The organism is Prevotella sp., from assembly GCF_036570325.1.
Lineage (GTDB): Bacteria > Bacteroidota > Bacteroidia > Bacteroidales > Bacteroidaceae > Prevotella.
In genome coordinates this window covers 1-40,534 of sequence record NZ_DATCYK010000020.1, presented here as the reverse complement: position 1 = coordinate 40,534, position 40,534 = coordinate 1, and the positions used below count along the sequence as shown (strand labels likewise).

The 40,534-nt window shown below is 50.3% G+C and carries 34 protein-coding genes and 1 pseudogene; 28 read left to right on the top strand and 7 right to left on the bottom strand.

Annotated features, from left to right (window positions below; genetic code table 11):
* The first annotated feature begins 1,172 nt into the window (after nt 1-1,172).
* The 10 genes and pseudogenes from pckA to murI all read left to right on the top strand — a co-directional run bounded on the left by pckA (nt 1,173) and on the right by murI (nt 11,744).
* Nucleotides 1,173-2,786 carry a phosphoenolpyruvate carboxykinase (ATP) gene (pckA, locus tag VIR50_RS01670; protein WP_331933414.1) on the top strand — a complete coding sequence of 538 codons (1,614 nt, stop codon included), beginning with the start codon at nt 1,173-1,175 and terminating at the stop codon, nt 2,784-2,786.
* A gap of 679 nt (nt 2,787-3,465) precedes the next feature.
* A complete protein-coding gene (locus VIR50_RS01665) occupies nt 3,466-4,887 on the top strand; it encodes a DUF6242 domain-containing protein (RefSeq protein WP_331933413.1) in 1,422 nt (473 codons plus the stop codon).
* A gap of 9 nt (nt 4,888-4,896) precedes the next feature.
* Nucleotides 4,897-5,580: a type IX secretion system protein PorG gene (locus VIR50_RS01660; protein ID WP_331933412.1), complete on the top strand. Its 684-nt coding sequence runs from the start codon at nt 4,897-4,899 to the stop codon at nt 5,578-5,580.
* 27 nt (nt 5,581-5,607) lie between these two features.
* Nucleotides 5,608-6,378: an isoprenyl transferase gene (locus VIR50_RS01655; protein ID WP_331933411.1), complete on the top strand. Its 771-nt coding sequence runs from the start codon at nt 5,608-5,610 to the stop codon at nt 6,376-6,378.
* A gap of 59 nt (nt 6,379-6,437) precedes the next feature.
* Nucleotides 6,438-7,784, top strand: a pseudogene (locus VIR50_RS12385) (BamA/OMP85 family outer membrane protein); the annotation flags it as partial.
* A 99-nt stretch (nt 7,785-7,883) separates the two neighbouring features.
* On the top strand, nt 7,884-9,059 hold the full coding sequence (locus VIR50_RS12380) for a BamA/TamA family outer membrane protein (protein WP_414703513.1): 1,176 nt from the start codon (nt 7,884-7,886) through the stop codon (nt 9,057-9,059).
* Nucleotides 9,060-9,142: 83 nt separating this feature from the next.
* Complete coding sequence (locus tag VIR50_RS01645; RefSeq protein WP_331933409.1) at nt 9,143-9,655, top strand: OmpH family outer membrane protein; 513 nt, start codon at nt 9,143-9,145, stop codon at nt 9,653-9,655.
* A 57-nt stretch (nt 9,656-9,712) separates the two neighbouring features.
* Complete coding sequence (locus tag VIR50_RS01640) at nt 9,713-10,207, top strand: OmpH family outer membrane protein (protein ID WP_331933408.1); 495 nt, start codon at nt 9,713-9,715, stop codon at nt 10,205-10,207.
* A gap of 104 nt (nt 10,208-10,311) precedes the next feature.
* Nucleotides 10,312-10,866, top strand: a complete 555-nt coding sequence (locus tag VIR50_RS01635; RefSeq protein ID WP_331933407.1) for an OmpH family outer membrane protein — start codon at nt 10,312-10,314, stop codon at nt 10,864-10,866.
* A 41-nt stretch (nt 10,867-10,907) separates the two neighbouring features.
* Complete coding sequence (gene murI / locus VIR50_RS01630) at nt 10,908-11,744, top strand: glutamate racemase (RefSeq protein WP_331933406.1); 837 nt, start codon at nt 10,908-10,910, stop codon at nt 11,742-11,744.
* Between the two features lie 162 nt (nt 11,745-11,906).
* On the opposite strand, the gene VIR50_RS01625 is transcribed toward murI, so the two are convergent.
* From VIR50_RS01625 to aroQ, 4 genes are all read right to left on the bottom strand, one after another.
* Nucleotides 11,907-13,133 (bottom strand): FtsX-like permease family protein, encoded by a 1,227-nt coding sequence (locus VIR50_RS01625; RefSeq protein ID WP_331933405.1) that lies wholly within the window; start codon nt 13,131-13,133, stop codon nt 11,907-11,909.
* Between the two features lie 42 nt (nt 13,134-13,175).
* The gene (gene rbfA / locus VIR50_RS01620) at nt 13,176-13,511 is read right to left on the bottom strand and encodes a 30S ribosome-binding factor RbfA (protein ID WP_331933404.1); all 336 of its coding nucleotides are present in this window, start codon (nt 13,509-13,511) and stop codon (nt 13,176-13,178) included.
* Between the two features lie 75 nt (nt 13,512-13,586).
* Nucleotides 13,587-14,258: an O-methyltransferase gene (locus VIR50_RS01615; RefSeq protein ID WP_331933403.1), complete on the bottom strand. Its 672-nt coding sequence runs from the start codon at nt 14,256-14,258 to the stop codon at nt 13,587-13,589.
* Entirely contained in the window at nt 14,255-14,686 is a 432-nt protein-coding gene (aroQ, locus tag VIR50_RS01610) for a type II 3-dehydroquinate dehydratase (protein WP_331933402.1), read from the bottom strand. The genes VIR50_RS01615 and aroQ overlap by 4 nt, the downstream gene beginning before the upstream one ends.
* Before the next feature lie 104 nt (nt 14,687-14,790).
* Between aroQ and VIR50_RS01605 the strand changes: the two genes are divergently transcribed.
* Together VIR50_RS01605 and VIR50_RS01600 are read left to right on the top strand one after the other, a co-directional pair.
* Nucleotides 14,791-15,705: a site-specific tyrosine recombinase gene (locus tag VIR50_RS01605; RefSeq protein ID WP_331933401.1), complete on the top strand. Its 915-nt coding sequence runs from the start codon at nt 14,791-14,793 to the stop codon at nt 15,703-15,705.
* Nucleotides 15,706-16,193: 488 nt separating this feature from the next.
* Nucleotides 16,194-19,019, top strand: coding sequence for a M16 family metallopeptidase (locus VIR50_RS01600; RefSeq protein ID WP_331933400.1), 2,826 nt, complete (start codon nt 16,194-16,196; stop codon nt 19,017-19,019).
* A gap of 177 nt (nt 19,020-19,196) precedes the next feature.
* Here the strand turns inward: VIR50_RS01600 and VIR50_RS01595 are convergent, their stop codons facing one another.
* Nucleotides 19,197-19,568, bottom strand: a complete 372-nt coding sequence (locus VIR50_RS01595) for a BACON domain-containing protein (RefSeq protein ID WP_331933399.1) — start codon at nt 19,566-19,568, stop codon at nt 19,197-19,199.
* Nucleotides 19,569-19,897: 329 nt separating this feature from the next.
* On the opposite strand from VIR50_RS01595, the gene metK reads away from it, so the two are divergent.
* Nucleotides 19,898-21,154, top strand: a complete 1,257-nt coding sequence (metK, locus tag VIR50_RS01590; RefSeq protein WP_331933398.1) for a methionine adenosyltransferase — start codon at nt 19,898-19,900, stop codon at nt 21,152-21,154.
* Between the two features lie 117 nt (nt 21,155-21,271).
* Here the strand turns inward: metK and VIR50_RS01585 are convergent, their stop codons facing one another.
* Nucleotides 21,272-21,511: a hypothetical protein gene (locus VIR50_RS01585; protein WP_331933397.1), complete on the bottom strand. Its 240-nt coding sequence runs from the start codon at nt 21,509-21,511 to the stop codon at nt 21,272-21,274.
* 21 nt (nt 21,512-21,532) lie between these two features.
* On the opposite strand from VIR50_RS01585, the gene VIR50_RS01580 reads away from it, so the two are divergent.
* The 12 genes from VIR50_RS01580 (at nt 21,533) to VIR50_RS01525 (ending at nt 34,308) form a co-directional block, all read left to right on the top strand.
* Nucleotides 21,533-22,351, top strand: a complete 819-nt coding sequence (locus tag VIR50_RS01580; RefSeq protein ID WP_331933396.1) for a DUF4271 domain-containing protein — start codon at nt 21,533-21,535, stop codon at nt 22,349-22,351.
* A 7-nt stretch (nt 22,352-22,358) separates the two neighbouring features.
* Nucleotides 22,359-23,105 carry a uroporphyrinogen-III synthase gene (locus VIR50_RS01575; protein WP_331933395.1) on the top strand — a complete coding sequence of 249 codons (747 nt, stop codon included), beginning with the start codon at nt 22,359-22,361 and terminating at the stop codon, nt 23,103-23,105.
* Between the two features lie 43 nt (nt 23,106-23,148).
* On the top strand, nt 23,149-23,550 hold the full coding sequence (gene rnpA / locus VIR50_RS01570; protein ID WP_331933394.1) for a ribonuclease P protein component: 402 nt from the start codon (nt 23,149-23,151) through the stop codon (nt 23,548-23,550).
* A complete protein-coding gene (yidD, locus tag VIR50_RS01565) occupies nt 23,547-23,798 on the top strand; it encodes a membrane protein insertion efficiency factor YidD (RefSeq protein WP_331933393.1) in 252 nt (83 codons plus the stop codon). Before rnpA ends, yidD begins: the two co-directional genes overlap by 4 nt.
* A gap of 99 nt (nt 23,799-23,897) precedes the next feature.
* Nucleotides 23,898-25,199 (top strand): tyrosine--tRNA ligase, encoded by a 1,302-nt coding sequence (gene tyrS / locus VIR50_RS01560; protein WP_331933392.1) that lies wholly within the window; start codon nt 23,898-23,900, stop codon nt 25,197-25,199.
* A gap of 129 nt (nt 25,200-25,328) precedes the next feature.
* The gene (locus VIR50_RS01555) at nt 25,329-27,176 is read left to right on the top strand and encodes a sulfatase-like hydrolase/transferase (RefSeq protein ID WP_331933391.1); all 1,848 of its coding nucleotides are present in this window, start codon (nt 25,329-25,331) and stop codon (nt 27,174-27,176) included.
* A gap of 428 nt (nt 27,177-27,604) precedes the next feature.
* Nucleotides 27,605-28,576: a virulence protein RhuM/Fic/DOC family protein gene (locus VIR50_RS01550; RefSeq protein ID WP_331933390.1), complete on the top strand. Its 972-nt coding sequence runs from the start codon at nt 27,605-27,607 to the stop codon at nt 28,574-28,576.
* Between the two features lie 488 nt (nt 28,577-29,064).
* A complete protein-coding gene (locus VIR50_RS01545) occupies nt 29,065-29,457 on the top strand; it encodes a hypothetical protein (protein WP_331933389.1) in 393 nt (130 codons plus the stop codon).
* Between the two features lie 107 nt (nt 29,458-29,564).
* Entirely contained in the window at nt 29,565-30,191 is a 627-nt protein-coding gene (locus VIR50_RS01540) for a hypothetical protein (RefSeq protein WP_331933388.1), read from the top strand.
* Between the two features lie 172 nt (nt 30,192-30,363).
* Complete coding sequence (locus tag VIR50_RS01535; RefSeq protein WP_331933387.1) at nt 30,364-30,927, top strand: RNA polymerase sigma-70 factor; 564 nt, start codon at nt 30,364-30,366, stop codon at nt 30,925-30,927.
* Nucleotides 30,912-31,850: a FecR family protein gene (locus tag VIR50_RS01530; protein WP_331933386.1), complete on the top strand. Its 939-nt coding sequence runs from the start codon at nt 30,912-30,914 to the stop codon at nt 31,848-31,850. Before VIR50_RS01535 ends, VIR50_RS01530 begins: the two co-directional genes overlap by 16 nt.
* Nucleotides 31,851-31,857: 7 nt before the next feature.
* Complete coding sequence (locus VIR50_RS01525) at nt 31,858-34,308, top strand: TonB-dependent receptor (protein WP_331933385.1); 2,451 nt, start codon at nt 31,858-31,860, stop codon at nt 34,306-34,308.
* A 471-nt stretch (nt 34,309-34,779) separates the two neighbouring features.
* Here the strand turns inward: VIR50_RS01525 and VIR50_RS01520 are convergent, their stop codons facing one another.
* Nucleotides 34,780-35,055: an HU family DNA-binding protein gene (locus VIR50_RS01520; protein ID WP_331933384.1), complete on the bottom strand. Its 276-nt coding sequence runs from the start codon at nt 35,053-35,055 to the stop codon at nt 34,780-34,782.
* Between the two features lie 217 nt (nt 35,056-35,272).
* Between VIR50_RS01520 and VIR50_RS01515 the strand changes: the two genes are divergently transcribed.
* From VIR50_RS01515 to secDF, 3 genes are all read left to right on the top strand, one after another.
* Complete coding sequence (locus VIR50_RS01515) at nt 35,273-36,226, top strand: rhomboid family intramembrane serine protease (protein WP_331933383.1); 954 nt, start codon at nt 35,273-35,275, stop codon at nt 36,224-36,226.
* 5 nt (nt 36,227-36,231) lie between these two features.
* Nucleotides 36,232-37,320: an endonuclease/exonuclease/phosphatase family protein gene (locus VIR50_RS01510; protein ID WP_331933415.1), complete on the top strand. Its 1,089-nt coding sequence runs from the start codon at nt 36,232-36,234 to the stop codon at nt 37,318-37,320.
* A gap of 139 nt (nt 37,321-37,459) precedes the next feature.
* Nucleotides 37,460-40,462 carry a protein translocase subunit SecDF gene (gene secDF, locus VIR50_RS01505; RefSeq protein WP_331933382.1) on the top strand — a complete coding sequence of 1,001 codons (3,003 nt, stop codon included), beginning with the start codon at nt 37,460-37,462 and terminating at the stop codon, nt 40,460-40,462.
* Nucleotides 40,463-40,534 lie beyond the last annotated feature (72 nt).

Sequence of the window (40,534 nt, the reverse complement as noted above, 5' to 3'; positions counted from 1 at the left end):
ATATTGTAGCCCGAATATGCAAACTTTATAGGCCTACGACCTTACTTATTAACTGTTATTAACGAATAGGTTTAATTTTTGCAAATATTTTCCCAATAAAAGCAGGTTTATTTTTAACCGAAAGCATTTGTCCCACCTATTTATTATTTAATAAAAGAAAAACATCAACGTTTTAAAAGCCAAGACTTACGAAAATAAACACGAAGCGTTAAAAAAACAGAAGCAGGGCCCTATCACCCACACGCCTCGGCAAGCAGGAAATCATAGCCTGCCGACGGCCCAACCGACAGCCTTGCGCCGACTGACGCACGGACGAGAAACGAGGCGGTTTTCATGACGTATCAAAAGTGGGAAGAAAGGTTATGCCCCACTTTTTTGTCAAAAATAAGGAGTGATTTTTAACACTTCGGGAGGGTCACAAACAGAAAACAAAAAGGCCGGTTCTTGCTTTTCAAAGTCTGCCTCGAGGGCTTCCACACGCTAAAAATAGGAGTAAACAATGGCCAAAACAGCTCTTTGGAGCAACCAAAAACCCGCTTCAACAGAACGAGAAAAACGATGGTAAGAAGTCAAAGGCCCACTATCGGCCGACCAAAGCAGGCTTTTGGAAGCATGGGGAGAACGGCATTTTACCACGATCAGACATAAACAACTGTTTATCAACAAGATACAAAACCTCTAAAATATTGAATATTTACAATCAAAAGACGGCCGACGGCGAAAAGAGGGCTTATTTTCAAGCCCCGTGTAAAAGTTTTTCGCAATCGCGATTATCATATTTCGCCATTGCCATAATTATTTACAACCATCATCACCCCGACTTGCCGCCGCGGCCATGAAAGAATTTCGCCACCGTCCTATCAGTTTTTCGACACGACCACCACGCCACCCTCGCTCCCAAGCCGCGGCCTCCCTGCGCCCCGACATGGGCAAAACGGCCAAATGCAAACTCGGAATGACAAAAGGCAGAAATAAGCTATGGAATTTTAATTCTTTAACCTAAATACTTTATTATATACGGTTTTTTTGTAGAATGAAAGTTGTTTGTTGTTTTGATTTTCCGTAACTTTGCGGACGGTAAAACTCAAACAAGGCCACGAAGCGTCAGCCCATGGCCTATAAAGGATAAATCCAAAGAACTTAATTTTTCACAACTTAAATACATTTATAGAATGGCAAAGTTTGACAAAGCAGTACTCGAAAAGTACGGTATCACAGGTACTACAGAAGTAGTCTACAATCCTTCTTACGAAGTTTTGTTCGAAGAAGAGACTAAAGAAGGTCTTGAAGGTTTTGAAAAGGGTCAGGTTACTGAGCTTGGCGCCGTTAACGTGATGACTGGTGTGTACACCGGTCGTTCTCCTAAGGACAAGTTCATCGTTGACGACGAGAACTCTCACGACACAGTATGGTGGACTTCTGACGAATATAAGAACGACAACAAGAAGGCCAGCAAGGAAACTTGGGACGTTGTTAACGCATTGGCTAAGAAAGAGCTTTCTAACAAGCGCCTCTTCGTAGTTGACGGTTTCTGCGGCGCCAACAAGGATACCCGCATGAAGGTTCGCTTCATCATGGAGGTAGCATGGCAGGCTCACTTCGTAACTAACATGTTCATCCGCCCCGTAAATCAGGAAGAACTCGATCAGGAGCCCGACTTCATCGTTTACAACGCCTCTAAGGCAAAGGTTGAAAACTACAAGGAACTCGGTTTGAACTCTGAAACAGCCGTTGTATTCAACGTAACCAGCAAGGAACAAGTTATCCTTAACACATGGTACGGTGGTGAAATGAAGAAGGGTATGTTCTCTATGATGAACTACTACTTGCCTTTGAAGGGTATCGCTTCTATGCACTGCTCTGCCAACACCGACATGAACGGCGAGAACACCGCCATCTTCTTCGGTCTGTCAGGTACTGGTAAGACTACTCTTTCTACCGACCCGAAGCGTTTGCTCATCGGTGACGACGAGCACGGATGGGACGACAACGGCGTCTTCAACTTTGAAGGTGGTTGCTACGCTAAGGTTATCAACCTCGACAAAGAGTCTGAGCCCGATATTTATGGCGCCATCCGTCGCGACGCTCTCTTGGAGAACGTAACAGTGGCAGAGGACGGTAAGATCGACTTTACCGATGGTAGCACAACCGAGAACACTCGTGTTTCTTACCCAATCGACCACATCACCAACATCGTTAAGCCTATCTCAGCAGGTCCCGCAGCAAAGCAGGTAATCTTCTTGTCGGCTGACGCGTTCGGTGTATTGCCTCCCGTATCTATCCTCGACGCAGAGCAGACCAAGTACTACTTCCTCTCCGGCTTCACAGCTAAGCTCGCCGGAACAGAGCGCGGTATCACTGAGCCTACTCCAACCTTCTCTGCTTGCTTCGGCCAAGCATTCCTTGAGCTCCACCCAACAAAGTATGCTGAGGAATTGGTTAAGAAGATGGAGAAGAACGGTGCCAAGGCTTACTTGGTAAACACCGGCTGGAACGGAACCGGCAAGCGTATTTCTATCCGTGATACACGTGGTATCATCGACGGAATCCTGAGCGGTGCCATCAACGAAGCTCCCACCAAGACCATTCCTTTCTTCAACTTCGTAGTTCCTACACAGTTGGAAGGCGTTGACACTAACATCCTCGACCCACGCGACACTTACGCTGACGCAGCACAGTGGGAAGAAAAGGCTAAGGACTTGGCAGCCCGCTTCATCAAGAACTTCAAGAAGTACGAAGGCAACGAAGCCGGTAAGGCACTCGTAGCAGCAGGTCCCCAGCTCTAAGCTGACAATGATTCTTCGAGTCGCCGTCCGACCGGCAGCGACCGCGAGATAACCCATCCCGCTCTCCCCATCGGAGAGCGGGATTTTTGTATCCTACAAAAAGAAAGCCCGATGATTCACAATATTTACCAAAACAACCATACGAAACACGTTTAAAATCAATCCGAAAGTCACAAATAATCAATCGAAATCATTATTATAAGATACGAAAGGATTAAAAAACTTATTAAAACTACTGAAAAATGGATTGAAAAGTTTGGCGTGTTCGTGCACAATTAGTACATTTGCAATGTATTCGCGAGAATACTTTATTGTTTTTTCATTAGGTTAGTAGTTTTGATAAACATTTAAGGTAAAGATTATGTTATTAGATTTTGACACAAATGATATGTTGGTAACGTTATAGAGCTAACGACAAAAGAGCCTTCAACGGCCCTTTCTGCCCAACATTCAAGTAGATTAAATCAATTAAGGCCGGCACGAGTGATCGCACCGGTCTTATTTTATAACATGACAAAAGAGCCACAAATCGCTCGTTTTCAACCCGCTAAGAACAAAAACTAAAACAAACTTAAAAAACCAACTATATTCCTTATTTTACATAATAATGGAGACAAAAATTCCCCTATTTGCGTTTTTCTGATTAAATTTGCACGCAAAAACGAATAAAATAAGAGGAATGAAGAGGAAGTTTTTATCCTTCACATTATTGCTGACAGCCGGCATTTTGCTTTCATCATGCTTGGGCAATAACGAGGAAGAACCAACTACCTATTATGATTCGGCCATCACCGGTTTCCAAATCGGAACGCTGAACAAATATGTAACCACCACCGGCAAGGACGGAAAGAAGACCATCACCAAGACCTCGGTGAACTGTAGCGCATACGCTTTTTACATTGATCAGGCCAATCATCTGATTTACAACCCCGACTCCTTGCCCGCAGGTCTCGACATCAAGCACGTCGTAACGACTTGTTACGCCAAGAACGGAGGCGTTATCACCCTGAAAGATAACAAGAGCGAGAACGTCTACGCTTACTCCACGCAAGACTCCATCGATTTTTCTGAGCCACGGACCTTCATTGTTTACAACAATACGGGTGCCGTCAAAACGACTTATACGGTCAAGGTAAACATGCACAAGCAGGAGGCTGACCATTTCGGATGGAACGCCACTACCGCCACCAATGACGAGTTGGGCGCCCTTACCGGCATGAAGCTCTTGCCATGTGGCGACAACATGGTTCTCTTCGGCCTGAAAGACGGGCAGACCAAGGTGTATGCCACAGCCCAAAGCGACATCAACGGCTGGAAGGCTTTGGCTCCCAACATCGCCCTCGACGCCCATGCGGCGGCTAACGTGGTGGCTGCGGCAGGCCGACTTTACCTGCTCAACGGCGGCAAACTCTACTCCTCGACCGACGGAAGCCGATGGGACGAAGTTGCTGCGGCGCCTAATCTCACGAAACTTCTCGGCGCTTCGGGCGCTAACATCTACGGCCTAACGGCTGACAATACGCTCATGCGCTCGGCTGACGGCAGCAAGTGGACCAAGGAAACCATGGATGACGACGCGGCGCTCCTGCCTTCACAGAACATCAACTTCGTGACGCTGCCCCTCAAGACCAATGCCAACACCAATTACTTGGTGCTCATCGGCAACCGCGACAACAACTACCCAACAGATAACAACGCTCAAGTATGGGGCAAAGTGGAAGACAACAGCGAGGAAGCCAAAGCCGAGCCGTGGAGCTACTATCCCCCCGCAAGCGATAACAAATACAAGGCCCCTCGCCTGACCAACCTCCAAATAGCTGGCTACGGCAACGACATGATAGCCTTGGGAGGCAAAGGCATGGGCGAAAAGAACGAGAAAGCATTTGGTGGAATCTACCGAAGCCAAGACAAGGGAATCACATGGAAAGTGGATTCTGTCATGACTTTGCCCACCGCTTTCAAGAGTAGCGAGACCGACTTCGCCATGACGGTGGACCGCCAAAACTTCATTTGGATTGTCTGCGGCAACAGCGGACAGATTTGGAGAGGGCGCCACGACGGCAAAGGATGGGCTACGGAACAAACCAAGTTTGAGAAATAACATTTCCGAATGACGTCGAGAGTCATGCTGGCATTCGTGCTCATGGTCACTGCCATGCAGAGTCATGCGCAGCTCGACGATGAATATCGCTGGGAAACAGGAGCCGGAATAGGACTCACTGGCTATCTCGGCGATTTCAACGGTAATATAACCCGCGACTTCCGGCCCGCCGCCACCCTGCAGCTGCGCAGGGTTATCAATCCGTCAATGGACGTTAGGCTGGCCGCTACCATGGGAGGGATAAAAGGAAATTCCGATAACACGGCCACCATTTTCCCCGACTATGCGGCCCATCCCTACCACTTCAGCCACAAGCTGATGGACGTCGGACTGGCCTACGAGTACAACCTATGGCCCTATGGCACCGGTCACGACTATCGGGGAGCCAAACCTCTGACGCCTTATTTACTGGCAGGAGTGGGCATAACCTACGTTGACGCCGATGAAAAGAGTGTCCTTACACCCAATATTCCTTTGGGATTGGGCATTAAATACAAGGTCGCGCCACGATTGAACCTCGGTTTCGAGTGGGCGGTTCACCTCACGATGAGCGACAAGCTCGATGGAGTGAAAGACCCGTACCACGTGAAAAGCCAAGGCGTTTTCAAGAATACGGACGCCTATTCGGTCATACAACTGACCCTAACCTACAGTTTCGCGCCCAAATGCGCCAACTGTAACAAAGATTTTTAATACAAAGAATTAGAGCATCATACAGACATGGCAGAACCCAACTACAACTTTGACATGGAAAGAGTGCCACAGCACATCGCCATGATCATGGATGGCAACGGCCGTTGGGCCACAGAGCGCCATCAACCACGCTCTTATGGCCATCAGGCCGGCGTGGATACAGTGCGTCGCATCACCTCGGAATGTGTGCGATTGGGTGTGAAATACCTGACGCTCTATACCTTTTCCACCGAAAATTGGAGCCGTCCCGCCGATGAGATCAGTGCCTTGATGGGATTGGTTCTCAGCTCTCTTGAGGATGAAATCTTCATGAAGAACAATGTACGCTTCCGTGTTATCGGCGACAGACAGCGCTTACCCGAGGCCGTCCAGCAGAAACTGCGCGAAACGGAGGAGCATACGGCGGCCAACTCTGCCATGACCATGGTGGTGGCACTTAGCTACAGTGCCCGCTGGGAGATAACACAGGCCGTGAAAGATATTATCAATGAGCACGAGAATCAAGCCGAACAACCGTCGCATGGACCATTGACAACGGCCGACATTACCGAAGACCTCATCAGCAAACACATGCAGACGAGCTTCATGCCCGACCCCGATTTGCTTATCCGGACGGGCGGTGAGCTTCGTATCAGCAACTATCTGCTGTGGCAAATCGCCTATTCCGAGCTCTATTTCTGCGATACCTATTGGCCCGACTTCAACGAAGCCGACCTCCACAAGGCCATCGAGAGCTATCAAAACCGCCAGCGCCGCTTCGGCAAAACGGAGGCTCAGGTGGAAGAGGAGTCAAAATAAAGGGGTCCACTCGTAAGTAACGGACCCTCCATAATGATTAGAAAATACTTATAACGAATATGTATATATATAATAAGGTGTTGTTTTCCCTTGCCGCCATGCTGACGTTGGCCTTGGGAACCAAAGCACAGGACAAGATCGTTTTTCCCGACATATCCTACGCCGGGACACCACGCACATGCGTTATAGCCGGCCTCAATGTCGATGGTATTGAGGGATACGAGAATACGCAGTTAGCCGGTATCTCCGGACTCGTCATCGGCGGGGAAATCACGGTGCCCGGAAGAGAAATCACCGACGCCGTGCGACGCTATTGGAAATACGGATTGTTCTCCGAAGTATCTATCGGTGCCGACTCCATCATTGGCAACAAGATTTATCTGCATATTCATTTGAAAGGACGTCCCCGCGTTTCGGCCATCAACTATAGGGGCTTGAAGAAAAGCGAACGTGAGGATATGGAGAAAAAACTCGGCCTTCTGATGGGCTCACAGATTACTCCCAACATGATTGACCGTGCCAAGATATTGGCCAAGAAATACTTTGACGACAAGGGATTCAAGAACGCTGACATAGAAATTGTGCAGCGCGACGACCTCTCAAGCAAGAATCATGTCATCTTGGACGTCAATGTCGACAAGAAGGAAAAGATGAAAGTGCGCAACATTTTCATCGAAGGCAATAACTCATTAAAGGACAGCAGAATCAAAGGTGGCTTGTTCACAAAGGGTGCCTTTGCCAAGATTCACGAGTCAGGAAAGTTGAGTTCTTTCCTCAAAGCCAAGAAGTTTACCCCTGAACGCTGGGAAACTGACAAGAAAAACCTCATTGACAAGTATAACGAATTGGGCTACCGTGACGCCGTCATCTTAGAGGACAGCGTGTGGAACAACGACCCCAAGCACGTCAACATATATCTCAAAGTCAACGAAGGTCGCAAATATTTCCTCCGTAAGATGACTTGGGTGGGCAACACCGTGTACAACACGGACTATTTGGCAGCCGTTTTGGGCATGAAGAAAGGTGATGTCTACAATCAGAAACTCATGAAGAAACGCCTCCAAGAGGATGAGGACGCGGCCGGAAACCTTTACTATAACAACGGATATGTGTTCTCCAGCATTACTCCTACCGAGGTAAACATCGACGGAGACTCCATCGATTTGGAAATGAGAGTGGTCGAAGGACCACAAGCTCACCTAAGTCATGTGCGCATCAATGGTAACGACCGCCTCTACGAAAACGTAGTTCGGCGTGAGCTTCGCACCAAACCGGGCGACCTCTTCTCGAAAGAAGCCCTCACCCGTTCTTTGCGTGAGCTTGCCTCCATGGGCCATTTCGACCCCGAGGAAATGACACCTGATGTCAAGCCCGATTACGAAAACGGAACCGTGGACATCAATTATAACCTCAAACAGAAGAGCAATGACCAAATAGAATTCTCACTCGGATGGGGTCAGACGGGTGTCATCGGCCGTGTAGGATTGAAGTTGAACAACTTCTCCATGGCCAACCTCTTCAACAAGAATAAGGAACATCGCGGCATTATGCCCATCGGTGATGGCGAAGTTTTGAGCATTGGCGCCCAAACCAACGGCAGCTATTACCAGAGTTACAACGCAAGCTACTCCACAAACTGGTTCGGTGGCAAGCGTCCTATACAGTTCAGCGTGGGTGCATACTTCAGTAAGCAGACCGACATTTCGAGCACTTACTTCAACAACGCCTCTATGATGAACTATTACAACAACTATTATTATGGTTCAGGTTCCTATGGTTACAACAACTATGAGAACTACTACGACCCCGATACTTACATTAAGCTCTACGGCTTGAACCTCGGTTGGGGTAAGCGTCTGCGTTGGCCGGATGATTACTTCACACTCTCCATGCAGTTGTCATACCAGCGTTACATACTGAAAAACTGGCGAGGATCGTTCCTCATGCGTACCGGAACGGCCAACAACCTTAACCTCAGTATCTCGGTCAACCGTACTTCCACCGACAACCAGCTCTTCCCACGTCGCGGATCTGAGTTCTCCGCTAGCGTAACCCTTACCCCGCCATGGAGTGCTTGGGACCATAAGGACTATAAGAACTTGGCCAACAATAGCAATTCTCCCACCTTTGCCAAGGAGCAACAAGAGAAATATCGCTGGATAGAATATAACAAATGGAAGTTCAAGGCCAAGACTTACACAGCCCTGACCAACGGCCAAAAGTGCTTCGTACTGATGACCCGAGTGGAGCTTGGCTTGCTCGGTAGCTACAACAAGTACAAGAAGAGCCCGTTTGAAACCTACTACATGGGTGGTGACGGTATGACCGGATACTCATCAGGCTACGCCGAAGAAACGGTGGCCCTGCGTGGTTATGAGAACGGATCCATCGCTTACAACGCCTATGCTTACGACCGTTTCTCCCTCGAATTACGCTATCCGTTCATGCTCGGCAACACTACCATCTACGGACTTGGCTTCCTCGAAGCCGGTAACGCTTGGTACAACACCCGCGATTTCAATCCCTTCGACATGAAGCGTTCGGCCGGTCTCGGCGTGAGAATCTATCTCCCGATGGTTGGTTTGATGGGTATCGACTGGGCATACGGTTTCGACAAGGACAATGTCAATGGCAAAAAAGGCGGCAGCCAATTCCATTTCATCCTCGGACAGGAGTTCTAATTGCTAAAAAAATCAAAAGCAGTTAACTTCCACCCTTTGATAACAGTCTAACTAATTGTATTTAAAAAGAAAGGAACTGTACAATGAAGAAGATAATCCTTATGAGCTTCATGCTCATCGCCACGCTCACCGCATCGGCCCAAAAGTTTGCTTTGCTCGACATGGAGTACATCATGAAGAACATTCCCGCATGGGAACGGGCCAATGAACAGATAAACCAAACCAGCAAAAAGTGGCAGGCCGAGGTGGAAGCCCTCAACAACGAGGCCGCGACCTTGTATAAAAACTATCAGAACGAGGCCGCTTTCTTATCGAACGAACAGAAGAAAAGCCGTCAGGAAGCTATCATGAACAAGGAGAAAGAGGCCGCCGAGCTTCGCAAGAAGTACTTCGGTCCCGAGGGCGAACTGTTCAAAAAACGCGAGAGCCTCATCGCTCCCATCCAAGAAGACATCTACAATGTCGTGAAAGAAATATCCCTTCTCCGTGGCTACAGCCTTGTGCTCGACCGTGCGAGCGACACCGCCATCATCTTCGGAAGTCCTAAAATCGACATCAGCAACGAAGTACTCGAGAAGTTAGGTTACGGCAGATAAGGAGCCATCCCCCAACAATGAATTAACAAAATAATAACAATAAAAAAACTTAGAACAATGAAAAAACTATTTTTAATGTTGATGCTTCTTGCGCCAATGGCTATGTTTGCGCAGAAATTCGGTAGAGTAAACACGCAAGCTATCATGCAAGCCATGCCTGAACTGGCCAAGGCTAACGGCGAATTGGCAGCAGAGCAGAAGAAGTATGAGAACGACTTGAAGGCCATGCAGGATGAGCTGACCCGCAAATCACAGGAATACGATAAGACCAAGGCTACCATGAACGCTACCAAGCAGCAGGAAACCGAGACCGAATTGCAGACCATGTATCAGAAGATACAGCAGACCTTCCAAGACAACCAGCAGGCTTTGCAAAAGAAGTCTAACGAGTTGATGGAGCCCATCGTTACCAAAGTACGCAATGCCATCAGCGCAGTGGGCAAGGCTGGTGCCTATACCTACATCCTCGAAGAGGGCTCCGCACTCTACATGGGCGACGCCGTGAAAGACGTTACCGCCGATGTAAAGGCTCAGCTCGCCAAGATGAAGTAATCAAACGACTATCACTTCCACAGTTTAGGAAGTGAATCCCTACACGCAGGAATCGGCTTTGGTCCGGTTCCTGCTATTTTGAAACAATCCAATCCCATATCAGCATGAAGAAGTTTTTCCTTTTCGCGGCAGTCACATTGTTATCACTGACCGCATCGGCACAGACAACCGAGTCGCAGCCACGCGAAACCACAACCACCCAAGCAGCCGCCGGCGCCTTGAAGTTTGGCTATTTCAGCTATGAGGAAGCCATGAAATCATCGGCCGACTACAGTCTGATACAACGCAACATGGCCGACCTTCGTGCCAAGTACGACGCAGAGATGAAACGCGTGGAGGACGAATTCAACAAAAAATACGAAGACTTCCTCGACGGACAGCGCAACTTCGCGCCTTCCATCCTGAAGAAACGTCAGGCCGAACTGCAAGAGCTGATCGAAAAGAACGCCGCTTTCAAGAAGGAAGCACAAGAGCTTTTGAAGAAGGCAGAGAAAGAAGCTCTCGCCCCATTGAAGCTGAAAGTAAAACTCGCCGCCGCCAAAATCGGTCAGAGCAAAGGCCTTGCCTTCATTCTCAACCTCGACGGCGACAGCCTGCCCTACGTCGACAGCACCGTGGGCCAAGACATTACAGAGGCCGTAAAAGCAGCGTTGCAATAGTCCATGGGGAGCCTCAACCCTCCCGAAAACCGTTTTTCACAATGATGTTATCCAATGCCCCGGGACCCATTGGCGTCTTCGACTCGGGTTATGGTGGCCTGACCATCCTTCACGGCATACGCCAATTGCTGCCCCAATACGACTTCATGTACTTGGGCGACAATGCTCGTGCGCCCTACGGAACCCGCTCTTTCGACGTCGTTTACCAATTCACACGGCAGGCCGTACTCAAACTATTCAGCATGGGCTGCCAATTGGTCATCTTGGGATGCAACACCGCCTCGGCCAAAGCCTTGCGCACCATTCAGCAGCGCGACCTTCCCTTGTGGGACTCTGACCGCCGCGTGCTGGGCGTTATCCGTCCCACGGCCGAAGTCATTGGGTCGCTCACCCACTCACGCCACGTGGGATTACTGGCCACCGAGGGCACCGTGCGCAGCCACAGCTACGACATTGAGATACAAAAGTTTTTTCCCGACATAGCGATCAGCGGCGTGGCATGCCCCTTTTGGGTGCCGTTAGTGGAATACAACGAGGCCGACAGCCCCGGCGCCGATTACTTCGTGAAGAAGCGCATTGACGAGCTCATGCGCCAAGACCCCGCCATCGACGCCATCATCTTGGGCTGCACCCACTATCCCATCCTCATGCCGAAGATCCTGAAATATGTCAATCCCGGCGTTAAAATCATCGCCCAAGGCGAATATGTGGCCCATAGCTTGGCCCAATACCTCGACCGCCACACAGCCCTTCGCAAAAAACTGACCACCGGAGGCACTTGTCAATACTTCACGACGGAGAACCCCGACAAGTTCAAGGAGAGCGCCCAAATCTTCCTCAAGGAGAAAGTCAGCGTCAGCCATGTCGACTTGGAATAAGCCAAACACGGCAACATCATCACCCGAATACTAAAAAAGTCATGCTTTCCCAATCGGAAAAACATGACTTTCTTTTATTTTCGGCCTACCCGAATTTATCCTTTAATTCAAGGAAAGGGCCCAAGCCCGAATATCGTTTCTTACAAGCCGCTATCCCCGTGGCTATTTGTTTTCTCTCGTGAAATAGCGCACCGGATACCAAACGGCTATCCATCCTACGGCCATTACCGTGAGGAATACGAGCAACACATCCACATAATGCACGCTCACGGGGTAGGAATTGATCACAAAACTGCCACTGCGCTCACCCATTTTCACCAATCCGTAAGTCTGCTGGAGCCAGCACAAGAGCAGTCCGAGCCCTATGCCGATGACCGCGCCCAGCGCCGAGATCATACGACCCTCCAACAAGAATATCCTCGTTATCTGCTTATCGTCGGCACCCAAGCTGCGCAGCGTGGCCACATCCTTCTTCTTATCGATGATAAGCATGGAGAGTGAGCCTATGATATTGAAGCAAGCCACCACCAAGATGAACGTAAGGAAGATGTAAGCCATCATCTTTTCTATCTGCATTATCTTGAACGTGTCGGCTTGTTGCTCAAAACGGTCCAACACCCGGTACTTTTCGCCCGCTATCTTCTGCATCTCTCGCTTCACGGCTTCAAAGTCGCTGCCGTCTTTCAGTCGCAGTTCGAGCGACGACAACCTGCCATCCTCACCGAAGAGCAGGCGTGCGAAGCTAACCGAAGTGATGATGTAATTGCGGTCGTACTTGCTTTGGTTCACCGCGAACACCACCCCCGGCGACAGCACCGAGTCGACCACGAAGCCCTCTTGCGGGCTCATCACGTCGTACTGGCCCTCACGCTGGGGCGCGTAAATGCGCAGATAGTCGCCAAAGCTGGCCGAGGTGCCCAGCGCAGCGGCCAGCCTTATGCCGGGAATACCATATTGCAGATTGGCCGCATGCAATGAGAACTCGCCTTCGCCATAAAGGATTTCGGTGATATGGGTGAGCGAGTCGAAGTTGTCGTCCACGCCTTTCACCGTCACCATGGCCTGCTTGTCATGATACATGGCCAAGGCCTGATCCTCCACACACTCCGTGGCCACGGCCACTTGAGGCAACTGTCGTATCTTCGTCAGCAGCGGGTCATCGGCCGGGGCGGTCTTTCCCGTAACGGGAACCACCTTCAGTTGTGGGTCGAAATTCGTGAAGAACGAGGCCACCAAGTCATGAAATCCGTTGAAAACGCTCAATACGATGACCAAAGCCATCGTCGCCACGGCCACGCCTATCACCGAAATGACGGAGATAATGTTGATGGCATTGGTCTTTTTCTTGGAAAACAGATAGCGTCGCGCTATGTAAAAAGGAAAATACATCGCTTCTTTCTGAATGAAAAGGATAAGTCGTCGCCCCGCCGTTTACTTCTTCAGCAGCTCGTCAATGCGCTCTATGTAGTCCAGACTGTCGTCGATGAAGAAGCGCAACTCAGGAATGATACGCAACTGATTGCGCACTCTTTGGCCCAAATCGTAGCGTATGGTCTTCTCGTTGGCGATGATGTTCTTGAGTATCTCCTCACCTTTATCGCTGGGGAAAATGCTCAGATAGGCGGTGCAAATGCTGAGGTCGGGACTTACTTTCACCCGGGTGACGCTCACCATGACGCCGTGCATCATGCGGGTTTGACCTTGAAAAATGGTCGCCAGCTCCTTTTGCAGCAGGCGCGATATACGATTTTGTCTTGTTTCTTGCATAATATAATAATGTTATAGTGGGTGCAAAGTTAAGCAATAATATTGAAACGCCATGCCTTGCGGCCCACGGTCGTCCTATTTTTTTCGGATGATGGTCAGGCCGTCGCGCAGGGGCAGTATCACTTTCTCCACCCTTTCGTCGGCCGCCACGTGGTCGTTAAAGGCCCTTATGCCCTGCGTCTGCCGGTCGTGGTCGTAGGCCGGGTCGACCACATGACCGTCCCACAGCGTGTTGTCGGCCAATATGTAACCGCCGGGGCGCAGCAGGCTCATCACCATTTCGTAGGTTTCCACGTAGGTACGCTTATCGCCGTCGACGAAAGCCATGTCGAACATCACGCCCAACCGGGGCGCCAGCTCGTTGGCGTCGCCAATGATGAAGCTGATGTTATCGGCCAGTCCCGACCCTTCTATCCACGGACGGGTGAAGTCTTCCATCTCATCGTTTACCTCGAACGTGTAGAGCCGGCGCTCCACATCAGGCTCCTCGGCTTCCAAGGCCTTGAGTCCCTCGGCCAAGCAGAGGGCCGAATAGCCCGAGAAAGTTCCCACCTCGAGGATATTGCGGGGCCTTGCCATCTGCACAAACATCTTCAGCAGCCGTCCCTGCAGATGGCCGCTGGCCATGCGTCCGTGGATGGTATGGATGTTGGTGGCCCGATAAAGGCGGTACAGATAGTCACCCTCGGGGTCGCTGTGGTCACGAATGTAGGCGTCGAGCGGGGGCTGTGATGGGTCGGTCGTCATCGGTCGGTGCCCTTTCTCGTCAGTCCCTCTATGGCCAAGTCGTAGCCCTGAAGGCCGAATCCGCAGATAACGCCCTTGCAAACGGCCGACAAATAGGAGTGGTGACGAAAGCTCTCACGCTCGTGCACATTGCTGATATGCACCTCGACCACCGGACAGCGCAGCGCCCTGACGCAGTCGTGAAGGGCTATACTCGTGTGGGTGTAGGCGCCGGCATTGAGCACCACGCCGTCAAACGTGAACCCCACTTCCTGCAACTTATTGATAAGCTCACCCTCAACGTTGCTCTGATAATAGCTTATCTCCACGTCGGGAAACTTGGCCCGCAGCCCGGGCAGATAGCTCTCGAAGCTCTCGCTGCCATAGATTCCGGGCTCTCGCAGGCCCAGCAGATTGAGGTTGGGCCCGTTAATGATTTGTATTTTCATCTTTTTATCCTATCTTTGTAGGTCAGTAAGCCCCGCTGCGCCACGGTATTCTCGCCCCCGCAGGCGGCTCCTTTCCATGCTTTTGGGCAAAAATAGTAAAATAAATGGAAATCGACAAGAAAAGAATCGCTAATGTTGTGAAGGCTTATATCAGGTTTCTGAAGCTGGAACGCAACTACACGACCAACACCATTGAGGCCTACCGCCACGACCTTGAGAGCCTCATAAGCTATTGCCGGTCCAACGAGATAGACCCTCTCGACGTGAAACTCGACGACCTTCAGCACTTCTCGGCCACGCTCCACGACCTCGGTATCGGCCCCAAGTCGCAGGCAAGGGTGCTCAGCGGCGTGCGGGCGTTCTACCGTTACCTGCTGCTCGATGGCTACATTGAGGCCGACCCTTCGGAACTGCTCGAGTCGCCACAGCTCGGTCTCCACCTGCCCGAGGTGCTTTCGACCGCCGAGGTCGACCTTTTGGAAAGCAGCATTGACCTCTCCAAGCCCGAGGGCCAGCGCAACAAGGCCATCATAGAAGTGCTTTTCTCCTGCGGTCTGCGTGTTTCGGAGCTTACCCACCTCAAGATTTCCAACTTATACCTTGACGAGAAGTTCCTCCGTGTGGAGGGAAAAGGCAACAAGGAACGCCTTGTGCCCATTTCGTCAAAGGCCATCAAGGAAATCAAACTATGGTTCTCGGACCGTGTTCACCTCAATATCAAGCCCGGGGAAAGCGACTATGTATTCCTCAACCGGCGGGGCCACCACCTCACCCGCACCATGATACTCATCATGATCAAGCGTCAGGCCGTAGAGGCGGGTATCACCAAGACCATTTCTCCCCACACCTTGCGCCACAGTTTCGCCACGGCGCTCCTCCAAGGCGGTGCCGACCTGCGGGCCATTCAGGCCATGCTGGGTCATGAGGACATCGCCACCACCGAGATATACACCCACGTCGACACCACAACCCTGCGTGAAGAAATCCTCAACCATCACCCAAGAAATATGAAGAGTTGAGGGGTTGGGGAGTTGATAGGATGAATGGTTAGTATGCAGGGTGAAGAGTAGAGAGGTTGAGGGGATGAATGGTTAGAATCACCGATGACAGATGGGCCACTCATAGTGGCCCTTTGACCCGCCCAAAGCAGGCTTTTGAGCCTGCCATAGCAGCCCTTTCATCGGGTCAAAGCGGGCCTTTCACCGAGCCATTTACTATCATCGGCGCCCTCGCTGCCTCCATCGGACTGGTCCGACCAGTCTGACTAGTCCGACCCGTCCGACAAACCGGCGGGCCATTTGCCCGCCCGCCCACTGCGCCCCCGCCGCCCTCATCTCCCCAACTCCCCACCCCTACAACGGGCTGAAAGCCCTCTCCTACCCTTAAAATTTGTAATTCATTAGCCGGAAACGACTTTTTCTTATATCTTTGTGGCTGTATAGACAGGATTTAAGTAAAATAATACATCTATAACATATCATTTTTTTCTTTAAAAGCTATGCTTGCAATGAAACTCAGAAACTTATTCGTAGGAGCCCTATTGCTCTTGGCCGCAACGGCACAAGCGCAGATGGAAGCTACCATTCCCAACGACCCCGACGTAAGAATCGGCCGGTTGAGCAACGGACTTACCTACTACATTCGCCACAACAATTGGCCCGAACACCGTGCTAACTTCTACATCGCGCAGAAAGTAGGCTCCATTCAGGAGGAAGAGAACCAGCGGGGACTGGCCCACTTCTTGGAACACATGGCCTTCAATGGCTCCGACAACTTCAAGGGTAACAACCTTATAGAGTGGTGTCGCTCGAAAGGTATCGAGTTCGGAAGCGACCTCAATGCCTACACGGGTATCGACCAGACGGTGTACAACATCGACAACGTGCCCACGACAACGCAGTCCACGCTCGACTCATGCTTGCTCATCCTGCGCGACTGGTCGACCGGTCTGACCCTCGACCCCAAGGAAATAGACAAGGAACGCGGCGTTATCCACTCCGAATGGCGCGATCGCACCAGCCCCACCAACCGCATGTTTGAACGCAACCTGCCGGCGCTCTACCCCGGAAGCAAGTACGGTTTGCGCTTCCCCATCGGCCTCATGAGCGTCGTCGACAACTTTAAGCCGAAGGAATTGCGCGACTATTACGAGAAATGGTACCACCCCAACCACCAAGGAATCTTCATTGTGGGCGACGTGGACGTGGACCATACCGAGGCCATGATCAAGAAACTCTTTGGCAATATCAAGAATCCGGCCAACAGCGCGCCCATCGTGGACGAGCCGGTACCCGACAACGCCGAGCCCATCGTCATCATCGACAAGGACAAGGAGTACCAGCAATCGGCCGTGGAAATGATGATCAAGCACGACCCTTTCCCCGACTCACTGAAGAACAACATATCTTATATAGTTTACAAGTTTGCCCGCAACGCCGCCATCAGCATGCTCAACAACCGCTTTGTCGAAGCGGCGCAGAAGGAAGACTGCCCCTTCGTGGGTGCCGGCGTGAGCGATGACGACTATATCTTCGCCAAGACCAAGGCCGCTTTTGGTATCAACGCCATGCCGAAGGACATCACCAAGTGTGCCGACGCCCTGCAGGCAGCCTACATGGAAGTGCTGCGGGCCGTGAAGTTTGGCTTCACCGCCACCGAGTTCGCACGCTACAAAGCCAACTTCGAGAGCACTTTGGAAAAGGTATATAGCAACAAGGACAAGCGCAGCAATACCTCTTTCTTCGAGGAATACAAAGGTCATTTCCTCAACAATGAGCCTATTCCGTCAATCGACTACGAATACCAGACCGCCAAGCAGATACTGCCGATGATTCCGCTGGAAGCCATCAACCAGATACTGCCCGAGCTCGTGCCTGCCAACGACAGCAACATCGTGATCGTAAACTTCAACAACGAGAAGGAAGGCAACGTATATCCCACCCGTCAGCAGCTCGTTGGCGCCATCGCCGCGGCCCGTACCGCCGAGCTCACTCCCTACACCGACAACGTGAAGAGCGAGCCCCTCATCAAGCAACTGCCCAAGGCCGGAAAGGTGAAGAAAGAGGAAAAGAACACCAAATTTGGCTATAGCAAACTCACATTGTCAAACGGTGTGCGTGTCATCCTCAAGAAAACCGATTTCAAGAAAGACCAAGTAAGCCTTTCGGGACGAGGCGGCAAGGGTAATTCCGCCTACGGTTTGACCGATTATGTGAACACCAAACTCTTCGATGACGTCATCGACAACAGCGGACTGGGTAACTTCAGCGTTACCGAGCTGGGCAAGGCCATGGCCGGAAAGATAGCCAACGCGTCGCTGTCGATGAGCGAGCGCATGATGAATGTCAGCGGTAGCTCCACCCCGAAAGACGTAGAGACGATGTTGCAGCTCGTTTATCTCTACTTCACCGACATCAGAAAAGACGACAAGTCGTTCAACACGCTCATGCAGCAGATGGAGGTTGGCCTGAAGAACCGTGACCTCTCATGGGAAACAGCCTTTGGAGATTCCGTAAACTATGCTCTCTACGACCACAGTCCTTTCGTGCGTCCGCTCGTCCTGAACGACCTCAAGAGCGTCAGCTACGACCGCATCCTGCAAATGGCCAAGGAGCGCACGGCCAACGCCGCGGGCTGGGAATTCGAGATAATCGGCAACTTTGACGAGGCAACCATCCGTCCGCTCATCTGCCAATACTTGGGTGCGCTGCCCGCGAAGGGCAAGGGTGAGAAGGGCATGCGCCGCATCAACTTCACCAAGAAGAACGTGGATAACACCTTCTATCGCAAGATGGAGACACCGAAGGCCAACTCTTACATCTTCTGGTTGAGCCAACAGATTCCTTACACGCTCGAAAAGACCATTCAGATGGATATGGCCGGTCAGGTATTGTCGATGGTTTACCTCAACAAGATTCGTGAAGAAGCCGGCGCGGCCTACTCTTGTGGAGCGCAGGGCGGCCTGTCTATCAGCTCAGACGGTATCAGCACCACGCAGCTTGTAGGTATTTGTCCGATGAAACCCGAGAAAAAAGACATGGCACTCAGCATTATGAATTCCGCCGTTAAGGAGCTTGGAGAAAGTTGCGACGCCGAAATGCTCAACAAAGTAAAGCAACTCATGCTCAAGCAGGCCGATGATCGCCTGAAGACCAATGGCTATTGGGCCAACATCATCTACGCTTACGAGCACACGGGCTTTGACAACCACACCAACTACAAGGCTTTGGTAGAAGCCCAGACACCGGCCAAGGTTTCGGCCATGGTCAAGGAATTGCTCTCCAAGGCTAACAAGGTAGCGGTTGTTATCTTGCCCGAGGAAATCAAGAAGTAATCGGTTGGGCGATAGCAATATCACAGATTACCGATAAAAAAATCACATAAAAGAAAAGCATTGCTTCCTCCCTTTGAGCGAAGCAATGCTTTTTTATTTTATCCTTCCCGCCTAATCAGCGAGCAAGGACTTTCTTTCCATTTTGTGAAAATCACCATTTGGCCCGATAACAGTGGCCTAACGTTGCGTTACTTTGATGTCCGCAGCGAAATTATCTACCGCAACATCTAAATAAAGAGTTCGTTTTTTCCCCGTAGTATTGGGAGTTGCGGCCAGCTTAAATTCGGTCATTCCCTTTCTATATTTGACAGTCAGCCATTCGTAAGACACCATAATCGTGTCATTTTCTCCATCCTCAAGCCTTCCATTTCCATTCCCATCATAGTCCGAAATCGTTATATGATAAAAACTTTCTGTCCCTGAGCAGATGGTTGAACCACCTTCTTTTCCAAACATAACATTATAAGGAAAACCATAATTAGCCGGGGGAGTACACGATGTAAAGAGGCATAACACGGTTAAAAAAATAAACAATATTCTTGCTTTCATGGATGATTTATATAGATTTAGATACATGATGACTTGTTATTTTGAGCTTATCTTACCTTATAGAGCATGGTTGTCGTAACGCTTAACGGCCTTGACGAACCACTGCAAATATACGCTTTTAAAACCATTTGCCAAATATTAAAAGACATAAATAGCTTGCAAGTAATCCAAAATAGTAGTAACTTTGCAGCGAATTCATTTATTAGGTATAACATTTGTGGAAGAATTTGGCTGCTTGCAACCACATAAAAAAATGCTAAAACTGCAAAATCACCCTCAGATTTTACGGTTACTTGGTGTTATTCCACGCTTAAAAAAGTAATGGAAATATGAGTTATTTATTTTCTTCAGAGTCGGTTTCCGAAGGACATCCCGACAAAGTATCCGACCAAATATCGGATGCGCTCCTCGATCAGTTTCTCGCTTACGATGAACAATCACACTGTGCCATTGAGACTTTCTGCACAACAGGGCAGGTAGTCATCATGGGTGAGGTGCGTTCATCGGAGTATATCGACCTGCAAAACATCGCCCGCCAGACCATCAAAAAGATTGGTTACACGAAGGCCGAGTACCAGTTTGACGGCGATTCGTGCGGCATTCTCACGGCCATTCATGAGCAGAGCGACGACATCAACCGTGGTGTGAGCCGTCAGGATGAGGACGAGCAGGGCGCCGGCGACCAAGGCATGATGTTTGGTTATGCCACCAATGAGACCGAAAGTTACATGCCCGTGTCGCTCGACTTGTCGCATCTTATCATGAAAGTTTTGGCCGACATTCGCCGCGAAGGCAAGGAAATGACCTATCTGCGCCCCGACTCCAAGAGTCAAGTGACGATAGAATATGACGACGACAACACACCCCGGCGCATCGACACCATCGTCGTGAGTACACAGCACGATGAGTTCATGGATGACGACGAGGCCATGCTGGCCAAGATTGAGGCCGATGTACGCAACATTCTGATACCTCGTGTAAAGGCAGAGTGCGGCGACAAGGTGCTGGCTCTCTTCAATGACGACATCAAATACCACGTTAATCCCACCGGAAAATTCGTTATCGGCGGCCCACATGGCGACACCGGTCTCACGGGTCGTAAGATTATCGTCGACACCTATGGTGGAAAGGGCGCCCACGGTGGCGGTGCTTTCTCGGGCAAAGACCCCTCTAAGGTCGACCGTTCGGCAGCCTACGCCGCACGCTACATAGCCAAGAACATGGTGGCAGCGGGCGTGGCCGACGAAATGTTGGTGCAATTGGCCTATGCCATTGGCGTGGCCCAACCCGTGAGCGTCTATGTCAACACCTACGGACGCAGCAACGTGAAGATGGCAGACAACGAAATCGCCGAGCGTATCAAGCAACTCTTCGATCTTCGTCCCAAGGCTATCGAGCGCATGTTGAAGCTCCGTCAGCCCATGTATTTGGAGACCGCGGCCTACGGACACATGGGAAGGAAGAACGAAACAGTGAAAAAGACCTTCACAAGTCGCTATCATGAGACGAAGACTATCGACGTGGAACTCTTCACTTGGGAGAAACTCGACCGTGTGGAGGACATCAAGAAATGTTTTGGTTGCTAAGCAGCGATAAGCTCATTGTACAACGATTGAACTTTCATTGCGCACCGACAAGACTTTGATTATTACATAAGATGAAAGGGGAAACAGCCTTTTCCCTTTCATCTTCCTTATCTTTCATCAATTCATCGCCCCCATCCCATCACCCCGACAATTTATCTCGTCACCCCAACAACCTGCCTCCCCATCCTTCAAACCGATTCCATAATAACCGAGGTCGCCACTACTGTTCAACCCATAGCCACGCGACACAGAGGACAGCCCACACCGGCAGAGATACTGCGGCGGCTGCCCAAGGACGCCACGCCCGAACAGCAAGACTCCGCCATACAAGCCAACATCAAGCCACAAGTAATCCATTGGAGCCAACGACCCGACACCTTGCACCTGCCGGGCCAGCCTATCGGCAAGAGTTATCGTGACGTGAGCCTGCCACAATACTACAAGGAATCGTTCTTTTCCAAGGATTCCCTTTTCCACCCCGAGCTTACCGGCGGCCGATTGGGCGTGGCCGGTGACCCCGTACCCTACACGCCGGCCAACGACAATCTCATAACCGGTATTTTATTTGGCATTTTCATTCTGGCCCTCATCGCCTTACGACGGCTCAAGGGCTTCATCAAGCGTCAGGCCAAGGACTTCTTTTATATCCCCCGAAACGAGTCCACAACCCAAACAGAGACATCGGGCGAGATACGTTTTCAGATATTCCTCCTCCTTCAGACAAGCCTCCTGCTGGCCCTCATCTACTTCTTCAGCAAGTTCAACGTGGCCACCGACACCTTCATCGTCGAACAATATCAGGCCATCGGCATTTATGGAGGGCTTATCATAGCCTATTTCCTGCTGAAATTCATAGCCTACGGATTCACCAATTGGGTGTTCTTTGAGCGCCGTCTCAACGGTAGGTGGATACGGTCGCTGCTCTTCCTCATTTCCGTTCAGGGAATGCTGCTTTTTCCCATCGTGATGTTACAAGTGTATTTCAGCCTAAGTATCAAGACCGTAAGCATTTATACGTATTTCGTAATAATATTATTTAAATTGCTAACCTTTTACAAGAGCCACGTTATCTTTTTCAAACGAAAAGGGGCTTTTCTGCAAAATATTTTGTACTTTTGTGCCCTCGAAATAGTACCATTACTCTCGCTTTACGGAGCATTGGCGCTAACCAATAGTTATTTGAAGATAAATTATTAGGACATAGATGATAAAGAAAATCCTCGTTTCCCAGCCAAAACCTTCGAGTGAGAAGTCTCCTTACTTCGATATAGCTAAAAAGAACAAGGTAGAAATGGTTTTCAGACCTTTCTTCAAAGTAGAGGGAATCACCGCAAAAGAGTTCCGCCAGCAGAAAATAAGTCTTCTCAACTATACCGCAGTTGTCTTTACGTCACGCCATGCCATTGACAATTATTTCAAATTGGCCAAGGAATTGCGCATAACCATCCCCGAAGAAATGAAATATTTCTGCGTAACGGAGACCATAGCGCTGTATATTCAAAAGTACACTCAGTATCGCAAACGCAAGATTTTCTTCGGAACGACGGGCAAAATCGACGATCTTATTCCTTCAATGACAAAGCATAAGACCGAGAAATACCTCATTCCATTGAGCAATGTGCACAATGACAATGTGAAGAACCTACTCGACGCCAAGAAACTTAACCACACCGAATGCGTCATGTTCCGCACGGTGAGCGACGACCTGACCGAAGAAGAAATCAAGAATTTCGACTATGACATGCTCGTATTCTTCAGTCCTACCGGCGTGAAAGCCTTAAAGAAGAACTTTCCCGACTTCAAACAAGGCAACATCAAGATAGCCGCTTTCGGTCCGGCCACGGCCAAGACCATCGAGGAAGAAGGCCTCAAGCTCGACCTTCAGGCACCCAGCAAGGAATACCCCTCTATGTCGAGCGCCCTCGAAGTTTATTTGTCAAAGCACAAATAAGCCGCGCCCATCGGGCTAATTATCCCTTGTTTTATTGTTACAGATGGCAGAAAAGGAAAAAAATACGTTGTCAAAAGAGGAACGCATCTACAGTCTCAGCCTGATAGATGACTTGTTCAAGGGTGGAAAAAGCCGCTCCATGACCGTTTTTCCACTTAGAGCCATCTACAAATCATGGGATGATGACGCCACCGACGCCGGATTCCAAGCCGCCACTCTTTGTCCCAAAATGCTCATCAGCGTACCAAAGAAGCATTTTCATCACGCTGTTGACCGCAACCGTGTCAAGCGACAAGTGCGCGAAGCCTTCCGAAAGAACAAGCAACTACTGAAAGGTCGCAACGTGGCCATCGCTTTTATATGGCTTGCCAACGCCCATGCCGACTCAAGCCTGATAGAAAAGAATGTCGTAACTATATTACAACGAATCAGCGAGAAGATATGAATGTCCTGAAAAATGTGCTGCACGGCATAACAAAAGCTTTGGTATGGCTGCTTATGCTGCCCATTTTGTTCTATCAGCATTTCATCAGTCCCTTCACTCCTCCTTCGTGTCGATTCACTCCAACCTGCTCCGAATACGCCCGACAAGCCCTCATCAAGCATGGACCCATCAAGGGATTGGCCTTGGCGATATGGCGAATACTAAGATGCAACCCATGGGGTGGCAGCGGATATGACCCGGTGCCGTAAGTTTCCCGCAAGGGGCCCCGCTCACTAATACAATCATCATAGCCAACAAGACACGATAAGCAAACGACTTGTTGGCTTACAAAGAAGAAACAAAAAACAATGACAAAGAATTTTGTTGAAGAACTGAAATGGCGTGGTATGCTGGCTCAGATCATGCCGGGAACAGAAGAGTATCTCCAGAAAAACATGGTCTCGGCTTATTTAGGCACCGACCCTACAGCCGACTCGCTCCACATCGGCCACCTTTGTGGCATTATGATGTTGCGCCATCTGCAGCGTTGCGGCCACAAACCCTACCTCCTCGTAGGCGGCGCGACAGGCATGATTGGCGACCCATCGGGCAAAAGTCAGGAACGCAACCTGCTCGATTCTGAAACACTATACCATAACCAAGAAGCCATCAAACGGCAAGTGGCCAAGTTCCTCGACTTCGATGGCACCGCGCCTAACAAGGCCGAGCTGGTCAATAACTACGACTGGATGAAGGAATTTACCTTCCTCGACTTCGCACGTGAGGTCGGTAAGCACATCACCGTCAACTACATGATGGCTAAGGACAGCGTAAAGAAGCGCTTGAATGGCGAAGCCAGCGACGGACTGTCGTTCACCGAGTTTACCTATCAACTGCTCCAAGGCTACGACTTCCTCTATCAGTATCAGAAATATGGCGTTCGTTTGCAATTGGGTGGCAACGACCAATGGGGTAACATGACCACCGGTACGGAGTTGATACGCCGTACCTTGGGCAACGACGCCGAGGCTTTCTGCCTCACTTGCCCACTTATCACCAAGGCAGACGGCAAGAAGTTCGGCAAGACAGAGAGCGGAAACGTGTGGCTCGATCGCAATCGTACCACCCCGTATGCCTTCTATCAGTTCTGGCTTAACGTGAGTGACAGCGACGCCGAGCGCTATATCAAGATATTCACCGACCTCGACAAGGAGACCATTGACGCCCTCGTGGCCGAGCACTTGCAAGACCCGGGCCGCCGTATGCTTCAGAAGCGACTGGCCGAAGAAGTGACCACGATGGTTCATTCCAAGGAAGATCTCGACATGGCAATAGCTGCCAGCAACATTCTTTTCGGCAAAGCGACGAAGGAAAGTTTGGCCCGGCTCGACGAAGCCACGCTCAACGACGTATTCAAAGACGTGCCCCACTACGAGCTTTCCAAGGAAGAACTCGGTAATCCGGCCGTAGACATGTTCTGCAAGGAGGGTTGGGACATCTTCCCCAGCAAGAGTGAAATGCGCAAGATGGTGAAAGGCGGCGGCGTAAGCCTCAACAAGGAGAAGCTGACAGCCTTTGACCAGCCCATCACCGCCGATGACCTCATCGATGGAAAATACCTGCTCGTACAGCGAGGTAAGAAAAACTATTACCTGATTAGCGTGAAATAGATTTCTTAATCTGTTTCTTCAAATAGAGACCATACGCTTCCGCAGACCCGCCAATCACTTATCCGGCGGACCTGCGGAGCCTATGGTCTTTCTTTATAGTAATTAATTCTCAATATTCATATACGCTTTATGACCCACTCCAAACGTTCCGACATTCGCCAAGGCTTTATCTTCTACCTGATGGCTGTGGCCGTCTTGGCAATCATTTTGTTCACTTACATCTTCAATGGCGCCAGCACAGAGGTGATGACCGCCCTCGGCTGGACCTACTTCGCGGCTTCCTGCCTTACCCACAGCGCCATTCTCCTGCTGCCGGCCTTCCTCCTTTTCCAGCTCCTGCCCACCCTTTTGGGCTGCCACCGACGGTGGATAAACCTGCCGGTGAGCCTTTTCTACGGCATTATATTCATATTGGCAGTGGCCAATAACTACGTTTACAACATTTACCACTTCCACATCAACGGCCTCGTTTTGGAAATGCTGACCGGTCCGGGCGCCTCGGAGATATTCGTATTTCCACCCTTGCTCTATGCCAAAGCCATCGCCTTATCGTTGCTGCTCATGGCTACGCCCTTCCTGCTGTGGTGGTTGAGCGTCCGCGTCAATAACCGTTTGTCCCACGCCCACATCTATAAATACAGTCTGCCGGCCCTCCTCGCCACGGCTGTTTTCTCACAAGCAGCCCACGTTTACGGCGCAGCCACCATGAACGCGGCCATCGTTGAGAGTACCGACGCGGTGCCTTACTACTTCCCTTTGCGGGCCAACAAACTGTTGGTAAAAATGGGAATCATCGATCAAAGCACCCTGAGCCAACTGCGTTTCAAGAGTAGCGGGTCGACGGTGGTTTATCCGCTGCTTCCCCTGAAGGTGAAACAACCCGATGAACAACTCAACATCGTACTGCTCTGCATCGACTCATGGAACCCTCGCACGATGACAAAAGCCTGCACACCCCACATCCATGACTTTGCCCAACAAGCCGAGCAATACACCCACCACCTCAGTTCGAGCAACGGAACGCGCGGCGGTCTCTTCGGCATGTTCACCGGATTGCCGGCTTATTATTGGAAAAGTTTTGAGTATGCCAACATCCAACCCCTCTTCATTGAGCAGCTTCTCAAGGCCGGCTACAAGGTACAAGCCTACCCCAGCGCCACCTTCGAGAACCCACCTTTCGCCAAGATGTTCTTCGGAAACGTGAAAGGGCTCAACATCAACACCCCCGGCGACACGCCCTACCAGCGTGACCTGCGCATTAACAGCGACTTCTTGGCCGACCTCGACCGCTACGACGGCCGTCAACCTTTCTTCTCGTTCGTGTTCTACGACGCCGCCCACGCCATCGAAGTGCCCAAGAACAAGCAGTTCCATTTCCAACCCTCATGGGAATATATCGACTACATGAAGCTCAACAACGACATCGATCCCACGCCGGCTTTCAACCTTTACCGCAATTGCGTGGCCGAGATCGACTCGCTCATAGGCCTCACCCTCGACAAACTGAAGCAGAAAGACCTGCTCCGCAACACCGTCGTCATCATCACGGGTGACCACGGACAAGAGTTCAACGAGAACCACTGCAACTACTGGGGCCACTCTTCCAACTACTCACAGTGGCAGATTCACGTGCCCCTCATTTACTATTACCCCGGTTGCAAGCCCGCCCTGCGCCATCACCGCACCACGCATTACGACCTGTCGCCCACCTTGCTCCATCAAGTTCTCGGCGTGCAGAATCCGCCTTCCGACCTATCGATGGGCCACTACCTCCACGACACGGCGCCACGCGACTGGCACCTGACGGGCAACGACCTCTATTACGCCTTCACACTCCTCGACGGCACCATCGTGGAAAAGCACGGAACGGGTCGCCTGAAGATACTCGACAAGCACATGAAGCCCACTCCCGACTACCCGCTCAACGCCCGCAAACTACAAGAAGCCATACATAATATGAACCGCTTTTTCAAGTAAACCGTGAGCATTTCGGGGCTAATAGGCACTCGTTAGCGATAAAAAAGGGCGAAAAAATTTGGTAGTGGTCAAAAAATCAACTACCTTTGCACCCACAATTCTCCCACGGAGGATTCTTCATGTTTGTCCTATGGTGTAATGGTAGCACTAGAGTTTTTGGTTCTCTCAGTCGTGGTTCGAATCCGCGTAGGACAACATAACGAAGCGCCAAGCAATAGATTATCTATTTGCTTGGCGCTTTTTTAATGCTTTTTCATAATTTCTTACTCGATAGGAGTTTCATTATTGTTTTCCCTCTGACCGGCCTCAACCTTTTGACAGAAAGCCCCATCAAACACAGTTTTTATCCTATCAAAGATACAACTTCTAATAATAATCTGTATATTTGCTATTTGATAGCAATCGCCCACCTATATTTCAATAAAGACATGGACCTAAACAACGAAATCATCATTTATCAAAGTGAAGATGGCAAAACCCAACTTGAAGTCAAAGTGGAGGGAGAAACCGTATGGCTCAGCACCAAACAGATGGCCGATCTCTTCGATAAAGAAGAGTCAAACATCCGTCGCCACGTCAGCAATGTGTTTAAAGAAGGTGAGTTAACGCGTGAGAATAACGTGCATTTTTTGCACGTTAATGGCGTTAAAAAGCCAGTTCCCTACTATACGCTCGATGTTATCATCTCCGTAGGTTACCGTGTTCACAGCCCAAAAGGAGTTCGTTTTCGCCAATGGGCCAACCACATCTTAAAGCAATATCTCATCAAAGGATACGCCATTAACGAGCGTATGCGCAAACAACAGTTGGCCGAGCTCCGCCAACTTGTGCAGGTAGTGGGCCGAACCATCGGGCAACAGCCCATCCCCACGACCGATGAAAGCCATGCCCTTTTCGATGTCGTACTCGACTATACCTACGCCCTCGACACGCTCGACGACTACGACTACCAACGGCTCAGCATAGACCAAACTACCAAGGAAGAATCTTTCCACGCCACCTATGCCGGCGCCATGCACGAGATAAACCTGCTGCGAGAGAAGTTCGGCGGCTCAACGCTCTTCGGAAACGAAAAAGACGATTCCTTCAAAAGCTCCATCGGACAAATCTACCAAACCTTTGCCGGAACGGAACTCTACCCCAGCGTGGAGGAGAAAGCGGCCATGCTACTCTACCTTGTCACGAAGAATCATAGTTTCTCAGATGGAAACAAACGTATAGCCGCCACCCTTTTCCTTTGGTTTATGCACAACAACGGCATTCTTTATCGCCCCGATGGCTCCAAACGCATTGCCGACAATACCCTCGTAGCCCTCACCCTGATGATTGCCGAAAGCCGAACGGAGGAAAAAGATGTCATGGTAAAAGTGGTGGTAAACCTCATTAATAAAAGCAACTGACAGCACCTCACCCATACCACCAGCACAGCCAAGCACCAAAAAGTCGGCCTTTCGCAGGGTCAAAGCAGGCTTTTTACTGCGTCAAAGCTATCCTTTCGCAGGCTCACAGCTGCCCTTTCATCGGGTGAAAGGGCAGCTTTGGGAAAACCGCTCGTCAAGGGCTATCAGCCCGGCATAAGCCGGGCGGCGTTATCAGACTAGTCGGACCAGTCTGACTATGACAGCGGGGGCAATGCCCCCTCACCCAACCGGCACTTCATCCCATCACCTTTAAAAAGAAACCATTCACCCCCTCACCTCCCCACCCCAACAACCGGCCGAAGGCCCTTCATCCTCCCAACTCCCCAACGGGCCATAGGCCCTCCCCCCATTTCCTCCCCCAAAAACTTGCCGCAACAGCCATTTTTCCTTAAATTTGCAACCACAACCCTGCCCACCCATAAACCGGCAGGCCCACAAATGCCCCCACATACATTTAATAATAAAGGATGGGAAGAAACAAATACGCACAGAAAGAGATTGACGCCATCAGCCGGTTGCTGCGGCTCAAAAATGCCGGCAACCGCATGCAACAGAAAAATATACGCCATGACCTGCGCGTAGATTACGAATTCAATATTTCCGACTTCAACGAGCCGGGCAAGGCTTTCGGCCCCGATGAGCTGCAAGAGGCCATCCGCCGAGGTGCCATCGAGATTCTCGACGACGCCACCATAGCCAATATGAAGGCCAAACGACAGCGTGACAAGGAGCGCGACAAGGCCCAACGACAGCAGCAAGCCATAGCCGACGGAGCCACAGACTGGCAGCAGGCCATGGCCGAATGGCAGGATTGGGAGCAACAACAAGCCCAAGCCTCCGACCAACAAACCAAAAAATAAAAAACCGAAGTAGGGGTTTTCGTTTACTATCGTGTTATGAGGATAGGAAGCCACGCCGCAAGTGGCTTTTCAGAAAGAAAGTAATAACTCATAAAAATAGTAAACGTATGAAAATGAAATTAGCAATGCTGTCCCTATGTTTGGCAGCCGGCCTCACGCAGGCATTCGCGCTCAACAGCGGCTACGACGACCTCGAGCAGCGCCATGAGCTTCGTATTGGCTACAGCGACGGCCTTACCCTCGCCACAGCCTCCATCTGGGGAATCGGTCTGGGCGACGCCGTGACCGGCACAACCCGCACCGACGAAACCACCACGGGCGTGGTAGGACTGGGCTACCGCTACCACCTCAACCGCTTCCGGGTGGGCCTCGACCTCGGTTTCGCCACCGTCTCAAGCAAGTTCGACCACGCCGGCAGCAAGCAAAAAGACATCAAGCAAACCCAACAAAACTTCATCGTGCTGCCCGTAGGCGAAATGATTTATTTCAAGCAAGGCATAGTTGAGCTTTACGGATCGGCCGCCGCAGGTGTTGACTTCACCCGTACCAAGGAGAAAGGACTCACCGAAGCCGGCAAGACCAACGCGCAAAAGAAGGCCACAACCTCCACCGACTTCGCCTTTCAGGTGAACCCCATCGCCATCCGACTGGGCAACAATCACATCGGAGGCTTCGTAGAGGCAGGACTGGGCTACAAAGGTTTCATCACCGGCGGCGTCAGCCTGAAATTCTAAGAAGGCCGTGTCAGGACAAAAAGATGGCACGATGAGGGGATGAAAAAAGACATGAAAAGGGTTGACAGATGATAAGATGAGGTGATGAAAAAAGAAAAATAAACACCATACCGGCGCCGTTTCCCACCATCCATCCTCAATTTTCCCCCTCAAATTCTACTCACACAAAATAATGAAGACCGATAGGAAAATACTTTTTCAGCAACGATTTGAACGCTATTACCCCGTTCTGTGCCACATAGCTGCCGGCTATCTGCCCGATAGCGACGACTGTGAAGACGTCGTTCAAGAGCTGTTTATCAGCATGTGGAACCAAGGGCGCGACGACATGGAGGAAAAAGCATTTCTCGCCTATCTGAAAACAGCCACACGCAACAACTGCATCTCGTTCCTGCGACGCCGACAACGGCTGCAAACAGTCTCCACCGACGATGAGTCCGCACGCCACCTGACCGACACGTCGGACACTGACCGCCCCAAGGACTATGGCTCATTGCTCGACACTTTGCTGGAACAAATGCCGCCAAAATGCCGGGAAGTCTTCATGATGAGCAAGATACAGAAAATGAAATACAAAGAGATAGCCACGGCATTAAACATCTCGGAAAAAACAGTAGAGAACCACATAGGCAAGGCCATACGCATCATCAGGACCTATGCCGCCCAAAATCCCACGCTCACAATCGTGGCCCTATGCTCACAAATTATCAATCTCGGTTTATGGAACATTCATTAAATATTGACGAAATACTGGCCCGCCACATGGCAGGAGAGCCCCTCGACGCCGCCGAACAGCAGGTGCTCGATGCCTACATGGCCGACAATGGCGACGAATACCGGCGCCTCACCGACATCATGGGCCGCCTCGACAAGGCCGAACGCCATATCCATGTAGACACCATCGCCGCATGGCACAAGATAGAAGGCCGCCTTAACGACGCGAAACGGCCTGCCCTGCGCTTCAAGCTCAGCCCACTGTGGATGGCAGCGGCCATGTTGCTGCTCATCGTAGGCTTCGGATTTTATCGCCAGCTTACCGATGTGCCGACGCTCACTTTGGCCAACAACACCACCGAAACAAAGGAGTACCGGCTGCCCGACGGCTCTACGCTCAAGCTCTATCCTAACGCCACGCTGGCCTACACGGTATCGGAGCGCAAGGCAGAGCGCACCGTGGAACTCACGGGCAAGGCCTTCTTCGACGTGAAACACAACGGACAGTCGTTCACGGTCAATGCCGGACAGCTTCAGGTAGAGGTCCTTGGCACCTCATTTGCCGTGGACGCCACCCACGAGGGCCGGGAACAAGTGAGTGTCAGCACGGGCCGCGTGCTCGTCAAGACCCAAGACGAGGAGACCGTACTCACCCGCGGACAGCGTGTAAACGTCAGTCAGGGCCACATGAAGAAAGACTCCGCGGGCACCGACGAGCAGCAAGCGGTCTTCATTTTCAAGGACACGCCCATCAAGACGGCCATCGACAAGATAGAGAAAACCATGGATATTAAAATAGAAATGGCCCCCGAGCTCGACAACAACAACCGCATTACCACCCAAATCAAATCGACCGACCCGTCGGAAGTCATCAGGGAGCTGACCCTTCTCTGCAACTGCCGTTACGATTCCATATCACCCATTCACTATAAATTACGCCCATAAGAACACTTTGCTCAGATTTCTAATATCGATCATGCTGACATTGGCCTCCATTGGGGCCCGTGCTCAAGCCTCAGTGGCGGAAGAGGTGCTTCGCGTTAAGCCCTCTTCGGCCACTGTGCAGGTATGGTTCAACCGCATAGAGAAAGAAGGGCACATCGTATTATCCTACAACCCGGCGCTCATTCGCATGGATGACGTCGTTACCCTACGGCGCGGAGGCACGGTCACCATAAGCCGCCTGCTCTCCAAAATACTACATGGCTACCCCTATAAGCTGGTCAACATGCCGGGCCGCAAGCTGCTCATACAAGTAAGAACGGGCGCGGCCAATAGCGACGGCGACGCTGCCACGGCGCAGGAGCAGCAACCCTTGGCAGGCCTCACGGGCATAGTGAGCGAGGCCGGCAGCAATGAGAAACTCTTGGGAGCCACCATCATCCTGACCGACGAGGGCGGACAGCACCATTATGCCGTGACGGGGCCCGACGGATCGTTCTACATCACCACGCCGCCCGGCCTATGTCGGCTCGATGTTCACTACATGGGCTACGCCCCATACGCCAAGACCATCGACCTCAAAGGCAACCGCCATGTCGGCGTGGCGCTCTCTCCCATCTCCTTCGCCATCAAGGCCGTCACCGTGGAACGCCGCAAGAGCATGGAGGAACTCGACGAGGTGGCGCCGAGCAACATGGTGGCTTTCAGCCATTCCGACCTATTCTCGCAGATCAAGATATTGCCCGGCGTGTCGGCCATGTCAGCTAATATGGACATACATGCCAACGGTGGGTCGAGCGATGAGAACCTCTATCTGCTCGAAGGCTTCCCCGTTTACAACCCGGGGCACATCAATTCCATGTTCAGTCCGTTCAATGGCGACGTGCTCAAGAGCGTTTCGTTCTACAACGGCTTCATTCCCACGCAGTACGAGGGCCGCCTCTCGTCGGTCATCGACTCACGGTTGCGCGACGGCAACAAGGAAAACTACGTCAACACCTTGTCACTCGACATGCCGGCAGCCTCGGCCGTGCTCGAAGGACCCATCATCAAGAACAAGCTATCCTACATCATTGGCGGCCGGCGGAGCTGGCTCGACTTCCTCGACAAGTATCTTTCGGAGGAAGACCGCATGAACCATAACGCCCACGACTTCAATCTTAAGTTGTCACTCAGCCTCGACTCGCTGACATCGGTATCGTTCTCGGCCTATAACTCCACCGATAAATATTACTCATCCGAGGAAGACAACAAGCAATCGACCCTGCATTGGAACAACCAACTCTACGCCCTCCACTTCAATACCCATATCACCAACACCATCAGCAACGCCACGTCAGTAGCGATGGGTAGCCATAGCAATAAAGCAAATCCCCGCGAATTTGGCATAGAAGACTTAAATATACTAAGCAGCCGCATTAAAAGTATATACATAAACACGCAGTTCACCTACACCCCCGGCCACCTCTACACCATGCGATGGGGCATGAAAGGCGCCATAGAGAAGTACCAAATATCGGCCTTCGGCAAGAAAATGCGCCATCAATGGGAACCTATACAGCAGCTATCACTGTTTTACGATAACCGAGTACGTATCACTCCGCAGCTCTATGCGCAAGTAGGCATTAACTACTTACACTATTTGCCCCGCCATAATCACAAGTTCAACAGCATACAACCTCGGCTTTCCATCAAGTACGCCATTGACGACGACAACCTTGTTTATGCCAATTTCTCACGCATGGAGCAGTTTTTCCACCATGTAGGCATAACCGACATAGTCACACCGTTCGACTTTATCATGCCCAGCATTGAGGGATTCAAGCCCAGCACGGCCACGCACATCGAGATGGGGTGGAAACATTACACGAAACATGGCATACTCGAGCTCTCTGCTTACTACAAAAAGCGGCAGAACCTGCTGGCCCTTCATCCCGATATTAATATAGAAGATGTAGATTGGAACAAATGGATAATGGAGGGAAACGGCGACAGCAAGGGCGTGAGTCTGTACTATTACGACCGATGGAAACGCTGGAAATGGCAGGCTTCTTACACGTTTTCAAAGAGCCGGGAGTGGTTTGACGTGTTGAAACAACGGGGCAAGCTGCCCGCCCTTTACGACGTTCCGCATGTGCTCAACGGCGCCGTGTCGTACGAAATAGGGCGTTCGTCGCTCCTCACCGTGGGCGGCAACCTCCATTCGGGCCGCATCATAGAGAACGACGATTATGACAGTCCCGACCTTTTTGCCACCTTCCGCACCCAACGCGACCCACTGCGCTTCCGCATAGACGCCAGTTACACGTTTCAAAAGGAATTCAAGAAATCGAAACTCTTGCTGCGCTTCGGCCTTTACAACATCCTTGGTAACCCGTCAGAAGAGGAAATGCTCTATTATTTCTCTATCAAAATAAGGGAGCGCCGTGTGCCTTTCGGTACGATTTCATTCAAGTTTTGAGATTTTAGTTGACGAGTGAACGAGTAGACAAGTAAACAAGTTGCTTGTCTTAGTGGACGAGTTGACAAGATACAAGTTAACAAGTTGATGGTTTTAGTTGACAAGTGAACGAGTGAACAAGTAGACGAGTTGTTTGTCTTAGTTGACGAGTTGACGAGATACAAGTTAACAAGTTGATGGTTTTAGTTGACAAGTGAACGAGTGAACAAGTAGACGAGTTGATGGCAATACTCTATGAGTTTTATCTCAAGAGTGCCCTATTGCCTTGCAGAAGCAGTCCTTTAAAGCCATAGAAGCAACTCTTTGACACGCTAAAAGCAGCCTTTTCACAAACAACTTGTTCACTTGTCAACTCGTCTACTCGTCTACTTGTCAACTAAAGACTTGTCAACTTAACAAACAACTCGGCCATAAAAAAAGGACAACCCCATTGGAGTTGTCCTTATATTTTTAGAGAATGATTCTCTTCAATTACTTGTTAACAGCGTCAGCAAGTTCAGCACCGGCCTTAAACTTAGCCACCTTCTTAGCGGCGATAGTAATCTTAGCCTTGGTAGCAGGGTTGATACCTTCGCGAGCAGGACGCTCGTTTACGCTGAAAGTACCGAAGCCTACGAGCTGGATTTTGTCACCGGCAACGAGTGCATCTTTGATAGCTGCTACAGTAGCGTCTAAAGCTTTCTTTGCGTCAGCTTTGCTCAGATTGGCATTAGCTGCAATCTTCTCTACTAATTCTGTCTTGTTCATAATTTGAAGTATTAAATGGTTGTTTATTGCTTATAATCCTCTTAACATTTCGCAAATATAGAGTATTCATTTTACAATTCAAACAAAAAAATGAAAAAAGTGGCATATTTTTTGAAAAATTGTGCTTAACAGCCACATTTTACGGGCTTTATACGATATTTTTAGTAATTTTGCCACGCCGTTTCTACGGCCTTCAACGAAACAAAAAAGTACAATTATGCGCACTATTCCCACCGTCACCCGCAACTTGCTCATCATCAATGTCATTGCTTTTGCACTAACTTACATGGGTGGTGTCGACGCCTACGGAAACTACAAGCTGGGCGATACGCTGGGCCTTCATTTCTTCTTGGCTCCCGATTTTCATTTTTACCAGCTCCTGACCTATATGTTCATGCACGCCACGTTCAGCCACATACTTTTCAATATGTTTGCCTTGTGGATGTTTGGCTGCGTGGTTGAGAACGTATGGGGCCCAAAGAAGTTCCTATTTTATTATATATCGTGCGGCATAGGAGCCGGTTTGGTGCAGGAAATGGCCCAATTCGCCGAGTTCTACATGATGGCTGCCAACCAGATTCCGGGCTTCTCGTTCTCCAACATTGGTGAGGTGGCTCGCAACAGCGCCTCTATGCTTAACTTATGGACCACGGTCGGTGCCTCAGGCGCTATCTATGCCATTCTTTTGGCCTTTGGAATGATATTCCCGGAGGAGCGCATTTTCATTTTCCCACTGCCCATTCCTATCAAAGCCAAGTGGTTCGTCATGCTCTACGCGGGTATAGAACTGTTCTCGGCCATGAGCAACTCGGGCGGTAACGTGGCCCACTTGGCCCACTTGGGAGGTATGATTTTCGGTTTCTTCATGATACGTTATTGGCAGCGCCATCCCACTACGGGCTACGGACGGTCCGATGGTGAGAAGTTCTTTGATAACCTGCGAAACTTTTGGGAGCAGCGAAAGCATGGCAAAAACGACGACCTCAACTATGGACGTGACAACTTCCAATCGGGCAACAGCCACAAAACAGACTGGGATTTCAACGCTCGCAAACAGCGTGAACAAGAAGAAATAGACCACATTCTCGACAAAATTCGCAAGAGCGGATACGACAGTTTGACAGCCGAAGAGAAACAGCGACTGTTTGACAGTAGCAACCGCGGCTCATGATTTCTATGTTTAAACAGCTCAAGAACTTCACGCTGCAAGTCATCACCGGCGCCAATATTGCCACCATAGCCGTCATGCTCATGATAGGTTACTCTGACCGTATCAATCCCGTGAGCCATGGCTACTTGGCCAACGTTGGTCTGCTCTTTCCCGTATTCATGGCTTTGAATATGGGATTTCTCATATTTTGGGTACTCTTCCGGCCCCGCCGTGTCTTCATTCCGGTCATCGGCTACTTGTTGTGCTACGCTCCCGTCAGGGCATACATGCCTTTCAATCCCACGAGCGACGTGCCCCAAGGCGCCATCAAGGTCATGTCATACAACGTATGGAACTTTGCCGGATGGTCATCGCCGCCCGGTACCGACAACGAAATACTCACTTACCTGCGCCAACAAAGAGCTGACATTCTCTGTTTGCAGGAGGCTTCGGATGGCGAAGTGGGCAAAGCCCGTGTCAACGCCGCGCTCGACACGATTTATCCTTACAAAAGAATAGAACAACTCAGCACCTCCGAGACGATAGCACTCTACAGCCGATACCCCATTTTATCGAGTGAGCCCATCGAGTACCTGCCCGAGAACTACCAAAGCATAGCCTACCGACTGAAAATAGACGGCGATACCATCATCGTCATCAACAACCATTTGGAGTCCACCGGCTTCTCACAAGAGGAGAAAGAGCGCTTTCGTACCCTCGTAAAAGGTGAAATGAAAGCCCGCCAAGCCCGCCATGAATCGAGTTTGGTCATACATAAACTGGCCAAAGCCTCGGCCAAGCGCGCCCCGCAGGCTGACGCCTTGGCACGCTACATCAGCAACCACAGCGACAAGAGTATCATCGTTTGTGGCGATTTTAACGACAGTCCCATCTCCTATACCCACCACAAGACGGCCCAAAACCTTACCGACTGCTTCATAGTGACCGGCAACGGACCCGGTATCAGTTACCACCGCAACGGCTTCTTCGTGCGCATTGATAACATCATGTGTTCCAAAGACTGGGAGCCTTACAACTGTCACGTTGACAACAAAATAAAGATCAGCGACCATTATCCAATTTATTGCTGGTTGAAAAGACGTGCAATTCCTTAAAAAATCGAATATTAAGGCACATTTTTTTTAAAACTCCGAAAAAATAATTATCTTTGCACGACTTCTATATAAATAGGTTTATATTAAGTTAACGAAGCGAAAGTATCGAAAAACAATAAATTAATAACATAATAAAACAATGCAAAACAAAGGAATTGTAATTTGTACAGCTGTCCTTCTGACGCTTGCAAGCATTTTCTATTTGTCGTTCTCTGTTGCCACAAGTTACTATGACAACGAGGCCGCAAAGCTGAAAGACCCCATTGCACAGCAGGATTATAAAGACTCTGTGAAGTACATGGGCATTTATTCTTACCAGAAATGCTTGGAGACTCAGATAGGTCTCGGCCTCGATCTGAAAGGTGGTATGAACGTCATTCTTGAGATTTCAGTGCCCGATGTAGTAGAAACATTGGCCGATCACAAGACAGACGTGGCTTTCACCAAATCCATGAAAGAAGCCAGAGCTGAGGAAGAGAGTAGCCAGCAAGACTTCATCACCCTGTTTATTAAAGCCTATAAGAAGAATGCGCCGGGCCATCACTTGGCTGAGATTTTCGCAACCCAGCAATTACAGGGCAAGGTTTCTCCCCAAAGTACCGACAACGAAGTAGAGAAAGTGCTGCGTGAAGAAGTACAGTCGGCCATCGACAACTCATTCAACGTAGTGCGTACACGTATCGATAAGTTCGGTGTGGTTCAGCCAAACATCCAAAAGCTCGAAGGCCAAACGGGCCGTATCATGGTAGAAATGCCGGGTATCAAGGAGCCGGAGCGTATGCGCAAGCTGTTACAAGGTAGCGCCAACCTCGAATTTTGGGAGACTTACAACGCTGAAGAGATTATTCCTTATTTGCAGCAGCTCGACAGTCGCTTGGCCAATGGTGGCAACGAAGCCGACACAGTCAAGGCCGACACTGCCAAAGTAGCCGCCCAGCCCGCAGCCGCAGCTAAGAAAGCAGCTCCTCAATTCAAGTTGAAGAGTGGCAGCGACAAGAAGAATATCGCCGCCAATAACAACTCTGAGATGGAAGCAGCCAAGAAACTTCACCCGCTGTTGGCCATGCTTCAGACCACAGGTCAGAACTCTTTGGCCTTGGTAGGCTACGCCAGCATTCGCGACACGGCTGCCATCAACAAGATTATTTACAGCGCCTTGGCGAAGCAAATCATGCCTTCCGACGTGAAACTCCTTTGGGGTGCCAAGCCCGCCGAAGGCATTCAAGCCAAGAATATCTACGAACTTTACGCCATCAAGGTAACATCTTCTAACGGTCGCGCTCCACTTGAAGGCGACGTAGTTACCGACGCCAGCGACCAATTCAACAACCTGACCGGCTCACCCGAGGTTTCCATGAGCATGAACTCTGAGGGAGCACGCCGTTGGGCAGCCTTAACCAAGGCCAACATCGGCAAGGCCATCGCCATCGTTTTGGACGGCGTGGTATATTCAGCACCCCGTGTGAACGGTGAAATCGACGGCGGTCAGTCATCTATTTCAGGAAACTTCACGATTGAAGATACCAAAGACTTGGCCAACACATTGAAGTCAGGTCGTATGCCGGCCCCTGCCCGCATTGTTCAGGAAGAAGTTGTAGGTCCTACTTTGGGTGCCGCTTCTATCCAGCAGGGTATCGTCTCATTTGCCATCGCTTTTGTTCTGTTGATTATCTACATGGTTGTGATGTACAACCTCATCCCCGGTATGATTGCCAACTGCGCATTGATAATCAACGTTTTCTTCACTTTGGGTATTCTGACGTCGTTCCAAGCGGCGCTAACGATGAGTGGTATCGCCGGTATGGTGCTGTCGTTAGGAACCGCCGTCGACGCTAACGTGCTTATTTATGAGCGTATCAAGGAAGAATTACGCAGCGGCAAGCAGATGAGACAAGCTGTCAGCGCCGGTTACGGCAATGCTTTCAGCGCCATCTTCGACTCAAACTTGACATCATTGATAACCGGTATCATCCTCTACATGTTCGGTACAGGTCCTATCCAAGGCTTTGCCACCACATGGATTATCGGTATTGTCTGCTCATTCTTCAGCGCCGTATATCTTACACGCTTGGTTTATGAGTACAAGCTCAACCACGACAAGTGGATGAACCTGAAGTTCTGGACTTCTATCTCTGAGAACATGATGCAGGACAAGAACTACAAGTTCATGTCAATCTATAAGACAACATTCGGCGTAGCGCTCATTGCCGTTGTCATTTTCTGCGGCAGTTTTGTTGTACGCGGCCTTGCCAAGAGCATTGACTTCACCGGTGGACGCAACTACGTCGTACAGTTTGAGAAATCAACCCAGCCCGAGCAGGTTCGCGCCGTGCTGAACGACATCTTCCCCGGCTGCACATCGAGCGCCCTTTCTTTGGGTACCGACAACAAGACCATCCGTATCTCGACCAACTATAAGATTGAGTCAAACAGCCCATCTGTTGACGACGAGGCCGAGACAATGCTCTATAACGGTTTGAAGAAAGCCGGCATGGTAAGCCAAAAGGACTTAGATAGTTTCAAGAACCCTGACGTTCGCGAGGGTGGTTCCATCATCAGCAGCTCGAAGGTAGGTCCTTCAGTAGCCAAGGATGTAACCTATGGCGCCATCATCAGCGTGCTTATCGCCTTGGCAGCCATCTTCCTTTACATCTTCGTTCGCTTCCGCAACATTGCTTTCTCCGTAGGTTCTACGGTGGCATTGGTGCTCGACGCCCTGACCGTTATCGGCCTCTTCTCGCTGTTGCAAGGCGTATTGCCCTTCTCACTCGAGGTAGACCAGACATTCATCGGTGCCGTGCTGACCGTAATCGGCTACTCTATCAACGACAAGGTGGTGGTGTTCGACCGTATCCGTGAGAACCTCCAGCTCCATCCGAAGCGTGATATTCAGAAGCTCTTCAACGACTCTATCAACCAGACGTTGGCCCGTACCATCAATACATCGTTCTCTACATTGCTCGTATTGCTCGTAATTCTCTTCCTCGGTGGCAAGAGTATTCAGCCATTCGCCTTTGCCATGACGGTCGGTGTAGTATCCGGTACGCTGAGTTCTATCTTCATCGCTTCTCCTATAGCCTACCTCGTGATGGGTCGTAAGATTCAGAATGAAGAATTGGCTGTAGCCGCCGAAAGCAAATAAAGATAATTATTATTTTATCAAAACATATCACTAAAGCCGCATGGGAGTCATTTCTATGCGGCTTTTTTAGTT

Coding starts and splice junctions, on each gene's coding strand:
- pckA (WP_331933414.1), top strand. CDS start 1,173: ATGGCAAAGTTTGACAAAGCAGTACTCGAAAAGTACGGTATCACAGGT.
- VIR50_RS01665 (WP_331933413.1), top strand. CDS start 3,466: ATGAAGAGGAAGTTTTTATCCTTCACATTATTGCTGACAGCCGGCATT.
- VIR50_RS01660 (WP_331933412.1), top strand. CDS start 4,897: ATGACGTCGAGAGTCATGCTGGCATTCGTGCTCATGGTCACTGCCATG.
- VIR50_RS01655 (WP_331933411.1), top strand. CDS start 5,608: ATGGCAGAACCCAACTACAACTTTGACATGGAAAGAGTGCCACAGCAC.
- VIR50_RS12380 (WP_414703513.1), top strand. CDS start 7,884: ATGGCCAACCTCTTCAACAAGAATAAGGAACATCGCGGCATTATGCCC.
- VIR50_RS01645 (WP_331933409.1), top strand. CDS start 9,143: ATGAAGAAGATAATCCTTATGAGCTTCATGCTCATCGCCACGCTCACC.
- VIR50_RS01640 (WP_331933408.1), top strand. CDS start 9,713: ATGAAAAAACTATTTTTAATGTTGATGCTTCTTGCGCCAATGGCTATG.
- VIR50_RS01635 (WP_331933407.1), top strand. CDS start 10,312: ATGAAGAAGTTTTTCCTTTTCGCGGCAGTCACATTGTTATCACTGACC.
- murI (WP_331933406.1), top strand. CDS start 10,908: ATGATGTTATCCAATGCCCCGGGACCCATTGGCGTCTTCGACTCGGGT.
- VIR50_RS01625 (WP_331933405.1), bottom strand. CDS start 13,133: ATGTATTTTCCTTTTTACATAGCGCGACGCTATCTGTTTTCCAAGAAA.
- rbfA (WP_331933404.1), bottom strand. CDS start 13,511: ATGCAAGAAACAAGACAAAATCGTATATCGCGCCTGCTGCAAAAGGAG.
- VIR50_RS01615 (WP_331933403.1), bottom strand. CDS start 14,258: ATGACGACCGACCCATCACAGCCCCCGCTCGACGCCTACATTCGTGAC.
- aroQ (WP_331933402.1), bottom strand. CDS start 14,686: ATGAAAATACAAATCATTAACGGGCCCAACCTCAATCTGCTGGGCCTG.
- VIR50_RS01605 (WP_331933401.1), top strand. CDS start 14,791: ATGGAAATCGACAAGAAAAGAATCGCTAATGTTGTGAAGGCTTATATC.
- VIR50_RS01600 (WP_331933400.1), top strand. CDS start 16,194: ATGAAACTCAGAAACTTATTCGTAGGAGCCCTATTGCTCTTGGCCGCA.
- VIR50_RS01595 (WP_331933399.1), bottom strand. CDS start 19,568: ATGAAAGCAAGAATATTGTTTATTTTTTTAACCGTGTTATGCCTCTTT.
- metK (WP_331933398.1), top strand. CDS start 19,898: ATGAGTTATTTATTTTCTTCAGAGTCGGTTTCCGAAGGACATCCCGAC.
- VIR50_RS01585 (WP_331933397.1), bottom strand. CDS start 21,511: ATGGATTACTTGTGGCTTGATGTTGGCTTGTATGGCGGAGTCTTGCTG.
- VIR50_RS01575 (WP_331933395.1), top strand. CDS start 22,359: ATGATAAAGAAAATCCTCGTTTCCCAGCCAAAACCTTCGAGTGAGAAG.
- rnpA (WP_331933394.1), top strand. CDS start 23,149: ATGGCAGAAAAGGAAAAAAATACGTTGTCAAAAGAGGAACGCATCTAC.
- yidD (WP_331933393.1), top strand. CDS start 23,547: ATGAATGTCCTGAAAAATGTGCTGCACGGCATAACAAAAGCTTTGGTA.
- tyrS (WP_331933392.1), top strand. CDS start 23,898: ATGACAAAGAATTTTGTTGAAGAACTGAAATGGCGTGGTATGCTGGCT.
- VIR50_RS01555 (WP_331933391.1), top strand. CDS start 25,329: ATGACCCACTCCAAACGTTCCGACATTCGCCAAGGCTTTATCTTCTAC.
- VIR50_RS01550 (WP_331933390.1), top strand. CDS start 27,605: ATGGACCTAAACAACGAAATCATCATTTATCAAAGTGAAGATGGCAAA.
- VIR50_RS01545 (WP_331933389.1), top strand. CDS start 29,065: ATGGGAAGAAACAAATACGCACAGAAAGAGATTGACGCCATCAGCCGG.
- VIR50_RS01540 (WP_331933388.1), top strand. CDS start 29,565: ATGAAAATGAAATTAGCAATGCTGTCCCTATGTTTGGCAGCCGGCCTC.
- VIR50_RS01535 (WP_331933387.1), top strand. CDS start 30,364: ATGAAGACCGATAGGAAAATACTTTTTCAGCAACGATTTGAACGCTAT.
- VIR50_RS01530 (WP_331933386.1), top strand. CDS start 30,912: ATGGAACATTCATTAAATATTGACGAAATACTGGCCCGCCACATGGCA.
- VIR50_RS01520 (WP_331933384.1), bottom strand. CDS start 35,055: ATGAACAAGACAGAATTAGTAGAGAAGATTGCAGCTAATGCCAATCTG.
- VIR50_RS01515 (WP_331933383.1), top strand. CDS start 35,273: ATGCGCACTATTCCCACCGTCACCCGCAACTTGCTCATCATCAATGTC.
- VIR50_RS01510 (WP_331933415.1), top strand. CDS start 36,232: ATGTTTAAACAGCTCAAGAACTTCACGCTGCAAGTCATCACCGGCGCC.
- secDF (WP_331933382.1), top strand. CDS start 37,460: ATGCAAAACAAAGGAATTGTAATTTGTACAGCTGTCCTTCTGACGCTT.